Source organism: Paenibacillus violae, from assembly GCF_032461945.1.
Lineage (GTDB): Bacteria > Bacillota > Bacilli > Paenibacillales > NBRC-103111 > Paenibacillus_E > Paenibacillus_E violae.
This window is the reverse complement of sequence record NZ_JAWCUD010000003.1, coordinates 1-57,671: the sequence shown is the minus strand read 5'-3', so window position 1 is coordinate 57,671 and position 57,671 is coordinate 1. Positions and strand designations below refer to the sequence as shown.

The window sequence follows — 57,671 nt, the reverse complement described above, 5'->3', positions numbered from 1 at the left end:
TTGCTGTGAATCGTCATCTGACCGAAACGCTTGATCTGGCTATCAATCTTCGCAGCTTCCGTGAAGTTAGGTTAGTCGAGCATTTGGTGCTTGAACATGATCATCTGAAAGCTACCAATACCAAGCTTCACCCGGAAAATGTGATCCCACATAACCAAGGAACTGAAAGAGCCGAAGACGGACATATTCATGCTAGGCTATCTAAAAGTTCGTGGAATGTGATTCGTTTGGACGTTATAAAGGAATAAATAACAAAAAAGGTCAGTCGATGTAGTGTCGATTGACCTTGTTTGTGTTACACGTTAGTGAGAAGGACAGCAAGCCTGCCGGCGTCCACCTGAATGTGACATTCACCGTTGTGTTTGGGGGAGTAGGATACCTTGTCGTGGGGATTCAAAAGTGTTGCTCCAGCTTGGCAGCAGAAAGTGTGCGACTGTTCTGTCCCGTTCACTAACAAATAGAACAACGTTTGTTCATCCCGAAGTATTTTGTACATCCGAAGTTCAGGGTAATCGGTATCAGTTAGCAAAGATTGTATGATAAATCCGGGCGTTTCGTGGGTCTTCGGATAGAGCAGAGTCAGGTAATCACGGCTGCAATCAGAGTGGTTATTACTGCCGCCATCAGCACTGCAATCGTTGCTACCACCGCCACCACCATCACTGCTATCACCATCCCCACCACCATCGCAGCTAATTCGGAAGTGTTCTTGAACTGTTAGGGGATAGGCGCCGGATACGGCTCCGTGATTTTTAGATACTGAAATGCCGTTTGGCTCAAGGAAAGTAACTTCCAATTTCATTTCATTTAAGCAATGGGCAGTGATTCGGTTCATCTCTATATCCGACGAGGTGCTCATCGTATGCAGATTCCAGACGCTATTGTTCTGACTGCGAATATGATCCCAAACCACATATATATCAACACCGGCTTTCACATAGGCAAAGTGACGATGGTAAGCTTCCGCATGGACATCTGGAATTTTGCTTCGAACATAATCCAGTTGATTCGAAAAGAAAACTTCCTCACAGAGACTTTTCAGCGGGCCATTTTGTATGACTCCTGCTTCGTCTATGAATTGAACCACGTTATGCGCGTGTCCGTTCACATACCAGTGGCGGTCTCCATTGTAGTACCCACCCGTTCCAGGGTCCAGCGTCAGTGGGGTTCCGTTCGCCCATAGGGAGAAATGCCCCTCATCGTGATGGGCATGATAGGTTAGCGGTGAAGCTTCGAAGATGGCATAGTTCTCACGACCCCACACACCGGAATGTTGGCGGAAAATAATATAACCCATCCCTTGATAGTGGACGGAAGTCAGCGTAGGTGCTTCTAGAGGAAGCTCTGGCTGTGGGTAGAGAAGTGCGAGCAGGGTACAGGGATAAGCACCCGTATCTCGGACCACGCCTCCCCCATGCTGCCATGCCCACATCATTTCCCGACTAAACTGTGAATCCGTTGTGGCATAAAAGGGCGCTGCGTAAGCGAACAAACGGAACCACTGGTCGTCAACTGTTGAATCGCCAACAGCAGGAGACAGCAGTTTAGGTTCAGAGTCCGGTCCGCCTTGAACGTTATCCTTCGGAGTCACCGTGTCGATTAAGAAACGGTACATCTTTTTTACCTTGTCTCGTGACCAGTAGTCCACGCCCTTTTGTCGCTGCAGCAGCGTGAAAAACATAAAGTACCTATGCAGCACTGCGCCATGGTAACGGATATTTTCAGGCCATGCGCCATCCTGGTCTACGACATGCTCCAGCTGCCAATCGACGACAGCGCAGGCATGGGCCAGATAGTCATCAGCAAGCTTCTCTTCAGGGAAAATGAGCGCGTAGATCCCGAGGCCAGTAGCGCGGTCCGCGTTCCAGTTGCTCCGTTTGCCGCCCTTTTCATCCGGAAACTGCTCCAGATCGAACTGGTAATATGTAGTGTCCATCATCATTTCGGCTATATAACGGAACTTAGAATGAATGTCTGCGTTCTCATGTGGAAGGATGACGCCTGAGTCAGCAATCTGGTCGTATATGACCGATAACACCGCGATGCCCCGTCCTATATGGACGGCTCCGTAAGTATCATCATCATGCCAGCCAGTTGCTTTGAAAATATCCATGCCCTGGCACATATCCGGCAGCATGTACAGAATCTTCCGTTTGGCCCGCTCTGCGTACACCGCATCCCCAGTTACCATATAGACGTCTGCATCCGCTCCAGCTGTCTCCAGCAGGACAGCCCAATTGGTCGGTGTCTTGCGGTTAAAGGAGGGCGAAGTATATACCTCATCCAGAGGCTGACCGGCAGCGTCCAGGAACCTGACTTCGATGTTGATGCCGCCTTCCGAGAAGAGTTGATCCAATCGAAGAGTCGTCTGAATGCTGTAGTGTTCCTTGCTATGCACAGGGATCTGATCCGTAATTGACAGTTGCATGTGGTCGTTATTTGACAAGTTCTTCACGTGCAAGCACTGCCCTTGTCCGGGGGGTTCGGAAGATTGAAGGGAAGTTGAGCTTGTAAAGGAGTACGGCGATGCTACCCATCCGAAAAAGCCGTGATCGAACCTGCCGTTTGCGAGCGGAATAGGCAGTCCTTTTTCCGAATGGGTAAGCTGCACTTGGTTGATCCAAACTTCTCCTTTTCCCCGAATATGTAAAGCGAACTTCAGATAGGCAGCGTGCTCCGGCGTTCGGAACACAAAAGGAACGGTTCGGAAAGCGTATATCCGTTGAATAGGCAAGGACAATTCCTCATTCGCAAATGCATCGGACAACTTCCATTGCCGCTCATATTCCTGCCGTAGCTTAGGCTGCACGATAATTCGATTGCGAATACCCTCAAGCTGCTCCGCACCGTAGCAGGCGAATGGACGATTGGCCGTCGCAATCTTAGATTGGTTTGTCATTTCACGTACCCCCGAGTGGTTAATGTTTACCTATATAAACACTATATCATCTGCTTTTTTCTAGTGAGGGGGACAATCCATGTTAGGAAGGGGGGCAAATCAACTGAAATGATGGCGTCAATAATTTCTTTAATTACATATCTATCAATCTTTAATATAATGAGCTATAAAGAGAAACAGGGTGGGATAAATTCACTAATGAGTTCAAACATTGAAAATCTGGAAACAACAATATGCCCAAATTGTATGGAGAAAACTCCCGTACTCAAAGGCTTTATGACATGGTGCGATAAATGTGAGTGAAATGTAAAGGCTGATGATAAAAAGGGTAAACCAAGAAATGTTTTTGAACGAACCTATTTGCAGGTTGGCGAGAAAATGGGTTCCGATTTACTACAGACTTTGATTATTAAAGGTAGTTTACACACAACGTATTCGTGGATGCGCCTGTTTACCTATCTTGCCGCTTCTGTTGTTCATTTGTTCAGTTTGTTTCTTTTCGTAAGTGGGATACTCCTGGTCGTTTTCAATGTTCAAAATATCATTATTCTAATTTTTGGTTGTATATTATTGGTATTTGCATGGGTGACTAGACCTCGTTTCCATAAATTGAATGAGAAAACATTGGCGAGAGAGGCATTTCCAGCTCTATATCGCGCGATGGATGATATCGCTAAAGCAATGGGATCAGATCGTGTGGAAGGCGTTGTGATAAACGAAAAGTTTAATGCCTCCTACAGAGAAATTGGCTTGGGCCGGAAAAAAATCATTACATTAGGACTGCCATTAATTCAAATTCTTGATGAGAAGGAGTTAACTGCATTAATTGCACACGAGTTAGCTCATGGTATCAATGGGGATCAAAACAGAAGTTACTGGGTGGGGGCCGCTTTTTTTACGTTAACTTACTGGTATTCCGTTATACGACCTGATCGGCTTTGGGATCCCGGTTATCGGCTTCTTGCTTTTTTCATGTTTTTTGCGAATCTGGTTCTGTTAGCAGTATCCCAATTCATTTATTTCCTTCTTTATGTCCTTTGCCATTTATTTTGGCAAGATTCGCAGCGTGCTGAGTATTTAGCCGATCAACTCGCGGCTCAGACGGCAAGCCCTAAAGCCACGGTATCCTTATTAAATAAGCTGCATCTGGACGCCATGTTCGAATTTACGATTTTAAAAGTAATCAATTCAAAGAGAATAGGACATTTCTTCGAAGACTTTCAGGAGCAAATCAGGATTTTACCACAAAGGGAAATGGAAAGGTTAAAGCGAGCTTCCGTAAAAGCGGGGGCGCGGCTAGATGCGTCACATCCTCCTACTGCAAACAGAGTCTCTTTCATCTGCAACTTAGAGCAAGAAGAGCCGTTATACAGAATGGATAAGGAAACTTTTGAACAACTGAATGCTGAATTAGATCAATTAAAATCATCTATGGAACAGAAGCTTATTGATTATTATAAAAGATATGTATTATTGCAGTGATGGTTATCGTGCGTATAATTAGCCATATCAAACTAAATAAGAAACCCACAAACCAAGTTGTGGGTCTTTTTTTTTGCAATTAAATTAAAATGTCTGCACAAAATTATATCTTCACAAACGAACGTATATTCGGTATTATAAAGATGGATTATTATTCCAAAATGAATTGGAGACTTCGAGATGATTAGCTTGGATAGAAGTACGATTCTTCAGTATAAAAAATTTACAGAGTGGACGGATACCTTACAGGATGTACAAGAGAGCGCCTGGTTACAACCTATAGCTGAAAGAAAAGCATCTGTAGGAGAAATTATTTCGCATCTGAAAAATTGGGATAGTTACCTTATCACAACGATCATACCAGCAATTAAAGCGGGTGAAGGAATGGTATTTCCGGATTTCGATTCATTTAATGATATAGCTTATGAATATGCCAGATCAGGAATTTCCCAAAATCGTCTGCTCGATGAATTTAAGCTAACACGCCTTCAGTTAGTTGAAATACTTTTAGCGGAAACAGAAGTTGTATTTAAACGTGTTACAGTGAATGGAGTAGAAACTTGCCCGCATACAGGTACACCTTATTCTTTGCTTTACATCATTCACGAATTTAATGATCATGACAAGCACCATAAAAATCAAATTTTAGAGGTAATATAATTTTATAAAGCAAACATGTTAAAGGGTGGAGTAAGTGGAGATATATTTAATTGCCGCAATGGACAAAAACAGAGTTATTGGAAAAGACAATGACATTCCATGGAGGATCCCTAATGACTGGCGGTATGTTAACAAAATAACAAAGGGGCATACAATTGTATTGGGGAGAAGAAATTTTGAATCCATTGGAAAGGTACTTCCCGATCGTAGAAATATTATATTAAGTAGAGATACAGAGTTAAACATAGAAGGTTGTGAAATGGCGCATTCCATCCAAGAAGTTTTTGATTTATGCCAGAATGAAGAGAAGATATTCATTTTTGGAGGAGAACAGATTTACAAACTGTTTATGCCATATGTAAAAAAAATGTATGTAACAAAAATTCATCATGAATTTGAAGGAGATACCTATTTTCCGGAGATTGATTTTAGTGAATGGAAGGAAATATCCGTTGAGAAAGGGATAACTGACAGTAAGAATCCTTACACTTATTTTTTTCATATTTATGAAAGAAATTAGAGTAGAACGAATGGCAGTATTGCGTGCTGTTACTTGAAAATTATTACTCTTTCGGGAGGAGTCAATTATGATTCAATCAATTGTTCATATTGCTCTTGTGGTAAAAGATTATGATGAAGCAATAGATTTTTATACAAAGAAGTTGAACTTCACTTTAGTTGAGGATACCTATCAACCTGAACAAGATAAACGATGGGTAGTAGTTTCCCCGCCAGGTTCTGTTGGCACCACATTATTGCTTGCGAAAGCATCGAAACAGGAACAAGATATGTTTATTGGAAACCAGACAGGTGGTAGAGTTTTTCTGTTTTTAAGCACGGACGACTTCTGGAGAGATTATAATGACATGGTGGCAAAAGGAATTGAGTTCGTTAGAGAGCCCAAAGAACAATCCTATGGAATTGTCGCTGTATTTAAAGATCTATATGGAAACCTATGGGATTTGCTTGAGTTAAGTGAGGATCATCCTATTTATAAGAGAATAAAGTAGCTTCCATTGAAGCTAACCGCTAACGAATAACGTTAGTTCAAACAAACCAGGAGCAGATCGCCGCGGCAACTGCTCTTTTCATCATTGAGCATACTTAAGGACTTCTTTTAACACTCCCCAAAAAGAAAATGTTGCAGGGCTAGACTCAACGAAGGGACGAAGCTTTCAATTTAAAGCCGTTCATACACGTATCCCAAGCTTGGTTATATCCTCTCCAGTCTTCACCTTTTGGTAGGAGCACCGAGCTAATTCCAGCTAGCCCCCAATCCTCGTAAATCACGTCTTTGCTGTCTTTCTGGTGGTTATTCACGATCAGAAGGTGGAATTTTCCATGCTTCAGCCTTCTTATTGCTGCGTGTAGCTCCTGCGCTTCCTTTTTTGTAGAATTGGTTCTAATAAAAAGAATGGGTTGACCTTGTATAGTTCTCAAAAACCGATCTACGCGTCGATTGAGCTTTTGTTTAAACGCGGGGTAAGCCTCCCTCCATCGCCCCGCAGTGAGATAAAGAGGGAAGTCATGGAAGGATATAACGCCACTTCCGTTATCTCTTACAACAAAGCATTCATAGGTAGTGCCAATGAGTTCAAGCTGGCTAAGTTCCATAAATCCGTTGAAACGATGATCTATCAAACGAACCACTTCCCCGATCGAATCGGAAACAAACCAATCTAAGGGACCCGCATATTTTCGTAAGCCCAGTCTTTTAAGCTGATAGGCTGTTTGACATGTAGAACCGAGACTAATGTAGGCCTTATAACCACCTAGGGAATCGCGCCATTTCATAACTTTCACTCCCTTTTCAACATCCGATCTCCTTCACAATGATGAGTAGAATTAAATTATGCAAAAAATTAAAATTCCGCTTGGGTAAATGTGTAGTGCAACCTGTTATTTCACTACCTCAGAACAATAATTGAAAAATGAAGCAGAATATAGACTTATGCCCAAGCAATGATCACATACCCAGCGTATGATTATACCGTAGTTAAAATTTATTTGAGGGGAATGACTAGATATGAGTGGTGCAAGTTGTGCAGGTTATGGTGTTAACAACGCAGCAGCTGTTCTGGTTCTCTTTATTCTTTTGGTTATTATCTTGATGACTTTTGCAATCTAAATCGACATCGCAAAAAAACGGTCTTATCGCAAATAGATGCGATACAGACCGTTTTTTTGTCGTTTAAATGAGGGTGCCAGGTGAGTTGGGTACTGGCTGGAAATATCAAAAAGGCCACCCTTATTCATCAACTAAGGGTGACCTTTTTATGGTAAACGAAGGTGAAATATGAGATGAATTGCCTGTGGTGGTTTCATATATAAGATTCAACATTAAAAATAATGCGTGGGCAAATGGCAGGAGTTTGCACTTATTTTTTTCGGGGATGTTATATAAAAGTGGACGATCCGAAAATCTTTATAATAAATGCCGGTTATTTAATACTCAATTTGGTACATACGTCCAATCAATCATTACGTAACCAACATATTTTATACCGTAGTGACATTTCACCAGAGGGGAATGAGTATACATGGGAGCAGTAGGTTATGGTGGTAGTTGTGCAGGTTATGGTAACAACGCAGCAGCAATTTTGGTTCTCTTTATTCTTTTGGTCATCATCACATCCGCATTTGTATGGTAATTTCTTAATCTAATTGAGAAAAGCAAAAAACGGTCCATTCGCGAAACAGTCGCGAACACGGGCCGTTTTTTCTTGTTGATCATGTATGCTCGGAAAATAAGGGAACCCGGGGCCGTTACTCCTGGCAAAATCGACCGTTTCCGCGCGTTAGCAGAACTACAGGGCCCTATTTACCTGCCATTCTCCGTTTTCCCTGCGAAAACGGAGAAATAGCGGACGCTAGTTCCCTGCAGCTGCGAAATGCCCACTATACGGTAAAATAGCGGCCTGTAGTTGCGTTAATTGCGATAGCGTGTGTCGCTACATATATCGTCTTATGAATAATTCTCATTAAATTCTCATTTCTTATCGTTAAAATAGTTCATTGGGATGATACTGTATAGAAAAACATCTTGATCTTAAAACTACTTGGGGATACAAGCACTGGTAAACCTTAACTTATGAATCAGGGAGATAACGATGAAACGAATATTGCTCATTGAAGATGAAAAAAACCTAGTCCGATTTATTCAACTGGAGCTGGAGCATGAATTGTTCGAAGTGCAGGCCGCTTATGATGGTAAAAAAGGATTGGAATTAGCGCTTCAAGAAGAGTGGGACTTAATATTGTTGGATCTCATGCTGCCGGGACTTCATGGTATTGAGGTGTGTCGACGGATACGTGCTGCCAAGAAGACACCGATCTTGATGTTGACAGCCAGGGATAGTGTTGTTGATCGCGTATCTGGCTTAGATAGCGGTGCAGATGATTATATGCCCAAGCCATTTGCCATTGAAGAATTATTAGCACGAATAAGAGCTATTTTTCGCCGTACGGAGTTAGAAAGAAATGACGCGCATGAAAAGCTTTCTTTTCAGAATATTACTGTCGATTTGGATGCCCATATTGTATATAAGGATCAAGAAATTGTTGCGCTTACGAAACGCGAGTTCGATCTATTAGTGATGTTCATGAAAAACCATAATCTTGTCTTAACACGTGATATGCTTTTGGATCAAGTATGGGGGTATGATTCTTTAGTTGAGACGAATGTTGTCGATGTCTATGTGAGATATTTGCGAAACAAACTAGGTTATAACGGGGAAACAAATTTAATTCATACCATAAGAGGAATAGGATATGTAATGAGATGATTGAACGTCTAAGAATGATGATTCGGCGCCTTCCGATCAAGTGGAAGCTCATGTTTGGAGCTACCGCGTTAATCTTTTTGATATTTGTAACCTATAATTTTGCTCAATACGTAGTGCTTAAACAATGGATGTTGAAACAAGAGAAAGATCAAATCCAAGTCAATATGATTCAGCTTGAAGACTATTTTCACGAGAAATTAAACAGGACAGAGACTTTGCAAATTTCAGATAGCCGATCTTATTTAGAGAAAATTATTGGAAAAAACCAATTGATACGCATCCTTGATAAGGATGGAACTTCATTGCTGACGGTTTCAAATCATTTTGATGAGAACTGGGTTTCACGGAAACCAACTAGTTCACAAGAGCTAACCGACATTACCCATCAGGAAGAGCACATTTTAATATACAGGAGTCCACTGATTACCGCTGACTTTGTTGGGACTATTGAGTTGGCAAGTAATTTGGAAACATTCGATCATTTTAGCGAGACGATTTTATGGGTAATGGTAGTCGGTGGTGTGCTGGCTATTTTTATTAGCGGACTTGGTGGTTTAGCCATTGCGCGGCAGTTCATGCGTCCGATTCGGACGTTGGCATCAACTATTCAGAGTGTCAAAGAGAATGGACTTAAGGAGCGAGTTGTGCAGATAGAAAATGGGGACGAATTATCTAGTTTGGCGAAACTTTTTAATGAATTGATGGATCAACTGGAAGTTTCCTTTCGTCAACAGAAACAGTTTGTTGAAGATGCTTCCCATGAACTTCGAACGCCCATAACCATTTTGGAGGGTCATTTATCGCTCTTAGATCGCTGGGGCAAATCCGATCCTGTTGTGCTCGATGAATCATTGTCAGCATCACTTCAAGAGATTAGGCGTTTGCGAGGTATTGTGCAAGAATTACTGACATTAACGAGAGCAGAGTCTCAATTCTCATATGAAAATAGAGAGCCAACCCAGCTTGAGCCTATTATTCATGAGACGCTAAAAAGATTGGAACTGCTCCATCCGGATTTTGTATTTGAAGTGAATTTAGAAAAAATTAAAGATGTTTTCATAATGATAAACCCATTGCATGTCGAGCAAATTCTCTTAATCGTTTTGGATAATGCCGTCAAATACACGACGGAAGATAAGAGAGTTTTAATTGAAGGAACAACAGGTAAAAATGAAGTTGAAATAACCATTGCAGATCATGGAGTTGGAATTCCCAAAGAGGATGTGGCACATGTCTTCGACCGTTTCTACCGTGTGGATAAGGCAAGAAGCCGTGAATTAGCAGGAACTGGACTTGGATTAAGCATCGCTAAGCGTCTCGTCAATAATTATCAGGGGGAAATAACGGTCAGTAGTCAGGAGAAAGTTGGAACAAAAGTAAGTGTGAAGTTTCCAATCTTATAAATTTATATAGTTATGTTTTCTCATTTTCCTCTCATTTTCCTCTCATTTTCATCATGTAAAGTTATTGTAATGTCTTCTTGGAGGCATCTACTATAATTAAAGGATTGATGAAAATGAGTTTTGCTCAGTTGGACTATCAGTTGTTTCAAATGGTTAATGGATTAGGACGCACGATGGATGTTCTAAATCCTGTTATGCGTATGTTTGCTTCTTATGCTGAGTACGTATTTTACATTGGCATAGTGATTTATTGGTTTACTAGGCATCGAATCCAACGCCAAATGGTTGTGCAATCGCTTGTTTCTGCTTGTGTAGCCTTTGCATGCAGCGGAATTATCGGGCATTTCTTCTATCGAGATCGCCCCTTCGTTACGCATGCGGTGCTTCAATTGATTGAACATCCAGCCAATGCTTCATTTCCAAGTGACCATGCCACTGGGGCTTTTGTCATTGCTGCTTCGATTTGGAGTTTCCGTAGAAAAGAAGGATTGGTGTGGCTTGTCTTAGCAGCGTGCATTGCTTTCTCGAGAGTATGGACAGGGGTTCATTACCCATCAGACGTTTTGGCAGGAGCAGTGCTCGGCATAGCTGCCGCGGCTGTTGTACATCAATTATTAACTAGTGTTCCAAAAGTGCAAAACATGCTATTCCAAGTTATTCATTGGTATGAAGTTGTGGAGAACAAAGTTTGGAAGAAGAAACTCGTAAGCGAATATTCAACGAAACTATAACTCTCTATAAATCCGTTCAAGTGATGAACGGATTTTTATTTTTAATAAATGGATAGTTAAGAAAGTTTTAAGAATTGGTTCATAAGCGTTTCATTTTTAATGCCTATGATTTAGAGGTAAGCCCAATACCAAAAAGGAGAGACTTTGAGTTACACTCAAAGATCCCAAAGCGGAGAGACTTTGAGCTCCACTCAAAGATCCCAAAGCGGAGAGACTTTGAGCTCCACTCAAAGATCCCTATATTAGGAGGAAATCATGAAAAAAAAGTGGATAATGTTAGGTAGTGCTGTTGGGATTAGCAGTATTGTTATGGTGACAACTGGGTTTAGCGCAATGGCGAGTACATCCGGGTATGAAGCTTATAAATCAGCGCTTAAAAACACCAAAACGGTTCAAAATGTTGCAGTACAAGCAGAAGCGGCATTGCAAGATAATGGAGCAGTGCTTGCTAGTGCGAACGGAAGTTTTAAAGTAAGTCTAGATTCGAAAACAGCAAGTGGTAGCGCAAATGTATCGGTGAATGGTAATCAGCAAGCACTTAGCTTCTATAAGGAAGCGAACCAAACTGTACTTAAATCAGCTGCCAGCGATGTGTATTTCGTGAAACAAGAGAACGAGAAGAAACACAAAACCGAGAATAAGCTGAATGAAACGGAAATTCCTCAGCAAATTGAAACGGTCATCGATGCGTTAGTCGGCAATCTGAAAGATTATGTAGCTGTTGATACGAAGGATGATGGTTCCAAAGACATTTCTATTCAACTGGATAACGCGCAAATTCCAACTGTAGTAAATGCATTGGCGCCAATCGCTATTAAAGAAGCTACTAAGACCGAACACGACGGCGAAAAGAATGATGATGCTGTTCAGGCGAACGCATTACCATTTCAAGAGGATTTCCTGAAAAATGCAGCTCCTCAACTGACACAAGACATCAAAATTGAACATGTATCGATCAAAGCAACAGTGAATTCAAGTAATTATCTTTCTCATCAAGAAGCGGATCTAACCGTATCTGGCAAAGATGACGCAGGCACCGTACATCAAGTGACTCTGCACCTTCAAGCGAATCTGTCGGATTATAATCTTACAAAACCCGAAACCGTTGATCTTACTGGAAAAACGGTGCAAACGTTGAAGCATGATCACCAAGGTAAGCAAGAACATGAATGATTTACTAGGTTAGATGCTCATGCAGACAGGCTTCCCTGTTGAAGCTTGTCTGCTGTTCATGAATGGGGGAACCAAATGAATATCATTTTAGAAACAACTAATTTATGTAAAGAATATGCCAATAAACGTGGAATTCGGGATATGACGCTTCGGCTATATGCTGGTGATGTGTATGGTTTGCTCGGTCCAAACGGTGCAGGGAAAACGACATTTTTAAAATTGATAACGGGTTTAATTCGACCGGATCAAGGAACAATTACTTTGTTTAATAATAGAATTCCCGAACATTTTGAAGCGGGTATGCAGCATGTAGGCACGATGGTTGAATCGGCGGATTTTCATAATTTTCTTACAGCGAATCAGTATTTAGAATTAGTAGCTCGTTTCTACCCAGCTGTCGTATCGAAACGAATCGAAGAAGTATTGGATCTTGTAGGCTTGTTAAAAGTGCGCAAAGAAAAGATAAAAGGCTATTCCACAGGCATGAAACAAAAATTAGCGCTTGCCGCGGCTATATTACCTGAACCGAAACTCGTCATACTAGATGAGCCTACGAATGGATTGGATATTGAAGGAACCGTGATGTTTCGAAAATTAATCAAGCAGTTGTCCACAGAAATGGGAACCTCATTTCTAATTTCGAGCCATATGATTCACGAGTTAGAACAGTTATGTAATCGAGTGGGAATCGTCATAGGGGGGCAGCTGAGAAGAGAAGGATATGTCTCTGAATTATTACAAAAAAATCAATCCTTGGAGCAATTCTATATCGATGAGCTTCAGCTTCCAAAGGAGGACAACGCGAGTGCATAGATGGCGTGCTGCTTACTTAAATGAACTTTACTTAATGTTTTATCGAAAAAAAGTCGTGATGTTTGCTATCTTTTCAGCTCTATTGCCGATCGTACTTGCTGTTTCTCTTCAAGCATTACAGCCTTTTCTTGGACTTTTTGCAGTTAGCCAATCTTTTCCGATTGAGATGCTATCGATTTATACGAGCATTTGGATCCCACTCTTGATCCTAACCATTACGGCTGATTTATTCCCTGGTGAAGTAGGATCCAGAACGATGAAACTTGCTTTACTACGACCAAATTCACGTTTTCAAGTATATGGAACAAAAGCGGCTGCTCTTGTCACTTGTATTGCTGGTATCCTGATTGTACTTGGCATCGTAACCTCTATTTGCAACATTTTTGCTGGAACCACATCTAGTTTCACGGAAACAATGGGAATGTTGAAAGCCTATGTTGCAGCTTTTGTTTCTATGGTAGCCATATCGTCTTTGTTTGTATTTGTTTCACAGTTTTTCAAATCAGCCAGCGGATATATGGTTTTTGCACTCATTCTTTTTGCTGCAGCTAAAATAGCTCCCTTCTTGCTGCACAATTTCGCTGCATTTTCACCAACATCGTATACAGACTGGCATATGTTATGGTTAAATCAGTCTGTCTCCAATGGTAAATTAGTAACGACTTCACTTTTCTTGGTTTCAAGTTGTATGTTGTTCATGGCACTAGGTTACTATAAATTCGACCGAAAAGAAGTATAAATAAACGGGGTCTGCACATGTCAATTCGTCTAAAGTTATTGCTTTCCTATGCAGCCATGCTGCTAATTCCACTCGTAATGATGATCATCACAGCCATATCATTAATCGTGGTATTTCGTGGAGATTTCCAAGGTATTCGCGAACAAGTGAGCTCGGGGGTCGGACTATTCGAGAATCAGAATCTGGAGCATACTTTCAAGGAAATGAAACGAACCTCGGAGAAAAATCCAACCATGCTTGCCGACCTGACTTATCTGGCTGACATCGATCAAGAACTGCAAACCAATAACTCAAGGATGATTGTACGAAAAGATAATACGTTTGTATATGTATCTCCAACCTTAGTAAATTCAGATGTATTTCAGCAATTGCCTGCATTTAAGCATCCTGGCCATCCGGAACACGAAGATGCCAAACATATTGGGAAAGAATTGCTGGAGATTAGTTCTTTTGATTTTTATTTTTCCGATCAGCAGGCCGGAAGTGTCTTTATTATTACGAGTGTTAATCCGTTAGTTAACTTTACACAGAAATTTTTCCCGGTTCTTTTTATAACGCTCCTTATTATATTAGTTCTGACGCATAGCTCATTAACTTATTTTGTTTCTAAAAGTATTATTTCACCCCTAAGCAAATTAAAGAATGCAATGAAAAGGATCCAATCCGGTGATCTGGATTTCCAAGTTCAGATAACAAGTGCGGATGAGATCGGGCAGCTCAGCATAGCCTTCGAACAAATGCGCAAGCAGCTGAAAGAATCTATTCAAACGCAAGTTCAATATGAAGAAAACCGAAAAGAATTGATTTCTAACATTTCGCACGATATTCGGACCCCGCTTACGGCTATTAGAGGTTATATCGATGGACTAGGTGATGGAATTGCCGATACCACGGACAAAAGACAAAAATACATCGAAATCATTTCATCCAAAGCGGAAGAGATGGATCATTTAATTGATGAACTATTTCTTTATTCCAAACTGGATTTAAAGCGAGTGCCGTTTAACTTTGAAGTCGTCAACTTCTCCGATTTTCTAATGGATTGGTCGGACGAACTTGAATTTGAACTCCATAAAAAAGGCATTCATTATCAGTCAGATATCGCAGTTGACCAGCGGACACTGGTTTCTATTGATCGAGACAAAATGAGACGTGTCTTTTCTAACATTGTAGACAATTGTTTAAAATATATGAACAAAGCCGAGAAATCCATCACTTTGCATGCAAAGACTGCAGGGACAAGCGTCATCATAGAAATTAGGGATAACGGGGCTGGTGTAGAAGCAGAAGCGCTCCCATATATTTTTGATCGCTTTTACAGGGCAGATCCGTCTAGGAACAGCAACAATGGGGGAAGCGGTTTAGGGTTAGCGATTTCCAAACAAATGATCGAGGGACACGGCGGGGCCATTAGCGCACAAAGTATGAAAGGCCAATGGACTTGTATTACCATAAAATTACCGCAAAAGACGCGCAAAGACGGTGGGAATGAATGAAACAGGTACTTATTGTTGAAGATGAACAGCTTATTGCAGAACTTGAACGTGATTATTTGGAGGTAAACGGATATAAGGTCGATATCGCAACTGACGGCGAACAAGGCCTTAAGTTGGGTCTTAGTGGAGAGTTCGACTTAATCATTCTAGATGTCATGCTACCTTTGTTAAATGGATTTGAAGTATGCAAGCAAATTCGTGAGAAATATCAGATTCCAATCTTGATGGTTACTGCCAAAAAAGAGGATATTGATGTTATTCGTGGACTTGGTCTAGGGGCAGATGATTATATTACCAAGCCTTTCAAGCCAGGTGAGTTAGTAGCAAGGGTTAAAGCACATTTAGCACGATACGAACGATTAATTGGTACCAAAGAAAATAAAGATGAAATTCGCATACAAGGACTTTTAATTGATAATAGTTCCCGTCGGGTATTTGTTCATGATCAGGAGATTAATATAACAACCAAAGAATTTGATTTGCTCTATTTTCTAGCTACGAATCCCAATCGAGTCTTTAGTAAGGATCACCTATTTGAACGGATTTGGGGATTTGATGCTATGGGAGATGCCCAGACGGTTACGGTCCATATCCGTAAATTAAGAGAAAAAATTGAAGTAGATCCATCTAATTCGCAATACATTGAAACGGTATGGGGAGCAGGTTATCGGTTTCGGTTATAAAAGTATGTGATGAAAGGTGGTAGGCAAGTGATACCATTTAATCCTCGTGTTTTAATCCTTACGGCTAATTATGGGAATGGACATCTCCAGGCTTCTAAAGCATTGTTACAGCAATTCAATCAGCAAGGTGTGGAGAATGTGAAGATTGTGAATCTAATGAAAGAAGGTCATCCATGGATTCATTCAATTACATCTACGTTGATTAGCAAAAGTATGAAAGTTTCGCGGCTAGGAATTGACTATTATGGTTGGAGCTATTATTTGACACGGGAAACCAAAGAAACAGCCTTATTTCAGAAGTCGATGACCTATTTAGGGCAAAAGAAATTGAGAGAGATTATTCACCAGGAACGGCCGGATGTAGTCGTCAATACTTTCCCGTTCGGTGCTTCTCCAATCGTTTGCAGTCCAATGGGGATTAAGAATTATACCGTGCTTACGGATTATGCGTTACATGCTAGTTGGCTTCACCCGAAAGTCGACCGATATTATGTGGCAACAGAAGACTTAAAAAAGCAAATCATTGCAAGAGGATTTAGCAAGGACCGAATAGATGTTAGCGGAATACCGCTTAGAGAAGAGTTCGTCAATACGAGGATTCGTGCAAGAAATCAGCAGAAGAAGATCATTCTTATCATGGCCACAGATAGCGGTGTAACAAGTTATATCGAGGAAATGATGCGCACGCTTTTTCATTTAGATAATTGTCAATTGGTTGTTGTTTGTGGTCATAATGAGAAGTTAAAACATAGATTAGAAGTGGAGTTTGCAGCTTATAACGGGATAACCATCCATGGGTTTGTTGATAATCTTCATGATTGGATGGCTCAAGCTAGTTGTATGGTAACGAAAGCAGGCGGACTAACGTTGACAGAGGCCATAGCCTTAAGAGTGCCGGTTTTCATTTATAAGCCTAATGGCGGTCAAGAGAAAGAAAATGCTTTATATTTATCACGCCGCGGCGTAGCTTCAATCTCAAAAAAAATGGAAGAACTTTCGAAAAGTATTCAACATTTCATTCATCATCCTCAAAAATATGAAGAAATTCGGGATCATATGGAGGAGTTGCACCGAAGTCATGCAGCAGCTCATATCGTAAAAGATATCATGCTTCATTGGAATGGCCAATTCATGTTAGCGTCAATTTAGAATGGGGAGGCATGATTCAGATGAAAGAGATTCTTGATAATTTTTTAGAAGAGATCCATGAGTTAGAGGGGAAAATAGTTCATCTGATCCATCGATCAAACTTAACCGTTGAGGAGAAAGAATTCATTTTGGAACATATCCTAATCATCCCTGGAAAAAAGGAAGATCATGATGAATGTAAAGCTATTTCATGACAGATGCAAAAATCCAAAACCCCCTTCATATGTAGGAAGGGGGTTTTTAGGTGTGAGCATAATTCCCGATTATGATAACATTCTCATCCAAGTAATTGGGCAACAACCGTGTTGACGAATGGGAAGGTGACATACCGTATCTATGTAGGTACTAGAAATGGTGGTGGGTTCATGAGTCATACAGTAGGTGTTCTGTTGGATCGAAAAACGTTTATGGGAATACCTAAAGGGAAAACAGGAAGTGAGAAGCTTTCCTTATATAATCAAGCAGCCAAACAGCATAAGCTAACGGCTTTCTATACTTCCCTTCATCAGATTGGCAGTACTTCGGCCCAAGGTTATATCTATGCAAAAAATAGGTATAAGTTTGTACGTCGATCGATTCCAAAGGTTACACATAACCGAGCGATAACATTATCACCATTTCTTAAACGTAAGCTCAAACAATTCTCGGAATCGAGCTATGTTTTCAATAGGCAGAATCGATATGACAAATACTACATCTATAAACTGTTGCATCAAAACGTTCATCTGCGAGATTACTTACCTGTCTCACTGAAGTATTCAGAAAAGGATTTGAAATCAGCTATGGCTGCTTATCCTTCTCTATTCATAAAGCCTACAAACGATAGTGTCGGCAATGGAATAATGAAGCTGTCCAAGCATTTAAGCGGAAAATGGTTGTTATTTTTGAGAAAAGGAAGGCCAATGCTGCTATCTGCGAAGGGAGCTATTTCTGTTATTCAGAGAGTTGTTGGAAAGAGAACTTACATGATTCAAGAAGCAATTGCCTTAGCAACATACAAAGGCAGATCTTATGATTTACGTGTCTCTGTTCAACGCGGTATAACAGGAAGATGGCAAGTAACAGGAGTAGTGGGAAAAGTCGCTGGTGCTGGAAGACATGTAACTAATGTGGCTAAGGGGGGAAAGGTAAGACGAACCGAAGTGCTTTTTAAAAATAATAGGTTCGACTTTGAAAGAATGATGGAAGCCATACGCAGTGCATCTATTAGTATCATGAATGACTTGAGTGAGAAGCTACCTCACTTAGCCGATGTAGGGTTAGATATCGGGATTGATCACCGCGGTCATATTAAATTAATTGAAGTAAATGGGCGAGACCAACGGTATTCATTTAAGAAAGCTAAGATGAGCTCTACATTCTACCGAACATATGAAACGCCTCTACTGTATGCCAAATATTTATTGCAGCAATCCAAAACCTCCAATTCCTAAATCGAGTTGGTGGTTTTACATATAGGGATGGTAACAATAACTTCTGTTCCATAATGGGGTACGCTTGAAATTTGAATTGTCCCCTTATGTAGTTTGACAATACGTTCAGCTATGGCTAAACCTAAGCCCGATCCTCCAGTTTGTCGGCTCCGTGAACGGTCTACGCGATAGAATCTTTCAAAGACGAAAGGCAATTCTTCGGTGGGAATGCCTTTGCCATCGTCAACAATGCGTATACAATAATTTGGATCTGTTTTAGATAGGTAGACATGGGTGTGATGTGTCATGTATTTCATCGCATTATCTAAAATGATTAGGATAACTTGCTTAATTTGCAGCCGATCTGCTTCAATCATCATGCTGCTTTCGGAGGGGAGAAGGATGAATTCTTTGTTTGAAAGTGGCCGAAGAAGCTGAATGTTCTCTTTACATAACGTCACTAGATCAAAAGAGGAAAAGGTTAATGTTGGTTCATGTTCTAGTTCAGCCAATTCAAGCAATTGATAAGTGATGTGTTTCATTCTTTTGCTCTCGTCATGAACAGCGTCAAGAGCTTCCATATGAAGGTCCATGTTTTCAAAGCCCCATCTACGAATGAGCGACGTATAGCCTTCAATAATGGTAAGTGAAGTCTTAAACTCATGTGAGGCATCTGATATAAACTGCCGCTGTTTCTTCATACTCATCTCAATCCGTTCCATCAAATGATTAAATGTCTCAGATAATTGATAGAGCTCATCCTTTGACTTTCGATTCAAAGGTAGTTTTTTAATCGCAAGACTCGTTTCGATCTCTTTCATCGTCAGAATCATACGGGATAGCGGTAAGAATAACAGTTTGGACAATAAAAAACTAGCAGATAGAGAGAGCAGCATAGCAGCAAGCGTTACGATGCCAATAATACCAACCAATCGGTATAAGCTTTGGTCAAGCTCTATTGGCTCCGTAATGATTTCTAACGTTCCGATGATTTCTGTTCCTTGGTGAATGGGTGATCGAACAATCATAACGGACTGATCATTAAGTTTTTGTGAATAAGACTCTTGTGTATCGATGTGTTTTGGCGGAATAACTGCTAATTCTGATGTATTAGCTGCTTGATTGATCACTTTTGAAGAAAGATCAAGTGAGCGAATCATGGCGTGATTGGGAAGATACTTTCTTAAAATTCGGTTGTTATCTTCTTGAAGTAATTCCAAAGGGCTTATATGCGTGAGCATTTGGTTAGCAGTAAACTGAAGTGTCTCGAGTTCTTCTTCTTTTTCATATTGTGCATAAATATAGTAAATAATGAAGGTAAGCGATATTAGAATGCTAGTTAACCAAATGAATGAAAGCAGTGAAGCTTTAGTCTTAATTTTCATATCAACTAGACCTCCAAGAGGTACCCAACACCACGGATTGTTCGAATATTTGGGTAAGGCGCAAGTAGCTTTTTGCGGACATATCGAATATATACATCCACCAGATTTGAATTCCCTAGGAAATCGTAACCCCATACATCGTTCATGATTTGTTCCCGACTAAGGATTTCATTCTGATGTTCGATCAAATAGACGAGGAGTTCAAATTCTTTTGGTGTAAAGTCAATCTTAATATCATTCTGTAACACTTCTCTAGACCGAAGATTCACGTTTGTTCCTTTCACCGTATAGATCATGGAGTCATGCTTATTAAGCTCGTCATCGGTTTGTTGGAATTGATTTTGGCGGCGCATGCAAGCGCGAATCCGAGCGAGTAGCTCTTCCAAGTGAAAGGGTTTTGTTATATAATCCTGGCTCCCCAAATCAAGTCCATTCACAATATCCGAGGGGGTATCGCAGGCCGTTACCACAATAATAGGTGTTTCTGAATTCTTCTTGCGAAAGGATTTAATCAGTTCAAAACCGTTAAATACAGGAAGCAGAATATCTAGAAGAATGAGGTCCCACTTATCATTCAATGCTTTTCGTAGTCCTTCTGAGCCATCTGAAGCTAACTCTACAAGATACCCGGCATGTGTGAGTTCTAATTGCAGCAGCCTTGCTATTTTTTCTTCATCTTCGATGACAAGTATTCTATTTGACATGAACACCACTCTTTTCAAGGTGTTTAAATTAATCGCCTTACATCTTATGTACCAAGATAGCGGGATGTTCTGCCATAGGAAAAGGACCTCCTTCAGTTGGAGAACTGAAAGAGGTCTTCTGACCTTGCTCTTAAGTTAAACAAAGGGATACAGGCTTAGTGAATCACACGACGGGCTGTTTTGTAATTTTTGCTCCACCAGCCAGAGTTCATATCTGAAATCGTAACACCAGGGCTGCCATAGGTGTGCAAAACCTTTCCATTCCCCATGTAGATACCAACATGATGAATTGGTGAGTAGAAAAAGACAAGATCCCCCGGTTGAAGCTGATTTCTAGCAACAAAAGTTCCTACTTGTGATTGCTGCTTAGACGAACGGGGCAGATTGATCCCATTTTTGCCATAAACATATTGTGTAAAAGAAGAGCAATCAAAGGAGCTAGTGCTGCCTTTTTGAGTACCGAATTTATACCTTACACCTAAATATTGTTTACCAGTTGTAATGATACTATTTGCTTTTCCAGAAATTGATGTTGATGCTGAAGCTGCTGTTGCTGCTGTAGAAACATTGCTTGCAGCATGCGCGGATTGCGGCGCCATCATTAGGTTAGCAGATGCAAATAAGGATACACTAAGTGTAATACCTAATAGCGATTTGCTTAGGCGGTTCGTTTTCATGTTGTTCATGATTGGATATCCCCCTTCAGGATCGTGTTTTAGGTTTTCACCTGAGACAACCTTATCACATCCGTAAATCCCTATAAATTAACAAATGTGCGGGGATACTAGTTCCAGCGAGGCTTAAAGGACAATTATTAGAAGATCATGAGAATCGGATGAAAGGAAATACCTTGACAATCCAAACATAAGATAAATTCGTGTTTCAAAGGATTCTCTCATGTGTTTTTCACATTCCTGTGATAGGATCAATTCGAGGCAGGTGAAGAAAGATGAATCATCATTCAATGATCTTGTTAATCACCCATTATGGTTATGCCGGTATTTCTATAGCACTTTTCCTTGGAATTGTTGGCATACCGTTACCGATCGAGATTATCCTGCTAGGTGCAGGCTATATAGCCGTTAAGACTAATTTACATTTGGGTGGCATTATCGGCTTCGCCTGGCTAGGAGCGTGTGCTGGAATGACAGTGAATTACCTCCTTGGGAAAAGTATTGGGCTCAAGCGGATTAGCAAAGTAACCAAGTGGATTAAGCTTTCTGAAAGCAGATTAGAAAATTGGGCAGAGCAGTTTAAGAAGCACGGGGCTATCTTACTATTAGTAGGCTTTTATGTGGCTGGTCTTAGACATGCTGCTCCTTTCATTGCAGGGGCGATAAAATTGCGGTTCACTAAATTTATGAGTATCTCGTATTTTGGTGCAATGGCCTGGATTTTAGTTATCGTTTTTCTAGGTCAAAAGCTTGGTAAAGCATGGGACCACATTTTTATGCATTTCCATCATCCAATATGGCTAATTGTCGCGGCTTGTGTAGTCGGTCTTGGTTTGTTGGGAGTTAAAATGATGGTACGTCAACAAAAATTGCCCTCTTAAAATTAAACAGCTCCAATCTCCTGTTTAAGAGGATTGGAGCTTTTATACGCGGCTAAAGTAACCATTATTATTTGCGTTTTACACGTAAGAACCGGCCGTTTGCTCTCGCATACCGCAGGACTTTGAAGAACATTTTTTTATCTTTTAATTGGTTGAAAATAAAAGGGTCAGGCGCCGTGTTGACTTCTAGCACCCACGGTTTTAAATTTTTATCAATTCCAATATCAACACCAATTTCTTTAAATCCGGGATAACTCTTCTGGTAATGCGTTGCAATTCGATACCCTAAATGTCGTAAGCTTTGGATATAATCACTTTTCTTTTGATTCTTTAAATAGGAACCAAGTAATAATTCTAAGGGCAGCGGTTTGCCGCTATTATGAAAGTTCGTCACTATCTTGCGGGGATGAGCAACTCGGCCGATATAACCAGTTGCTTCCCAATTTTTATGAGGGGTTCTTTGAACCATAATACGTGTGTCGAAGATTCGCTTCTGGTGCGTTAAGAGATGAATACCTTGCTGAACAAGATAGGATCTGTTTAACTTGGCTTTGCTTAGAGCAGCGAATAGGCCTTGAAACGTAGCAAATGATTTGGCAGTTTTGCCAGCCTGAAAACGGAATATTTCATTTTTCTCTACACGAATAACACCTTGTCCTGAAGAGCCATTGATTGGTTTGACATAAACCATTTTATGCTTATTTAGCATTTGAAGAAGGTTCGATTGACTGTAGACTCTTGTTTCCGGAACAAATTTGCGAAGTTCTTTGTTTAATAAGAGCACCTTTGTTTTGACCCATTTGCTGCCCACTGTTCGAGCTCTATTCACCATTCCAGCACCTCTGTTTTCGATATCTTACGAGTTATCATATTCAAATGAAGTTGAGGGACTTGGAGTAGAGTTTAGTAAAAAAATTAAATTTTTTTAACAGATAAAGGGGATTTATGAATAAATGAATTTGAAGATACAATTAACCTGGGCTTTTTTTACAAGCCTCTTGAGCGCAATTAGCTTTGGAGCTATAGCGTTCTTGGTAACCGATCATAAGGTGGTTCAATTCGACAAGGTGATCATTTCGTTTGTTCAAGGGTTAGAAACGCCGCCTCTTACAAGCATTATGAAATTCTTTACCTTCATAGGGGGAGGAGTTCCAGTTGTCGTTGTTACGCTAATCATTTTGTTTTTCTTGTATAAGGTTTTACATCATCGAAGTGAGTTGATTTTATTTTTAAGCGTTGTCATTGGCTCGGTGATTTTAAACGAAACTTTAAAACTTATTTTTAAACGTGCAAGACCGGTTTTACATCGCATCATTGATGCAAATGGGTTTAGTTTTCCAAGTGGGCATTCAATGGCTGCTTTTAGCTTATACGGTGTTGTTGCTTTTTTGCTTTGGCGGCATATTGCAACTGCTCTTGGTCGTAGCATCTTAATTATAATAAGTATCATTATGATAATGACGATAGGAATCAGCAGAATCTATTTGGGCGTACATTATCCAAGTGATGTTCTTGGTGGTTTTCTAGCAAGCGGTAGTTGGTTAGCCATTTCTATTTGGTATTATCAGCGATATCAGGAAAGGCGATATGAAGAGGATATGAGAGGGAGGGGTTAAGATGAGCTCTCAGCAAAATTTAGAAGTAAAACAATCATGGATTCCTAAGAAAGAACGCATATGGGTATTTGGTGCGATGGCTGTGTCCACAATCTATCTAATATGGCAGCTGTGGAGTCTTTTTCATTTACCATCAACAACCATACACAATCGCAGCTTTGAGCATATATTCAAAGATTATGGCTCCAATGCCCGTATAGTCCTGTTCGTGGTGGTAGCGAATTACATTTTAGCTTTTATCATTAAACAAGGCATTTTGGGGAAATTCGCTCATCTGAAAAAAGGATTGGTTATACTACTCCGTATTGTCAAGAAATATCATGTTTCATTTGCTGTTCTCGCAATCGCACTTATTATACTCCATACAGTTGCTGTGTTTATGTTTGGTTTTAAATGGGATTTCAACAACATTAGCGGGCTTCTTGCATTGATCGTGCTGTTACCGGTACCGGTTTCGGGTTTACTCCGCTACAGAAGGCTCGATAAGAAATGGCATTTAAGATGTGGACTAGCATTTGCTGTTTTATTTTTGATTCATGCATTTTTGTAATGAATTGTTGGACTTAAAGGGAGTAGCTCGCCACGCGGCAGCTGCTCCTTATTCTTATTAAGCTAAAGGGCACAATACTTCCAATATGTGGTACCATTAATTAAGTGATATTGTTTTTAGTATCGCTAGTAATGGTGAGTCCTTGTTCTTGGAGTACGGCTATCCCACTTGGTCAAAAGAGTTTAATGTAGAGAATGTGGACACCTTTGTAGATAAACACCAAAGAGTCTGATTTCGGCCATCTGATAAGGAGCAAGCAATAGCAGAGATTTTTTAAAGCTTCTTCATACATCCTTAAAGCCTTTCTTGGATCAGGTGTATGTATCGCGGATCTAACGGGGAATTTTATAAAAAAAGTGGTGGTGTAATGAGTGATATCGTTATTAGTAAAATAAATGAGTTTTTTCATGAATTAGATTTTGTGAAGGTTAATATTAATGGAAAAGTTGTCTTAGAACATAAAAACGGATTCTATAAGCTTACTAAGGGTGAAACCCACAGTTATTTTCTTGAATATGCAAGATCGGTTCAAGAAGCCCATCATAATTGTTATGAGGATGTCGAAGCGTAGCCGCGACAGTTGCTGAATGAATAATCAAAATGCTTGTTATAACCCAAATATATATTTGGATCTAATGGAGCTTATTTAAATTCAAGACTATCACAGGGATTTATATTGTTATTTCTAACAAATACCATTAGCAGTTTGATTGTTTCTCGTGGTCAGTGGAGGCAGCTGTTAATTTCTTTAATTTCTTTCATTATTTTTTATGTACTCTATCTGTTTTACATGGTAGCAACTGGTGATCCGAATCGTGATGTTGATGATAATCCTGCTAATGGACTAGTGTTAATCGGACTCGGTATTCCGTATTCATTCATAAGTCTTTTTATTGGAACAGTTCTAGGAATAATAATAATTAAATTAAAAAGCAAGTTCAAAAATTTTATGAAGGCTAAATAGACATACAGAGGAGAGAGACAAATGACTGAGAGCATAGAAACAGATTTATATATTCGTAATAAACGAGAGGCAGAGATTGCGCAACGTTCTGATCGATTAGCCGCTCGCTTCGCGAATCGTTCGGCACATCATGATACAGAAGGAAGCTTTCCGTTCGCCAATTTCGCGGATCTTCATGAATCAGGCTACTTGCAGTTGACAGTGCCGCGAGCTTACGGCGGAGAGGAAGCGTCGCTGTACGAATTGGTGCTTGCCCAGGAACGACTGGCGCGAGGCGATGGTTCAACAACGCTTGCGGTGGGCTGGCACGTTGGTTTGCTGCATCAGCTGCGCTATACGAATGCTTGGCCGGAAACGTTGTATGCACGGTTTTGCCGAGAGACGGTGGAAACAGGTGCGTTGATTAATCATTTGGCGACGGAACGGGCAACAGGGAGTCCGAGTCGAGGGGGAAGACCGGAAACGAAGGCCGTTGCCACAAAGGGCGGATGGCTGCTGAGTGGACGCAAAACCTACAGTACGCTGAGTCCGATACTCACATGTTTTACTGTTTCGGCGGCGATTGAGGGTACGGAGGAAACAGGGGATTTTTTTGTGCGTTCCGGATCTGGCGTACGTGTAGAAGAAACATGGAACACACTTGGTATGCGCGCTACGGGGAGCCACGATGTGGTGCTTGAGGACGTATTCGTGCCAGATGACCAGCTTGTTCATCGTTCGGGAGCACCACGTGAGGAGCGCAGACCCGACGAAGGTGGCTGGCTATTGCATATTCCCGCTTGTTATATTGGGATTGCACATGCAGCTAGAAGCTTTGCGATTAACTTCGCGCAGCAGTATCGACCGAACAGCTTGACCACACCGATAGCTGAACTACCGAATATTCGGCGTCAAATCGGTGAAATGGAAATTGCGCTTGTAACGGCGCGCACGGTGCTTTATTCGGTTGCCGATCGCTGGGACCGGGAACCTGAGCGGCGCAAAGCGCTAAAGCCGGAGCTGGGCTTGGCCAAACATGTGGCCACGAATCATGCGATCTCGATTGTAGATACAGCGATGCGTATCGTCGGTGCTGCGAGTTTGTCACGCAGTTTACCATTGGAGCGGATGTATCGCGACGTGCGGGCAGGACTGCATAATCCACCGATGGATGACATCGTTGTTAACGGATTGGCGCAGAGAGCTTTGGATGAAGTGAAAATTACGAATACTTAAAGCAGATGGCAAGAGGATGCAAATTAAACCTTCCTAGAATTTAGGTACTTGTGAAGGGCGCTATCTTTCATTTTGGTGGGGGAAGATTTCATAGGTAATATTACGAACATGCCTGCACGCTTACATGATTCAATAGTTGAGGGGCTTGTTAAGTGGCAGGCTCCTCTTTTGTTAAATCAATTTACGGTAAGATAACTTCGGTAGAATTACATATATAAAATATTGAAATTGTTATAAATATAGAGTAGGATCACATCCACTGTGAATATTTATTCCGTAGAAGTTGGACAATAATGGGAACTATTCTACAATGCAGGGGTGTTTGGCGTGAGCTCTAATTCGTATTGGTATTTAGGTCTGAGCTTCATTTGTATCATTTTACAGGTCATAGTGTTTTATAGAAAACGAAGCATCCACACCTATATGCAATTCTTTATTGGAGTTGAACTCTTATATATCGTCGAGGCCGTCATCTATATCTTCAACGGGAGCTACGAGTACCACCCTAAACTACTTAGCAATCATTATTACGACAGCCATCTTGGAGCTATAACATCTAATTTAATCTCCATACCATCCCTCGCTCTAATCCTTTCGGTATTTCAACTAGGCTGGTTTTGGATAATTGGGTTTATCGCTCTGCTAGCAGGGATCGAATGGCTTTTCGTCAAACTGCATATCTATTCGCTATATTGGTGGCGGATTGGATATACTTCATTGGGTCTCCTCTTTTACTTCCCGTTGATAAAAAAGATGTATCCCTGGATGCTTAAGGCTAGGAAAGGAGCCTCACGCGCGTTTTTGCTTTTTTTATGTTTGGGTCCTTTTTCTGGAACCGTCCAGTTCTTACCCTTCATGTTATTCTATAGCAGGGTTTACCGGCCTGGATGGTTTACGGATCCGGCATATGACACCAGTGCTTTCGCTATTGTTTACTATCTATCCTTTGTACTCGTCACTACCCTACTGCTTATGGTAAGTTGGAAATACCGTTGGATAAAATATGTCTGTCTAGAGACAATCCTTATACTGATAACCGTGCTCTTGAAACAAAGTGGAATCTTGATAAGTCAGATATGGTGGGACGTTTACCTGTATCTTTTGTTTCCTTTGTTAACCATGAAGATTGGAGTGATCTTTAGCAAACATTTGGCAAGGGGAGAATTCCCTAGATTCTAATCCCGCGCGTCTGTGAGCGTTTACACTAACGGAGAACGTCGTTTGTTCAATAAACACAACATTGGGAGGCTGCCGGCATGATCGGCGGCCTCTATTATGTTAATGGTCAGTAGAGTTGCTGAGCTGCCTACAATTTTAATTCTAGATCCCCTTTAATAATACGGATTCATCATTAGGAACACGACAACCCCGGTTAAGCTCACATATAACCAGATCGGCATTGTCCAACGGGCAATTCTACGATGTTTATGCAATTGGTTAGTCCAACCCCATACGAGAGTGAACAAAGCGAGTGGCACGATGATGGCGGCAAGAATGCTGTGAGATATCAGAATGAAAAAATATATCGGCCGAATAATGCCTTCACCACCGAACAAGGCCGTCTCCGAGGACATGTAATGAAACGTTAAGTAGGAGACAAGGAACAACAGTGTAGAAGAGAAGGCAGCTAGAATGAACCCTTTGTGAAGCTTTACGTTCTTCCGTAGGATCGCGATCAAAGCGGCAAGCAGAAAGATGAAGGTGAAGCTGTTTAACACCCCATTGATTCTTGGAAAGATGGTAAGATCGAAATTTATCTCTCCCTTGTAACCAATCGGTGAGAAGAACAAGAGTAATATAACAATATTTGCGACAAGTGAAATGGTGACGATGGCAGCCGTGTAATTTTTGTTGCTAGCTTGCCTTGGTGCATGGTTGTTTGCGCTCATTTAATCAGAAAATCTCCTTTCCTACCACATGGTAATGGCTTCATTATAAGCCGTTTTGTCGTACTGTAATCAGACTATGATGTCAAAATAGCGAAAACTTATTGACGATTTATAGTCTTCAAAAGGTATTGCAGTAATGATATTGCTAAATGACAAAAATAAGGTTAGAATATGCATTAATAAAAATTTTAATGTAGTATTATTTTTTTTAAGGTGTGTGATGTGATTGGAACATATAAACGATGAACTTGGAGCTTTAAAGCAAATTATTAAAGGAATTGCAACGCAATTCGGGGATAAATGCGAAGTTGTCCTTCATGATTTGACTGGTGATTATGAGCATACAATTGTAGGGATTGAGAACTCACATATTACTGGAAGAAGAATTGGTGATTGTGGGAGCAATTTGGGACTGGAAGTTTTGAGAGGTTCTGACAAAGACGGTGATCGCTATAACTATATCACGCAAACGAAAGATGGAAAAATTCTTCGATCTACGTCTATTTACCTCAAAAATAATAATGAGGAGATTATCGGAGCCATTTGCATAAATATGGATATTTCTGATTTGATTATGGCTGAAAAAGCACTTAAATCGATCACTATGCACAGCATGGAACAAGAAACGGAAGAAGTATTCGTTAATGATGTGAGTGATTTACTGGACTATTTGCTTCAACAATGCCATAACGAGATAGGAATACCGGTTTCCCATATGGGGAAAGAGGATAAAAAGAAAGCGGTCCAATTTCTCGATAGACGAGGAGCATTCCTCATTAAGAAAGCTGGAGATAAGGTGTGCCAGTTTTTGGATATCTCTAAATTTACTCTCTATAACCTACTTGATGAAGTTCGCGTGAAATAAATTGTGCGAGAGCATAGGAATAAAAAACCGATCAACTTACTTACGTTGGTTGGTTTTTTTGCATTAATCTAGAAAAATGAATGGAATGAAATCTGACATATCTTCGGGAAATGATAAACTTTCTTTTGAGAAATAGATAGAATCTTAATTTCGTGTTAAGTGCGTGTCATGTAATTTATTTTTGGAAGGGCTTACTTGGTAAAAAAAGCATTGACGGGTTGTTTCTTTTTGACTATATTAATAAAAAGAAAAAAATTAATATAATATAAAAATTTTTAATATTACCTTGCGGTGATGAAAATCATAGATAAAGGAGGCACTTGATGGTTCAGCCACTACTATCGGTTGAGAATTTAAAAACCTATTTTGTCAAAGGCGATGTCGAAGTACATGCTGTTGATGGTATTGATCTCACTATTTATCCTAAGCAGATTGTTTGTATTGTTGGGGAATCGGGTTGCGGGAAAAGTATGACATCTTTATCCATCATGGGGTTGGTTCCAAAGCCACATGGTCGGGTGGTAAATGGGCAGATTTGGTTTGGGGGTCAAGATTTACTTGAGTTAACGGAGAATCAACTATCAGCGATTAGGGGAAACGATATTTCGATGATTTTCCAGGAGCCGATGACATCGTTGAACCCGGTGTTGACGATTGGCGATCAGATGTCGGAAGTTCTTCTCAGACACCGTAAAATAACGAAACAGCAAGCAATGGAACAGGTCGTTAAAATGCTTGAATTCGTTGGTGTAGCAAGGGCAAAGGATATCGTGAAGGAATATCCGCATCAATTTTCCGGTGGAATGCGACAGCGTGTGATGATCGGCATGGCGATGATATGCGAGCCAAAGCTTTTAATTGCAGATGAGCCTACAACGGCTCTAGATGTGACAATTCAAGCCCAAGTGCTTGAGTTGATGAAGCGCATGCGTGATGAATTCGATACCTCGGTGATGATGATAACCCATGATTTGGGTGTAGTAGCTGAAATCGCTGATCACGTAGTTGTTATGTATGCGGGCCAAGTGGTTGAAAGTGCATCAGCCGATGCTTTGTTTGAGGATCCGCTTCATCCCTATTCCCAAGCACTGTTGAAATCCATTCCTTCGCTTGATGAAGAAAAAGAGATGTTGTACTCGATTCCAGGTACGGTACCGGATTCATCAAAGTATCCAGTTGGATGCCGCTTCGCAGAACGATGCGAACGGGCACAGCCCTCCTGTACTCAAAAAATGCCTGAACTGCGCGAAGTGAAGCCCGGTCAGTTCGCTAGGTGTGATCTAATCTAACAGAAAGGATAGATATAATGAGTGATCAGCTGCTAGAAGTTTCCAATCTCAAAAAATATTATCCGATCCAAGCTGGACTTATACGTCGAACAATTGGACATGTGAAGGCCATAGATAATGTTTCCTTTCAAATAGGTTATGGCGAAACGCTTGGTATTGTTGGGGAGTCGGGCTGTGGGAAATCGACCTTGGGCCGAATGATTATGCGTGTTCTAGAACCGACGGAAGGTACCATTTTATTCGATCAGCAAGACATCACCAAGATGCACGGTAAGACGCTTCGCCGCACACGTCGAAACTTTCAAATGGTATTTCAAGATCCTTACGCATCCTTGAACCCTAAGATGATGGTTGCAGATATTATAGCGGAGCCACTGCTGATAAACGACATCATGAACAGAAAAGAAGCATCCGAGAAGGTTAATCAATTAATAGATCTGGTTGGTTTGCGTCAGAAAGATTTGCGGAAATATCCGCACGAGTTTTCTGGTGGGCAACGGCAGCGTATAGGCATTGCACGAGCATTGTCATTAAGCCCTAAGTTAATTGTGGCAGATGAGGCGGTTTCAGCTCTGGATGTATCCATTCAGGCGCAGATTCTTAATCTAATGACGGAATTGAAGAAAGAATTTAATCTTTCTTATATGTTTATTTCGCATAATCTATCCGTAGTCAAGCACATTAGCAATCGCGTTGGTGTCATGTATCTAGGGCATTTGGTGGAGATAGGAGATAAGGATAGCTTGTACCAAGAACCGCTCCATCCGTATACGAAGGCGCTGTTATCTTCTTCACCTCATGCGAAAAGAGGGGTTAAGCGGGAGAAAATTATTTTGCAAGGAGAAGTGCCGAGTCCCGCTAATCCCCCGCAAGGTTGCCCGTTCCATACCCGCTGCCCACAGGTGATGGAGGTTTGTAAATCAGTAAGACCACAGCTGCAAGAAATTGTTCCAGGACATTCCGCAGCTTGTCATTTATACGAAACGGCAGGTGTATCGTTATGAAAGATCAGACGCTTGTAAAAGTTATAGACCCGTTAAATCAAGAGACATACAAAGCCTTGCTGAAGAAGACGGAGGATGGCTACCGACTAGATCGTTCGTTCCAAGATCTTTCATCACAGGAGCCTCAGTATTATTTGAGTCCAGGATGGATTGATCTTCATACACACGTTTACGATGGTGTTGCCAACCTCAGTGTACCCGCAGACGAAGCAGGTATTCAGAACGGCGTTCATTTGGTTGTTGATGCAGGCAGTGCTGGGGAAGCGACTTTGCCGGGGCTTCGGAAGTATGTTGCTCCTGCTTTTCAGACGGAAGTTAAGGCATGGTTAAACATTAGCTCCATTGGGCTTGTTCATCTTCGTGAAGTTGCAACTTTGGATCATATTCATGTAGATAAAACAGTGCAAGCCATCGCTGATAATCGCGATTTCGTCTGTGGCGTCAAGGTTCGTTCGAGCGGCGCCATTGTTGGATCGATGGGACTCCAACCGCTTCAATTAGCCAAACTGGCAGCATATGAAGCTGGCGTGCCGGTTATGGTACATATCGGTGAAGCGCCTCCGCTCATTGATGGCGTATTAGATCTATTGGACGAAGGAGATGTCATAACCCACTGCTTTCATGGGAAAATCGGACATCCATGGTTAAAAAATGGCAGACCGGTATTGGCACTCCAAAAAGCCATCGATCGAGGCGTTAAACTGGATGTGGGACATGGGGCGGCAAGTTTTAATAATGAGATATGCCGTAATGCAATAGCTGCCGGATATGCGCCACATACCATTAGTACGGATGTACATATTCGCAATATTCGCGGTCCGGTTTATGACCTGTCTACAACGATGACCAAGCTGTTGGCATGCGGCATGCCACTTGAAAAGGTGATTGGCGCAGTAACGATTGCACCATCACAGATTTTACAGATGAACAATTGGTGTTCTCTCAATGGAATTCTCGATCGAGCAACGTTATTCGAAGTTGATGGGCAGCGTCCAGAAGGTCGCGATTATCGCGATTCACAAGGCAAACTACTAGCACCTGAACAGTTCATAAAGCCATTCGCAGTTATCCAAGCAGGTCAATTTACAGCGTGCAAGACGTCGTAGGATCAGCAATTTTTATACATCAAACAAGTCCAGTCATATGAGTATGTAAGCTAATCTATTCAGTGAGACCATTTTAGGAGGAATTATTGTGAAATTAAAGCTTATACTGGCAGCTATGTGTTTGACTATGGCTTTATCAGCTTGCACGAACTCGAATGGCGGCTCCTCTTCTCCATCTGACAAAGGAGCTAGTGCGGTCTCTTCCAAACCGGCTAAGGACACATTAACGGTAGCGCAAGATATTGATGCAGGAACACTGGACCCGCAAAAGCAAGGCAAAATACCGGACATGGGTATTCTGATTAACATGTTTGATACATTGGTTACACGCGATGAGAATAACAAATTGGCTCCATCACTTGCTACCGAATGGAAAGCGCTGAACGATACGACTTGGGAATTTAAGCTTAGAGAAGGTGTGAAATTTCATGATGGTGAGCCGTTTAATGCAGATGCTGTGAAATTCAGTATCGATCGTCTTAATAATCCTGAAACGAAATCACCGATCGTTGAGCTGAAAACGGTTAAAGAAGTGATTGTTGTCGATGCCAAAACTGTAAAAATTATTACCGATGGTCCCGATCCCATATTGCCTAATAAGATGACGTTGTTTGGCGGCGCAATGGTTCCTCCGCAGTATATTAAGGAAAAAGGCGATGAGAATTTCGCGAAAAATCCTGTTGGTACAGGTCCATTTAAATTTGTTTCCTGGCAAAAAGATAGTCAAGTTACAATGGAAGCCAACGCTGACTACTGGCAAGGAGCCGCCAAATTCAAAAAGCTTGTCTTCAAAATCATTCCGAACCCTTCTAATATGGCTGCAGCAATCAGAGCGGGGGAAGTGGATATTGCATCTGGTATCAAACCCGATGTGGCTACACAGCTGAAAAACCAATCCGATCTTAAAGTCGTATCAAGTCCTGGGATCCGCACATTTTACATTTCATTAGATACGAAAGCAGGACCTTTGGCCAAGAAGGAAGTTCGTCAGGCACTCAACTATGCCATTGATGTGAATACCATCATCAAAACCGTGTTGGATGGTAATGCTGCGCGTGCGTCTACATTGGTCCCTAAGGAGAACTTCGGATACGATCCGGCCATTGCGCCATACGAATATAACATCGAGAAAGCCAAGCAACTGCTGGCGACTGCCGGTTATCCTGATGGTTTCGCGATTACATTGGATGCGGATAATTTGGAAGTAAACAATGTTCAAGTCATTGCGGCACAGCTGGAGAAAATCGGGGTTAAGGTTCAGCTCAACTTGATGGACAGCAAAACCTTAACGGCTAATTTGGTAGCGAAAAAGACTTCACCTATGTATTTTATCGGAAATACAGGATGGACGATGGACGCAATGAGTAATTTTCAGTCCTATCTAAAAAGTGACAGACGTTATAACAGATATCCTAACGCTGATATTGATAAACTCGTCGATGAAGAAGAACAAAGCATAGATCCACAAAAACGACAAGCTGCATTCACAAAGCTGCAAACGATTTTAAAAGAAGATGCACCTTTCATCTATTTGTATCAAATCAATGGCCTATACGGAATCCGCAACAATATTGATTGGAAACCGAATCCGGTCGGCATCTTGTCCATGTACAAAGCATCCATTAAATGATTTGTCTGCTGCGGAGGTGATATCTATTGCTTTCTTATATACTGCGTCGCTGCTTTTATGCCATATTTGTCTTATTTGGGGTAGCGACGGTCGTATTTCTAATTACAAGGCTGACTGGCGATCCGGTAGCCATTATGCTGACACCGGATGCTACGGCTGAACAGGCGCAAGCGCTTCGGCATTCTCTGGGCATGGATAAACCCGTCATTGAGCAATATGGCATTTATCTATTGAATTTACTCCATTTAGATTTTGGAGTTTCACTGCGCTACGGCGAGCATACGTTGCAACTTATTATAGAAAGGATGCCGGCGACGATTCAACTCGCCGGAGCAGCCTTGCTATTCTCTCTTGTCGTTGCAATCCCTGCCGGAATTATTTCGGCCATTAAACGAGGGACAGTGATAGAGAAGGGGATCATGTCGCTAATTGTTTTTGGTCAGTCCATGCCTGTTTTCTGGGTGGGGATTGTGCTCGTCTTACTGTTCTCCGTTCATTGGAGAATATTCCCTACGGGTGGTATTGGCGGATTCAGCCACATCGTACTACCTGCCTTTGCGCTGGGCATTCATCTCTTGGCACTGGTTGCCAGATTGTTAAGGGCATCGTTGATTGAAGCACTCGATTCTGATTATATTCGTACAGCCAGAGCCAAAGGGTTGGTTTCAGTGGTTGTCATTTCGAAACATGCTTTACGAAATTGTTTGCTACCAATCATTACGATCGTTGGCTTGGAGATTGGAGCTTTATTGGGAGGATCCGTAGTAACAGAGACCGTATTTGCTTGGCCAGGTGTTGGACAACTGCTGGTGCAATCCATTTATAACCGTGATTATCCGTTGGTTCAGGGAGCAATCATCATTTTGGCCGCTATTTTTGTACTGGTTAATTTAATTGTTGATATCTGTTATTCGCTTGTTGATCCTCGTATCCAATATAAATAGGAGGGATACCTACGTTAAAACGAATAGTGAATGGGAAATATGGCAGTCTGTTTAACTGGTTATCACTATGCGTGCTTGGCGGCTTTCTCATTATGGCCGTGACCGCAACGAAAATATCACCGCATGATCCGAACGTACAGGATTTATTAATGCGCTTTAAACCGCCTTTTTGGCTTAGTGGCTCCGAAGATGGCTATTGGCTGGGCACCGATAATATGGGACGGGACTTGTTAAGCCGTATAATATATGGCAGTCAAGTTTCTATCCTTGTAGGTGTGGCAGCCGTAGTGATCTCAGGCGTACTCGGAACGATCATAGGCTTGTTATCTGGATTTTACAGCGCTTTGGATCATCTCATGATGAGGATCGCAGATATCCAATTGGCTTTTCCTACGATTTTATTAGCTCTAGCGATCGTGGCTGTCATTGGAGGCGGCTTAAATAATTTAATTATTGTCCTTGGCATTACAGGTTGGGTGCCCTATGCGAGAGTGATTCGCTCAGAGGTTTTGAGCATACGATCCAGTGATTTCGTCGTCGCAGCGCAAACCATTGGGGTTAGTGACTTTCGCTTGCTGTTTAGGCATATCCTTCCGAATATTTTTTCACCGGTAATTACCATTGCTACTTTCCAAGTGGCGTCTGCTATCATTGCAGAATCTTCACTGAGTTTTCTTGGGCTTGGCGTGCCTGTCAGTGTACCCAGCTGGGGTAACATGCTGAACCAAGGTCAGTTGTATATGGAATCAGCTTGGTGGATTTCCGTATTCCCGGGCTTGTCCATTATGTTGATTGTGTTAGCCATCAATATTTTGGGTGATATTTGGAGAGATAAACTGAATCCGAAAGCCAAAGGGCGTTAAAAAAAGTTAAGCAGTTTTTAGGAGGAAGAAAGCAGATGACTTGGTCTTATGCAACTCATTATTCCTGTGATAATTGCACGGAGAGATTCGAATTAATGCAGCCTTTAAATACTTGCCCAAGCTGCGGGGGCTTGCTGGAAATTCAGTATGATATGGACCGTATGAAGGTTGAACTTCAACCGCAGTTATATAATTCTCGCGAACCCTCGATGTGGAGGTGGCATGAATTTTATCCCCTGCAGGACGGTGCTAACGTTGTATCAATGGGAGAGGGCGGCACACCGCTTTTACCATCAGTATACGCTGGAAAGAAGTTAGGGCTGTCCAAGCTGTATTTTAAAAATGATGCGTTGATGCCTACTGGTAGTTTTAAGGATCGTGGATTTAGCTTGGCGGTCAGTTTTGCCAAAGAGTTGGGGTTATCACGGGGGCTGACTTACAGCTCCGGGAATGCGGGAGCTTCATTCGCTGCGTACGCAAGCCGGGCGGGGCTAGATGCAACGGTGTTGGTCGAGTATTTGGCTAACCCGATCAAGAAAGCAATCATTGGCTTGTACGGGGCTCATACGGCTACTTTACATTTTGAAAGTATGACGGATATTTCTGCCATGCTTGAGCAAGCCGTGAGGGATCTGGGTTTATATCAGTTTGTAAATTTCATCAATCCGACTAGGCACGAAGCGATGAAGAGCTATGCTTATGAAATTAGCCAGGCATTGGGTTGGAAGGCTCCGGACGTGATGATTCACCCCGTAGGTACAGGTGGAGGTATTTGGGGAGCTTGGAAAGGTTTTTGTGAATTGAAGCAACTGGCGTGGATCGACGCGCTCCCCAAAATGGTTGCAGTGCAGCCGAGTGCTACGGGGCCGATTGTTCAGGCGTTCAAACAGGGAGCAAGGCAAGCGGAGAGACATGGTGATCCTACCCAAACAATTGCTCAAAGTATTGCGGCTGATGCTCCGATTCAAGGAGGTCGCCGAGTATTGAATGCGATTTATGATTCAGGCGGATTCGCAGAAGTTGTGACGAATGAGGAGATCATCGAAGCGGTGCAATGGCTGGGCAACGAAGGGATTTGTGCTGAACCTGCTTCTGCCGCCTCGCTTGCGGTGCTGAAGCGGGCTGTCTCCGATGGCCTCGTTCAGCCGGACGATTGCGTCGTATGCGTTATTACCGGAAGCGGCTTGAAGCAGCCATCGGTCATTCAACAGGCAATAGCGGAATCGGAACTAACATTGAACGCGAGCTTTGATGATTTGAATAAACTTTTGACCGATTTATGGAAGTAGACTACAAGGTTGGAGATGATGTTGTGCAGCAACCAAGCCCTGTAATTAAAGCTTTAATGACATGTATATCGCATCCTACTCCAAATCCGCCTGGTGAAGTAGCTGAGGTAGCAGATTGGTTGGAGAAATGGGCGAAGAGCTTCGGTGCACAAGTCGTACGTCAAACGGTTGAACCGGGTGAGGACAATGTCATTATTACGCTGGATTACGGTCCCGGTCCATGTCTCGTTTTCAATACCCATATGGATGTTAATTCTCCCAAAGGACAAGTGTGGTCAACTCCGCCTTTTGAGCCGAGGTTAAGCTTGGATGAGGGGAAGCTCTATGGAGTTGGTGCTTGTGATGCCAAAGGCAGTCTAGTTAGTATGATGGCAGCTTTGGAAAACATCGCAAACGATCCGAGAAATCTGAGCGGTAAATTAGTTCTTACTGCCGTGATGGGGGAGGAAGCCGGGGGGCTCGGTACGCTCCATTTGGTTCAGCAAGGAATTCAGGCGGATGGTGCGGTTGTAGGTGAGCCTACTGGGTTGGACGTCGCCATTGCGCATAAAGGCACCTATATGCGACGGCTGCGTTTCCTTGGACGAGCTGCACATTCAGGACGACCGGAGCTTGGTATTAATGCGATCATCCATTCATCAAAATTCATTGTGGAGTATGAGAAGTTGAACACAAAATTGTCTCTTACTCCTCATGCGCTGCTTGGACCGGCCAGTGCGGTAGTAACGATGATTCAGGGAGGAACTCGGCAAAATACGATTCCTAATCAATCGGAAATCATCATTGACCGTAGGTTGATTCCTGGTGAGACGCACGCGGATGCGGATTCAGAGCTTCAAGAGATCCTGGACGCATTGAAAATATCGATACCTGAGCTAACGCTAGACCCAATTGACGTTGTGGTAGCTACCATTCCTTCCGAAACAATGGCAACAGAGAGAATCGTTAGTACTGCCCTTGAAGCGGTTGAACAAGTAGTGGGGAAACCGCAAACTCCGTATGGATTCAGGGCGGGCTGTGATATGAGCAAGCTGGTGACAATCGCCGGCATTCCAACGATCATTCTGGGACCAGGCAGTTTGGATCAGGCGCATGCGCCTGATGAATTTGTCGAGATTTCTCAAGTTGAACAGGCGGTACACATTTATGAACGCATTGCCCGACAATTTATAGGCAGGTGATTGAATGAGCAGAATAACTGAGTTTTTGCAGCAGGCTCGTAATGAGAAAGCATTCTCCGGTGCGGCTTATGCCATTGGAAATTCAGATGGAATTACGGAGCAGGGGGCGGTAGGAACGCTCTATTGGGACGGACCATCGGTGCAACCGGATAGTATATGGGATCTGGCTTCTGTGACCAAGCCCATCGCTGTATTACCATTGATGGTTATGCTAGAGCACGGTGAATGTTATTTGGATGATGTGATTGCTCATTTTTTGCCCCACTACAAAGATACGGATAAGGCCAACCTGACGCTCCGTCAACTACTCGCGCATACAAGCGGGATACCTGGACAGCAGCCCTTATATCAGACATCGCCTACGAAAGAGGAGCTATTGGCTGCAGTGAGAAATCTTCCGCTGCGATTTGCGCCTGACACCGATGTTGAATATTCCTCACAGGGTTACATGATATTGGGGGAAATCATAGAAGCAATTGCTGGTGACAGTCTGGATGTCGTGCTTAAGCAGCTGGTATTAGAGCCGATTGGGATGAGTCAAACCCTGTTTAATCCAGGCGCACAGTTGCACCCGCGTATTGCCGCAACTGAATATTGTGAGTGGCGTGGCACTACCGTGATTGGAGAAGTTCATGACGAGAATGCAGTCGTGATGGGAGGAATGGCTGGTCATGCGGGATTGTTCAGCACTGCCGAGGATATGAGTCAGCTTTGCCAAGCGATGCTTCGGTTAGGAGAAACTGCAAAAGGCCGTTTCTTACAGCCAGAGACGGTTCGTCTGATGACAAACAATCAGACATCTTCTTTAAAACTGGCCAGAGGGCTTGGATGGCAGGCGAAGGATAGGCATGATTCTCCTGCGGGTGACTTGTTCTCCATGTCCTCCTATGGGCATACCGGTTTCACGGGAACCAGCATATGGATGGATCCGGAAGATGATGTGTTTGCTGTACTTTTGACAAATCGCGTTCATCCTAAACGTACCAGCACGGCTATCAAAAGGATTCGCTCCATTTTCCACAACTTGGCTTTTCTGTCGGTAAGAAGTTAGTGTTTATCAAATATACGGAAATTAACGGAGGACAACGATGAGTGTAATTTCGAGCAGATTAAAAGAATTAGGTATTGAGTTGCCAGTTCCAGGTGTACCCGTAGCAAAATATGTGCCAGCTGTAACAGTTAACAATCTGGTCTATACATCAGGTAATGATTGCCGCATGAATGGTAAGCTTATTTTTGAAGGGAAGCTAGGAAAAGATCTGACGATTGAACAGGGACAATTAGCAGCAAGGCAAACGATGATTAACCTGCTAGGTGTATTGCAAGCGCATCTGGGTGATTTGGATCGGGTGGAGAAAGTAGTGAAGCTATTAGCCTTTGTTAACAGTGCGAGTGGCTTCGAGGATCAGCCGTATGTCATAAATGGAGCTTCGGAGCTGCTTGAGTCTGTTTTTGGTGAAAATGGCAAACATGCCAGATCGGCCATTGGCACATCCGATTTACCTTTTAACACGCCAGTGGAAATTGAAATGATTGTTCAAATCAAATCATAGGATGCCGCTTCTCGTTCAGTAGAGCGGAGAAGGTAGTTTTAAAAAAAAGATATCGTGGTTAGATGAAAAGTCGCATTTGATGCGGCTTTTTTTATTATGCCTGAAGGTAGGGCCAGTAGTTCCCCGAGAAGCCGGGCTAAACAGCTGAGGGCGCAAATAGTGCCCTCAGGTTCCGCTAATTGCCGCCGCGTGCAGCTTGGCAAGTCGGCGGGTAGGCTTGGCCGAGGCTGCGGCCCGGCTGTGGGGAACTACAGGGCGCTATTTCTGAGAAATAGGCCCATTACTGCGCCGAAGGGGAACTGAGGTCCCTTATTTTTAAGGATTGGGCTAATATTCCGCCAAATACATAGAAATAAGGGCCAGTAGTTCCCCGAAAAACCAGGCTAAACAGTTGAGGGCACAAATAGTGCCCTCAGGTTGCTCTATTTGCCGCCGTGTGAAGCTTGGCAAGTCGGCGGGTAGACTTGGCCGAGGCTGCGGCCCCTTATTTCTATGAATTTTGGTTTTTTTATCCTCATCAAAATCAGATGGAGTAGGATACTTCCAATATGTGTTAAGATATTAACGACACTCCATTTTTTAAATAGGAGGAAAATTAATGTTCATTCCATTTTCGTACTTGGGACGACCTAGTTACGGGGAGCCCTCTTTTAGTTGGTTCTCCTTTAAGAGAGATAGAGACAGGTAATATTGAAAATTTCAATTTACATTACACAGGAATAGTAAAGCATTTTATTTTGTATGGCCTGGAGAATGATTGGAATGGAACAAACAGAATAGTTTTCAAAGATGGGCTAGAAATACTCAGTAAGTTGGGATAAGACGTTATACCGCTAAAACCATGACAAATTATTGTTCCGCCGCGGTATCGGTACAAGAGAGTACAGGGCAGGGACATGGCTGCATTTGCATGGGGATTTTATAGAAAAAATTTTCCCTATGTCGATTTCACCATGGTTCATTCGTCGTACTATTTAGAAGGACAAATCTTAGTGAATCAGTTAAAGGAGAAATGGACAATGACAAAAGCAATTTCTAAAGGACGACTATGGACGGCGAGAGTGATGAGTGGAATAGCCATTTTATTTATGCTGCTTGACAGTATCATGAAATTATTTAAACCTTCATTTGTTGTTGATTCTGTCAATTCACTTGGTTTCCAGGAGCATCATATTTATGTGATGGGCATACTCGGACTTCTTTCAACCGTTCTTTATATAGTGCCACGTACAACGATCTTGGGTGCTATACTGTTGACCGGTTATTTTGGAGGCGTAATGGCAACTCAGGTTCGTCTAGACGCCCCGCTTTTCTCCACGATTCTGTTTCCCGTATATCTGGCAGTGTTGGTTTGGGGAGGTCTTTGGTTGAGGAATGAGAAAGTACGCAAAATCTTTTCTTTGCAACAGTAGTGTGAGTGGGGCAAAAGAGGAACATGATTACATGAAAAGTCGCAGGTGATGCGGCTTTTTCATTTTATATTGGGTGACTACAACATAAAATACATTCATTTAGGTAAAATTTATAAGAAAAGCTTGAGTAAGACGCAACGTCATACTTTAAATTAATGGAGAGAGGAGAGTGTGACTTGGGTCAACAATATTACCATACGAGCGAATTTGCAAAAAAAACATCTGTAACTATTCGTACTCTTCAATATTACGATAAGATGGGCGTTCTTTCCCCTTCGGAGCATACACAAGCTGGATATCGATTGTACTCTAACGAAGATCTGCTCAAGATGCAACACATTCTGGCTCTGAAGTTTCTCGGTTTCACTTTAAGCCAAATCAAAATCCTGATTAAAAAAGGTCCACAGCAAATTTTGCCCGCTTTACAAACACAAAAAGAGATGCTGCTGGAAAAACGCGCGCAGCTCGATTCCATCCTTTCTATAATCGGAGAAACGGAGAAGATGGAGAAGGACGGCGTGGTCGACTATCATTCAATCGTCGAACTAATGGAGGTTATGCAAATGGAATTGAAACCGGAATGGGTTAATAAATATTTGACCCCTGATGAACGGAAGACGATGCGTAATCTGGCTATAAATTCATATTCACAAGAGGCGTTAAAAAAGCTTGCAGACCAGGAGTTCATCGAAGAATCGCACCTCCAATATACCCTATTTCGAGCAGAGCTCAAACGGCTTGTGGCAGCAGATGCCGATCCAGGTAGCCTGGAAGCCCAGAATCTGGCACGTTCCTTAACGGAACTAAACGCACGTCGATCGCAGGGAGACCCAGATATCCTTAAAGGAATGGAACAGGCCTGGCTTAACTTCAACTCGCTTCCCAGCGAAAAGAAGCCGCAGATTTACACGCTATCCATGGAAGAGAGGGATTTTATCAAACAAGTATTTATCATCATGTACAAGCAATCCGCCGACTAATAATAGCATCTGTAACCTAACGGTAGCTCTCGGAAAGTGGATTTTGACTAAGGGAGAGGGGAAAGCGTTTGAAAGTTAAATATCGAATCGAAGATAGTGATCTTGTAACAAAGCTTGATAAAGAATATGGGATACAAGTTGAAAGCGTTAACTTCATACCCCTGGGGGATTCAGCTTACTCTTATTTGTTGAATTGCACAAACGGGGAACGATACTATCTGAAATTATATGACCATCAAAATGACAGACAAAGAAGTAATACTGAGAGACTTCAATACTACTTACCATTAACTTGGCAAATGTATCATCAAGGACTTTTTCGGAACATTACATATCCAATTAAGAATCAGAATGGTGGTTTTAAAACAACTTTCACTGATATCACTGTAGTATTGTTTAATTTTATTGAAGGGGAGACATTGGCGGAAGCCTATCCGTTTTCAAAGGAGATTCTTGAAACCATTGCTAAATCAGTGGCACTAATTCAGAAAATTACCCCTTTTATAGAAAAGACTGCATTGTTGACAGAAACATTTGATATTTCGTTTGAGTCTGACCTTGAGAAGTGTATTTCGCTGCTTGAGAATACCAAAACATTTAGCAATTCTATTAAACAGACCCTAAGAGAGCATGTTTTGGCAAAGAAAGAACAAGTTTTTGCCTTGTTGAATCTCGTGCGTAAGCTTCGTGGCATAGCCCTAGCTGATACAAAAGAGAAAGTACTGTGCCACGGTGATATTTGGGGAGGTAATTTGATTCGTTGTGAGAATGGGTTGTATTTTATAGATTGGGAATCAGCGATGATTGCGCCTCCAGAATATGATTTGGTTGGCTATATAGGTGAGGAATTCGGTGTTTTTTTCTCAACGTACGAAAAGCATACAGGCAAAATTGTGACGATTAATCCTGACTTATTACGGTTTTACTCTTATCGTCACCATCTCAGGAATCTAACTAGTTGGTTAATGAATATTCTGCATCGCAACACTGAAGAGGAGCAGAATGAAAACGATTTGGAAATGATTCTTTGCCATTGTATGAACCGTTGGGATAGTATTGAACCAAGGATTAGGGTTGTGGAGGCTTTGTTGAATAACAGGAGGGACGGATAGATGAAAACGGATATAAGGCGGGGGCATAAAGCACCGGCGTTGCAAGAGGCATACGGCGCTAATCGTCCGCAATCGAGTGTGAACGGGGGAGGTGCCGCTTATCAGAAACTTCAAACTGCGCATCAAACGTTAGGCAATCGGGCAGTACAGCGGATGGTGGAACAGACCTTTCCCAGGATAAAGGAACATCCCGGACAGGAATCCTCAGCAGGTCCCGTAGTCCAACGTTTGGAGGACAACGAGAGCTTCAAGAAGAGGACACCGGTCATGTTAAGACTGATGAACAAAATTAAAAGTGTCGATAGCGCACTCGCTGATTATCATAAGGTGGCTGAGAATGATTACGCTCAACGAAACACGCAACTGGAGAAAATCATAACGGAATGCAATACATATCTAGATAATCATCCGAAAAAGGATTTGGTTCCTGGGGTGAATGAGCTGAAGCGGCAGGCGATTGCAGAAAAGAGCGTCATCGAGTTGATCGCACAGGCTGAAGGTGAGTCGGGAACGCAGAAGTTTTACAATATGGTCGAAGCTCAGGATAAATGGCTGCTTGTGAAGAACGATGTGCCAGGTCTGGGCCGCATCGTATTTGGTCCGATGTTTGATAAAATTATCGTGGAGCTAAGAGTGACTCCCGGAGCCATCGAAGAGATACTGCAGCACGAGGCCGACCAATTGAAGGCTATAGCCGACGATTCGGATACGCCCAATATTACGAAGCAGGTGCTGGCCGAGGTCTTGGGCAATAAGGGTGAAATCAAAATGAACGCGTTGAACCCGGGAGCACGCTTTACGAATGATAAGGAGAAGAAACAAGGGGTGCAGGAGAAGTATGTGGTCAATCACGGTCTCAATGCGCCGGGCGGCTCGGCGGAGCGGCTAGGGTCGCTTACCCATGAATTTACGCATGTATCTATCTCAGAGAAGTTCGACAACACGCCGTTGTTCTTCGCCTTCGATCCGAGTACGAGTGAGGACGAGGTGATGCAGCTTGTGAATAAGCGCCACCAGCATCTGGACACGCTGATCAGCACCCTCGACTCGGGGGAATTCTCACAAGAGCAGCTATCTCTGCTCAACATGAAGCTAGAATATCCTCGCAAAGGAGGCCCAGGGGGTGTGCAGCGATACATTACAAACTTTTTCCAAAGTAATAAAATAACGGCACAGGAGAAACAGAAGGCCGAATCTTTGGTTAATAAAGGAATGGACAATACAGTCATTGAATTTGATACGGTCATCAATCAGATGCTGATCTATATGCATCAGTGGAAAATTGCCTTGGAAAATCCGTTCTACAAACTACTGCGGGCGGTTGCCGAAGACGCTTACAACCACCGAATGGGGGCATAGTAGCGGAGATTACCATATATCATTAAGCGTGTTAATGGCTTTAACCTCAAAAAATCTTCACCAAAACGGTGAGGATTTTTTGAGGTTAAAGCCATCTTGATGAAAATGAATCATCTTTATATTAACGTTAATCATTAGTAAGAATGTTAGTTCAACACAACAGTTTGTTTAACGAGACGGCAGCCGGTCATGGCTGCCGTTTTCCATTGAAGTAACGAGAGATTAATGAAAAAAAGATAATTTCAAAATATATTGGCACAATATAGAAAGAAAAAATCATAAATAACAGGAGATGAGACAATGAACATTTCAAAACAAATTGCTCTTGTAACAGGAGCTAACCGTGGTCTAGGGCGTCATCTTGCAAATGAGCTTCTCTCCAGGGGAGCAAAAGTTTATGCGGGCGCCAGAATACCTGAATCCATTGATCTTCCGGGAGTGATTCCACTGAAACTCGACATTATCGACGAGAAGTCGGTTGCTGCGGCGGCAGAGGCGGCTAACGATGTAACTTTGCTAATCAATAATGCGGGATCGAGTACTGGCGCGGCGCTACTAGACGGGGATATGGAAAAAATTCATTTGGAAATGAATACGCATTACTTTGGCACACTCTCGATGATACGCGCTTTTGCTCCGATTCTTGAGACAAACGGCGGGGGAACGATCCTGAATATTTTATCTGTTCTATCCTGGTTCAGCTCCAGCGGTTATGGTGCGTATTCAGCGGCAAAATCAGCACAATGGAGTTTAACAAACTCGTTCCGATTGGCTCTAGGACCTAAAAATATTCGTGTTTCTGGCTTACATGTAGGATTTATGGATACGGATATGACGGCAAACATTCAAGCGCCAAAAGTGAATCCAGCTGAAATTGCCCGAATTGCCATCGACGGGATTGAAACCGACAGCTTCGAAATTGTGGCAGACGAAACAAGCCGCAAAGTACTGCAGAATTTATCCGGTGGTGTAAGTGCGGTTTACCCTCAATTATTTAGTAAATAAGGGTCTGTCTGGTAGCGTTGAATTTGTTAGTGTTTCGCCGCAAATCGCCGAGCTAACGCCACGCACAACACAACCCCCATATTGACAATAAAGATGGGCCATCCAATGGTTTCGTGCAATAATAAAGCGGATAATACAAGACCAAAGAAAGGCTGAAGGAGTTGCAACTGCCCGACGGCTGCAATTCCTCCTAGCGCAAGACCACGATACCAAAAAACGAAACCGATGAGCATGCTGAATAAAGAGACATAAGCAAGGCTCAAGAGCGACGTAACACTCGTACTAGACCAAGAATCCGGTCTGTAATAAAACGAAAGCAGTGCCATAACGGGCAGCGACAGGATAAGCGCCCAAGAGATCACCTGCCAGCCCCCTAATCTCCGTGAGAGTCTAGCTCCTTCCGCATAACCGTAACCACACGCGATAATAGATGCCAGCATGAGCCCATCACCAATAAGTGAAGATGCAGCTCCATTTGTTAAAGCGAATCCTACGACAAGGGAGCTGCCCAAAACCGATAGTATCCAAAAGATCGGTCGTGGACGTTCACCACCTCGCCATACACCGAAGATTGCTGTCGCTAGTGGCAGAAGCCCCACGTAAATAATCGCATGCGAGGCCGTGACATATTGGAGGGCTAAGGCAGTGAGCAGAGGAAACCCTACAACCACACAGAGTGCTATTACCAATAGAGGAACAATGTCACTTTTGATAGGCCGTTGCTGCTTGAAGATGAGGAGTAACACACCTGCCAGCACACCAGCTATAGCGGCTCGGCATACGGTGAGAAACAAGGGGTGAAAATCCATGACAGCCAATCGTGTTGCCGGTAGAGATCCACTGAAAACAAGTACCCCTAACATTCCGCTAAACCAGCCATTTGTCGTTTTGTTCATTTGAATCACCTCGAATAGATCTTTGGTTGGTGATTTGTATTATAATAGGTACAGTAAATGGCGTATACTGAGTTTATTGTGGTTTGTATGGGTACAGATTTTTAGTTGGAGGTGTATGGATGACGAGTAAAAAGGAATCAATCATACAGAGTATTCGCTCTGACATCATGGGTGGTCTCCTTAAACCCGGTCAAAGACTGCCATCGATTCGGAAACAAAGCGAGAAATACGATTGCAGCCTTAACACAATCATTAATGTGTATCAGGAACTGGAAACTAAAAATCTGATTTATTCCCGGCCGAAGAGCGGTTATTTCGTTGTTGCGCAAGAAGTGCTGCTTCCTTTGATTCAAATGAAACGAATCGATTTTGCATCCGCTGCTCCAGATCCATCGTCGATCTCACAAAGTGACTTCCGTCAATGCATGAACAAAGCCATGGATCTATTTGAAGATTCCATTTTCACCTATCCCGATTCGCAAGGTTTACTTTCGCTTCGCCAAGAGATTGTGAAACTGTTTCAACAGCAGCAAGTATTCGCTTCCGAACAGCAAATCTTTGTATTCTCAGGCGCGCAGCAAGCACTTCATCTTCTATCCGGGATGCCTTTCCCTAATGGAAAAACGAATATTTTGGTGGAGCAACCAACCTATTGGGGGATGCTCGCTGCATTAAGAGCCCAAAAACAAACGGTGATCGGCATCGAAAGAACGCCTGACGGGATTGACTGGGCAGCTTTGGAACGCCATTTTCAAAGCAATATGATTAAGTTCTTTTATACCATTCCGCGATTTCATAATCCGTTAGGCACTTCTTATACACAGGAAGAGAAGCAGAGACTAGCAGAACTTGCGAAAACTTACGACGTTTATATCGTTGAGGATGACTATCTTGCTGATTTGGAAACAAACTCGAAAGCAGATCCTATTCGCGCTTATCATGGCGCCAGTCATGTGATTTATCTTCGAAGCTTTTCCAAAGTGATGCTGCCTGGTTTAAGGCTTGCGGCGGCGGCAGTGCCGGATTCATTAATTCCTTTGCTCCACTTGCATAAACAAACGGCGGATCTGAGCACCTCTGTTTTATCTCAAGGTGTACTGGAGATTTACATGAAGTCCGGGATGTATGCTCATCATGCCAAGCAAATGAAAGCCTTGTACAATCATCGCATAAAAACATTAGGGGAAATTTCAAAGCGATTATTGCCACGTGAGTCCTTATATTCCGTACAATCCAGCGGAGGGCTTTTCGCGTCAATACGCCTTCCAGGCCCTAATACGGAAGAAATGGTTAAGCGGTTGGAGATTCGGGGAGTTGATGTGGTGCCATCCGATCAGCAGTTCCTTTCTTCTTTTCCCAAAATGAACTTGCTGCGACTTAGCATCATACGAACGGATGAGCAGGATATGGAAGAGGGCATCCGCATTATCGCTGAAGAATTGGAACGTGCTCAGCCTACAAGCAGTTCTCCTAAACCATTTGCTTGGATTTGAGAAAATCATAAGAATCGAGGCGTAATAAACATGCAAATACGAGAGTTAAAAACGAATGAACAACCGCCATTAGAGCTGCTATTGTTAGCGGATCCCTCACAGAAGCTTGTAGAAGGCTATCTTCAAAGAGGACAATGCTTTATTGGTACATTGAATGAGCAAATCGTAGGTGTCTATGTGTTGCTGCCAACAAGACCCGATACCGTAGAATTAGTTAATATTGCCGTTGATGAAGGACACCAAGGCAAAGGTTACGGAAAACAGCTGGTGAAGCATGCCATACAAGTTTCCACAGGACTTGGATTTAAAACTATGGAGGTAGGCACCGGAAATTCCAGTGTTGGGCAGCTGGCCCTTTATCAGAAATGCGGCTTTAGAATAACGGGGATAGATAAAGACTTTTTTATTAGACATTATGAGGAGGAAATGATTGAAAATGGGATACAAGTCATCGATATGATACGGCTATCACAAGATTTATAAAGGCTAGATTGCTCAATCTAGCCTGCTTCCTCCCTGGTAACCAACACTTTGTTCTCCCAGGCCCTACTTTTCCAACGGAATAATAAGAGCAATCCCCGCACGCCTTCGTCCATGATGAACACACCCCACATCCCAACGAGTCCGTACCCTAGACGAATGCCTACCCAATAGGTTAACGGGACGCACAGTCCCATGATGACACCCACGCCAATAAGAAGGATGAATCGCGCATCACCGGCAGCCCGGAGGGCTTCACCTATCACAATGTTCAGACATCGTATAGGCTCCAGAAGGAAACCAAACGTCAGTAAAAATGCTCCCAGTGTAATGATTTCGACGTTATCCGTAAACATACCGATCAACTGTTTTCTGAACAAAACGGTTAATGTGACCGCGGCAAGTGAAAGCAGTAGGCTGAGCAGCAAGCTGCGAAACAACTGCCTGTAAGCCTCTTCTTTTTCCCCGGCGCCTACCAGTCGACCGATAATAATTTGAGTTCCCCGTCCAAGGGAAATAGCCAGCACCATAATGAACGTCATAATATTTTGGGTATAAATCCGGGTGGAAAGCATTTCAGCGCCAAGCTGTGTGATAAAATAGGTCGTCATCAGCTGGCTGATCGAATAGACGAGGGAGCCCCCGGCTGTCGGAATCCCGATGGACAATATCTTTTTCAGATCTGCGAATCTAGCTTTGTAGAAGCTGCTGAAGGATAAGTTCAATCGAACGATTTTCTTTAAAATGATGCTGTACACCATGAGTCCAATGAATTGGCTGACGATTGCCGAGATCGCGACACCCGGCACGCCGAGTTTGGGAAAGCCGAAAGGACCGAAAACAAATAAAATACTGCCGGTCAAATTGACCAGGTTAACACCTAAGCTGACCGCCATTGTATATCTTGTATACCCATGCACCTGCGTGATGGATGCAATAGTCAGATTAACGGCCTGAATAAATAAAGAGCCGCCCACGATTGAGAAGTATATGCGGGCCTGCTCCAGTGCAGCTGGCTCCAACCCGAAGGGCTGCAGCAGCTGTTTACTGAAGCATACGATACACAGGCTGACCAGAAAGCCGAACAGGAAATTAAGCGCGATGGCTCCAGCGGCAAACTTCTTGACTTCTCTGCTTTTATTCGCGCCCAAACATTGTGAAATAACGATGGCGGAGCCGGTTGAGATGACTTGCAGCAGCAAAAATAAAAAAATAATGAGCTGATTGCTGACGCCAACCGCTGCAACGGCTTCATCCGAAATATGACTCACAATGAACGTATCCGAAGTTCGCATAAACACCTGTAAGGATGATTCAATAAATAAAGGCCACGTAATGGCAAATAGGCCCAGTTTTTTTGGAGTGGTCATGGGTAAAAGAGCTCCTTCGATGCTGCGCGATATGAATCTATATGAATCTTCTCTTTATCTTGGGGGATGATGAAACCGTTTTCTTTGCAAAATGTGGGCAAATCATTGCTTATATTGACTCAGTAAGAGAAGAATTTTCCTGGCGAATCACTAGGCATTCATGGCGGATTAAGCGATAGAGCCTTTTTCATGTATGAGGAAACTTGCCGTATTCCTTTATTTGTAAAGTCGGCAGGAAATAGCGTGCATCGTGAAGAAAATCACTTTGTTGGCCCATGCGATCTGTATGCTACAATCCTTGAACAGGCAGGTGTAGAGCGGGAAAAAGCGCGGAGAACCGGGATGGACGGTGCCTTGAAAATATTTAAGCGCATGCGGGATCTCCCTTAGAAAGTTGAAGGAAATCAAATTTGGGGAAGGCTGGTGCTACATCATGCAGGCTAAAAGACCGAATGTCGTTTTTCTTATTTCAGACGATCATCGCGACGAGGCAATAGGTGCTTTCTGTAATACGGTTATACAGACTCCCATATTGGATGGATTAGTGAATAACGGCGTCTCGTTCAGGAATACGCATATTTTCGGCGGATTAACGGGCGCTGTCTGTGCCCCAAGCCGGGCGTGCGTTAATACGGGGAAATCCATTTTTCACACCATGGTGGGGCAGGAACTGCACAAATGTGAGCACTCTTCAGGCATTCGTCCCGACATCAAATTAATGCCGCAATCGCTGCGGGAATCGGGATACTATACGCATGCGGTCGGCAAATGGCATAACGACAAAGCGAGTTTCGCGAGAAGTTTTGATGGCGGTGACAAGCTGTTTTTTTACGGCATGAGCCCGCATACCCAAGTGCCTGTCCAGGACTTCGATCCAACGGGGGAATATCCCAAGGAGCGGGAATATATTGAAGAAACGTTTTCGACGCAATTATTTACCGATGCAGCCGTGCAGTTTGTTGAAGCCTATAATGATGAGAGCCCGTTCTATCTGTATGTGGCGTATACGGCACCTCATGATCCACGAACAGCGCCTGAACCTTATGCTTCCATGTATCATCGGGACGATATTCCGCTGCCTTCTAACTTTAGCCGGGAACACCCTTTTGACAATGGAGAAATGTTGGTTCGCGATGAGAAGTTGGCTGCCCTGCCTCGGGATGCGGAGGAAATTCGCCAGCATATCGCAGACTATTATGCGATGATCACTCACATGGATTCGGAAATCGGGCGTATCGTGGAAGCTCTGAAAGTGAAGGGCATCTATGAGAACACGCTTATTGTGTATACCGCAGATCATGGGTTAGCCCTTGGGCAGCACGGTCTAATGGGGAAACAGAACCTGCATGAACATAGCGTTCGAATTCCGCTCATTATGTCTGGGGTTGGCTTGCCGCAAGGCAGACAGATCACGGGACTTTCAAGTAATATCGATATTTTCCCGACGGTTGCTGCCATTTGCGATGTGGAACTTCCGAAAGAAACGGAGGGCATTTCATTACTCCCGCTCGTCTCAGAGGAAGAGGGTGCCATCCGAGACGTTGTATGTTCGGTGTACAAAGATGTGCAGCGCATGGCCATGGATGGGCAGTGGAAGCTTATACGTTACTACCGCTCGCCCATTTCGGGATTAGGAACGGACCGCGTCCAGCTATTTAATCTGATGGAGGACCCTTGGGAAACGACGGATTTATCCACTCACGCGATCGGGGCTGAACCGAAGGAACGGCTAACCGCTGCGCTTGAGGACTGGATGCGAGTGACCGGCGACTTTCTGGCCAGCAGCAGCCCTAGTTCGCTAGTAGATTAAAGACCTAGCTCGGAGAGGCTCGGATAGTTATCCGGGCGCCGTCCCAATGGCCAGTGATATTTCCGCTCAGCCTCGGTAATCGGCATATCATTAATGGAAGCGTAACGGCGTTGATTCAATCCCTTGGCGTTAAATTCCCAATTCTCATTCCCGTAAGAACGGTACCATTGGCCGCCGTCGTCATGCCATTCATAGGCGAAACGTACGGCGATCCGATTGCCGCTGTAGGACCAGAGTTCCTTGATGAGTCGATAGTCCAACTCTTTATTCCACTTTCTCGTAAGGAACTCGATGATTTCTTCTCTTCCTACAGGGAATTCGACTCGGTTCCGCCAGCGGCAATCTTCGGTGTAGTCTAATGCAACCAGTTGAGGATTTCGTGTATTCCAGTCATCTTCGGCTTTTCGGACTTTGGCCGTTGCCGTTTCCAATGTAAAAGGCGTTAAAAAAATTTTCATACAAGTTCTCCTTTGCAATATTTCCTTCTCAAAAGGGAGGCATAGTCATATGTACCAGTATATGTACTTGTGAGATAGGTGTGTGTCATTAAAACCTCTTATTCTTCTTCCGAGTGAAGGTGAATGGGAGGTTTTTTTGGTGATGTTAGTGCTCTTGCATGGGTTGAGGGAACTCTAGTCCGCTATAATTCTGAAAAGGGACTTCTTCCATTTGCAGTGGGAACTACGATCCACTATCTTGCCCAATTTCACCGGAAAACCGCGCCATGGCGGTCAAATAAGGGCCTGTAGTTCCCCTCCGGCGAGAAAATAGCTTGTTTTCCTATAAATAGAGGACGCCAGTTCCCTTCCGCTAAAAGCTTGGCGGAAATCTTCATCCTCGCGAAGTTCCTTGTGATATAATGGGAGAAAAAATGGTAGGGAGCGGTTGGATGAAGCATTCATACTCGCCCGGCGAATTGAAACAGGAAATTATTAAAATCTATAATTCTATCAACCAAGAAATATTCGGAACCGGCATCAAATCGCAAAAGATTGACATCTCCGGGGACAAGGTGTTTATTTTTGCTACGCACAAGCGTATACCGGCTTTGAAAATACTGGACGGCTCGAATCGGAGTTTAACCGCTAGCGTGGACATACTTCTTATGGAGGCTAACAAGCGCATGCTCAAACAGCAGATAGAGAGCAAGCTTGGCCTGGAGGTCAAGTTGGTGCTGAAGGATTACGACCCTGAGACGGAATTATCCGGTACCGTGATTTTGTTCAAAGAGCCCTTGGAATAATCGTGTTATATAATATGACGCGAAAATGTGCTATGAACTAGATTCTTCAAATTTTCATTGACATGAATCTTATTTGTTGTTATATTAACTGACATAAACGTTTGAAAAATAATTTTGTATACAATATGCAATTACCAGAGTATTTTCCGCAAATTTATGCTATGATGGCAGTGTAAGCGTTTTACAAGAGGAAGCATTAAGGGTCGAATCCTTGTGTGAACAAGAGATCAGATGCCATAGTGCTGCTCTTCACAAGCCTATTTTCATGCAGGTGCTAAGGAGCTCCAATTATAGGAGAGCTTTACGACCGCTACTAATGACACTATCGGATTCTTTAAGTCCGTATGCTCATAAGTAGCGGTTATTTGTTATTTGCCAGGTTAGAAAAAGCAGCAGGAGAAAGGAAGGGCGAAAATGAAGAAAATCCAAAAGCAAACGGATGTAGGACAAGTACTTGAGGCACTGAATACCATTTCTAGAGGAAGGATGGTGATGGATTGGAATGAGATTACTGCGGGAACGAATCCGTACGTTGTTATGAAAACCTCGAACATCCCGGGCAAAAGTGTCATTGAAATTCCTGGTCTCATTTTTGGTGATAAAAAGAAACCGGTCAAGAAAATCGGCGTGGGCATGACCCTGACCGAATCGGTGATCGAGCTGGCCTCGGCCATGAAGCTTGACCTCATTGTTGTGCATCATCCCGTAGCAGACGCCGCCAGCTCAGGGGGAGTGCCATTCTCGGATTACTTGCCTTTATATAACTTGGCGCTGATCGAAATGCACGAAGCGTTCCACGGGCTGCACCCCGGAATGACATTCTTGCATGGTCATCGCAAATTGAAGACGGACATTGCCTTCGGCGGTGTTCCGGGGAACATTTTACATAAGGGAATAGCCTTGGAAGGGATTAAGACGGCGGGCGACATCCTGGAACGTATCCATCATTTGATGGGCAGAGAGATGGATGATGACATTCTTGAAGCCGAACGGGCGATTCGTGGAGAGCACTCCCTGCAAGAAGCGACGCTTGCAAATCCGGCACAGCTGCTCAGCGGCACGGTGAATAGTCCTGTTGAGCATGTTCTGCACTTTTTCCCGCATACCGGATTTTCCATGAGCAATCTGGAAATGGCCTTGCAAATGTATCCCGAGACCGACACGATTATCGCGAGCATCAGCCGGGTAAGAGAGGATCATGCATTTGTTGATCTAGCCAAACGGCGCGGACTTAATTTTATCGTCGGTAATTCGCATTCCGTTGAGCTTATGGAGAATGGGCTTCCACTCGCGTACGCCATAGAAATGCTGCTCCCCGATGTCGAAGTGTTTTTGCTCAGAGAGCGTATAACCGCTGTTCCCCTCAAGGATGTAGGACACAAAGTGATGGTTGATTATGGGAAAGAAATGGCAGAGACGCATTTGGTGACCAAACAGCCCCAGGCTGTACAATTCCTATAAACATTTTTGAAAGGATGATTGCTCATGTTCAAAATGAAGAAAATCGCCATTATTTCACTCGCCGCTATGCTCCTGACAGTTGCCACCGGATGTGGCTCGACAACATCTTCGACAACCGTGCCCGCCGCTGCAGCGGACAAGAAAAAGGAGGAAGCCCTGCAAACCGTCAAATTTTCTGAGGTTATCCGTTCTGTTTTTTATGCGCCGCATTACATTGCTATGGAAAAAGGATTTTTTAAAGAGGAAGGGCTGAACGTGGATATGAATACCGCGCAAGGCTCGGACAAAGGAGCGGCTGCACTGATCGCCGGCATTGCCGACATTTCGCTTGTCGGACCCGAGACCGCCATCTACATTTATAACCAAAAAGGCGATAAAACACTTAAAATCTTTCACCAGCTCACGATGAAGGACGGCTCTTTTTTACTCTCGCGAAATAAGGTTGATAACTTCAAATGGAGTGACTTGGGAGGCAAGTCAGTGATTGGGTGGAGGCCTGGCAGTGCGCCGCAAATGGTGCTGAACACGAAGTTGACGCAAGAAAAGGTTGCTCAGACGGACGTTGTGACGAATATCGCCTCGACGGCCATGGCGGGTGCTTTCACAAGCGGCAAAGGGGATTACATTCAAGTCTTCGAGCCCATCGCGTCCAGCTTGGTGAAGGAAGGTAAAGCTCACTATGTTGCTTCCGTTGGACAAGATTTTGGGGCTTTCCCTGAAACATCTTATGTGGCCACCTCCGATTACATAAAGAAAAACCCTGTCATTATCCAGAAATTCGTCAATGCCGTAGCCAAAGGTCGAGCATGGATGCAAACCGCATCTCCAGACGATATCGCTAATGCATTAATGCCGTTTTTTGATGGGACGCCTAAAGATATCATTATTCAATCTGTTGATCGTTATATGAAGCAGGATACTTGGCCGGCGGTTCCGGAACTGAATGCTGGGCAATTTGACACGCTGCAAAAGGTGTTGATCGATAACGGTGTGCTGAAACCGGAACAGAAAGTAACGGATATCAACGCCGTAGTGGATATGAGCTTTGTGAAAAAAATCGGGAAGGCGGAATAGACGGATGGCACAAATCCAATTGAAGGATGTTTGCCTCAGTTATTTTACTCTGAAGCAAGAGACCGAGGCGATACGCAAAATCAATATGTCGATTCAAGCGGGTGAGTTTATTAGCATTGTTGGTCCAAGCGGCTGCGGCAAAAGTACGATGCTTTCTCTGATCTCCGGCATGTATAGACCAACAAGTGGCAGTGTGTTGATTGATGGGCAGGAAGTGATCGGCACTTCGCCAAAGGTGGGATACATGCTGCAGCATGATCATTTGTTTGAATGGCGTGATATCTTGAGTAACTTGCTAGTTGGCGCTGAGGTACGCAAGATGGATTTGCAGAAAGCCAGGCGGAAAGCCATGGAGCTGCTGGACCGTTACGGGTTGGGCGGTTTTGCTCATCATAGTCCGGCACAGCTTTCAGGCGGAATGCGCCAAAGGGTCGCCTTAATCCGTACGCTCGTGACGGAACCGGACATTTTGCTGCTGGATGAGCCGTTTTCCGCTCTCGATTATCAAACACGGATCACGCTGAACGATGAAATTTTCAGGATCATCAAAGATCAAGGAAAGACCGCCGTGCTTGTCACTCACGATATATCCGAGGCCATCAGTATGGGAGACCGGGTCATGGTTATGTCCAAGCGGCCGAGCACGATTTCATCGGTTTACGATATTGAACTTGGTAAGGGAGAACCGTTAACTCCGTGGAACAAACGAGAAGCGACCGGTTACAATGAGTACTTTAATCAAATTTGGAGGGAGTTGGAAGGACATGTCGTCACTGCCGGTTAGTGAGCCAAGTATGGGTTCGGAGGCGATAAAAGAGCAATCCATAGCCTTGGTTCCGGGAATCCCGGAAAAGGCAACATCCGTTCAGTATGCCAAATATCTGCGGGTGCAAAAACGCAAGCTGTGGGCGGTTCGCCTAACCCAACTGTTGGTACTCATCCTGTTCCTGGGGCTCTGGGAACTCGCCGCTAATATGAAGTGGGTAGACTCCATGTTAACGAGCAAACCATCGCAAATTGTCAATTCATTTCAAGAGCTTGCCTTCCATGGCGATCTGTTCAAGCACACATGGACTACGGCAATTGAAACTTTTATCGGGATAGTCGTGTCCATGCTGTTAGGTACACTCGTAGCCGTTGTGTTCTGGTGGTCAACCTTTGCTTCCAAAGTATTGGAGCCGTACGTCGTAGTATTGAATGCATTGCCGAAGGTAGCGCTTGGGCCGATCTTTTACATCTGGCTTGGAGATAAGTACTCGATTTACGGGATGGCCATGGCGATATCGGTCATCGTCACCATTATTATGGTGGAGAGCGGGTTTAAGGAAATTAGCAAAACGAAGCTCAAACTCATGGAATCCTTCGGTGCAACCAAGGCGCAGATGCTGCGGATGGTGCTGCTGCCGGCAAGCATTCCTAACTTGATTGCAACGTTAAAAGTCAATGTCGGTTTGACGCTTGTCGGCGTCATTATGGGAGAATTCCTGTCCTCCAAAGCGGGGCTCGGTTATTTAATTATCTACGGCGGTCAAGTTTTCCAAATGAACATGGTCATGGTGAGCATAGCGATGTTGGCGCTTCTATCCATTGTTTTGTACGGATTAGTGAATGTGATCGGACGGATTGCGAAGAAAAAGTATCACTTTGAAGCATAGTTTGTTGGCTAATTTCGGGAAGGGATGAATGTGGGTGAGGAGGCTTCGAGTGATTAGCTCGGAGCTTTTTTGTTTATAGTGCTAACGGACTGAGCAGCCGTTATGGGGCTAGAATTAGAAGTGGACACATCGTTAAGTGACCCCAATAATAGACTTAACGAATAGGAGGGTGTCCGCCCATGGGAGAGCAACGCCAACGATATAATGAAGATTTTAAGAAACAAGCAGTAAAATACGTTCAAGAACAAACAAAGACATTACCGGAAATCGCAGAGGAAATGAACATCCCCGCTG

The 57,671-nt window shown here is 43.1% G+C and carries 56 protein-coding genes and 1 pseudogene (1 of these 57 running past the window's edge); 47 read left to right on the top strand and 10 right to left on the bottom strand.

Annotated features, from left to right (window positions below):
* Positions 1-248, top strand: a pseudogene (locus RQP52_RS11650) (alpha-L-arabinofuranosidase C-terminal domain-containing protein) (it extends 624 nt beyond the left edge of the window).
* Positions 249-295: 47 nt separating this feature from the next.
* Here the strand turns inward: RQP52_RS11650 and RQP52_RS11645 are convergent.
* Complete coding sequence (locus RQP52_RS11645) at positions 296-2,899, bottom strand: heparinase II/III domain-containing protein (RefSeq protein ID WP_315951606.1); 2,604 nt, start codon at positions 2,897-2,899, stop codon at positions 296-298.
* A gap of 378 nt (positions 2,900-3,277) precedes the next feature.
* On the opposite strand from RQP52_RS11645, the gene RQP52_RS11640 reads away from it, so the two are divergent.
* The 4 genes from RQP52_RS11640 to RQP52_RS11625 all read left to right on the top strand — a co-directional run bounded on the left by RQP52_RS11640 (position 3,278) and on the right by RQP52_RS11625 (position 6,051).
* Complete coding sequence (locus tag RQP52_RS11640) at positions 3,278-4,381, top strand: M48 family metallopeptidase (RefSeq protein WP_315951605.1); 1,104 nt, start codon at positions 3,278-3,280, stop codon at positions 4,379-4,381.
* A 180-nt stretch (positions 4,382-4,561) separates the two neighbouring features.
* Positions 4,562-5,041, top strand: a complete 480-nt coding sequence (locus RQP52_RS11635; RefSeq protein ID WP_315951603.1) for a DinB family protein — start codon at positions 4,562-4,564, stop codon at positions 5,039-5,041.
* Positions 5,042-5,075: 34 nt separating this feature from the next.
* The gene (locus tag RQP52_RS11630) at positions 5,076-5,561 is read left to right on the top strand and encodes a dihydrofolate reductase (RefSeq protein ID WP_315951602.1); all 486 of its coding nucleotides are present in this window, start codon (positions 5,076-5,078) and stop codon (positions 5,559-5,561) included.
* Between the two features lie 67 nt (positions 5,562-5,628).
* Entirely contained in the window at positions 5,629-6,051 is a 423-nt protein-coding gene (locus tag RQP52_RS11625; RefSeq protein ID WP_315951601.1) for a VOC family protein, read from the top strand.
* 145 nt (positions 6,052-6,196) lie between these two features.
* Here the strand turns inward: RQP52_RS11625 and RQP52_RS11620 are convergent, their stop codons facing one another.
* Positions 6,197-6,835 (bottom strand): DUF1796 family putative cysteine peptidase, encoded by a 639-nt coding sequence (locus RQP52_RS11620; protein ID WP_315951600.1) that lies wholly within the window; start codon positions 6,833-6,835, stop codon positions 6,197-6,199.
* Between the two features lie 746 nt (positions 6,836-7,581).
* Between RQP52_RS11620 and RQP52_RS11615 the strand changes: the two genes are divergently transcribed.
* From RQP52_RS11615 to RQP52_RS11560, 12 genes are all read left to right on the top strand, one after another.
* Positions 7,582-7,692: a YjcZ family sporulation protein gene (locus RQP52_RS11615; RefSeq protein WP_127455728.1), complete on the top strand. Its 111-nt coding sequence runs from the start codon at positions 7,582-7,584 to the stop codon at positions 7,690-7,692.
* Between the two features lie 459 nt (positions 7,693-8,151).
* The gene (locus tag RQP52_RS11610) at positions 8,152-8,826 is read left to right on the top strand and encodes a response regulator transcription factor (RefSeq protein ID WP_315951599.1); all 675 of its coding nucleotides are present in this window, start codon (positions 8,152-8,154) and stop codon (positions 8,824-8,826) included.
* On the top strand, positions 8,823-10,229 hold the full coding sequence (locus RQP52_RS11605; protein ID WP_315951598.1) for a HAMP domain-containing sensor histidine kinase: 1,407 nt from the start codon (positions 8,823-8,825) through the stop codon (positions 10,227-10,229). Before RQP52_RS11610 ends, RQP52_RS11605 begins: the two co-directional genes overlap by 4 nt.
* A gap of 107 nt (positions 10,230-10,336) precedes the next feature.
* On the top strand, positions 10,337-10,960 hold the full coding sequence (locus tag RQP52_RS11600) for an undecaprenyl-diphosphatase (protein ID WP_315951596.1): 624 nt from the start codon (positions 10,337-10,339) through the stop codon (positions 10,958-10,960).
* 255 nt (positions 10,961-11,215) lie between these two features.
* On the top strand, positions 11,216-12,133 hold the full coding sequence (locus tag RQP52_RS11595; protein ID WP_315951595.1) for a hypothetical protein: 918 nt from the start codon (positions 11,216-11,218) through the stop codon (positions 12,131-12,133).
* 75 nt (positions 12,134-12,208) lie between these two features.
* Entirely contained in the window at positions 12,209-12,946 is a 738-nt protein-coding gene (locus RQP52_RS11590; protein ID WP_315951594.1) for an ABC transporter ATP-binding protein, read from the top strand.
* The gene (locus RQP52_RS11585; RefSeq protein WP_315951593.1) at positions 12,939-13,685 is read left to right on the top strand and encodes an ABC transporter permease; all 747 of its coding nucleotides are present in this window, start codon (positions 12,939-12,941) and stop codon (positions 13,683-13,685) included. The genes RQP52_RS11590 and RQP52_RS11585 overlap by 8 nt, the downstream gene beginning before the upstream one ends.
* Before the next feature lie 17 nt (positions 13,686-13,702).
* Positions 13,703-15,181: a sensor histidine kinase gene (locus tag RQP52_RS11580; RefSeq protein ID WP_315951592.1), complete on the top strand. Its 1,479-nt coding sequence runs from the start codon at positions 13,703-13,705 to the stop codon at positions 15,179-15,181.
* Positions 15,178-15,864, top strand: a complete 687-nt coding sequence (locus RQP52_RS11575; protein ID WP_315951590.1) for a response regulator transcription factor — start codon at positions 15,178-15,180, stop codon at positions 15,862-15,864. Before RQP52_RS11580 ends, RQP52_RS11575 begins: the two co-directional genes overlap by 4 nt.
* 27 nt (positions 15,865-15,891) lie before the next feature.
* Positions 15,892-17,013, top strand: coding sequence for an MGDG synthase family glycosyltransferase (locus RQP52_RS11570; protein WP_315951588.1), 1,122 nt, complete (start codon positions 15,892-15,894; stop codon positions 17,011-17,013).
* Between the two features lie 20 nt (positions 17,014-17,033).
* Positions 17,034-17,207: a hypothetical protein gene (locus RQP52_RS11565; RefSeq protein ID WP_315951586.1), complete on the top strand. Its 174-nt coding sequence runs from the start codon at positions 17,034-17,036 to the stop codon at positions 17,205-17,207.
* A 171-nt stretch (positions 17,208-17,378) separates the two neighbouring features.
* Complete coding sequence (locus RQP52_RS11560) at positions 17,379-18,446, top strand: YheC/YheD family protein (protein ID WP_315951585.1); 1,068 nt, start codon at positions 17,379-17,381, stop codon at positions 18,444-18,446.
* Here RQP52_RS11560 and RQP52_RS11555 read toward each other — a convergent pair.
* The 3 genes from RQP52_RS11555 to RQP52_RS11545 form a co-directional block, all read right to left on the bottom strand.
* Entirely contained in the window at positions 18,443-19,810 is a 1,368-nt protein-coding gene (locus RQP52_RS11555) for a HAMP domain-containing sensor histidine kinase (protein ID WP_315951583.1), read from the bottom strand. The two genes, RQP52_RS11560 and RQP52_RS11555, sit on opposite strands and share 4 nt — an antisense overlap.
* Before the next feature lie 5 nt (positions 19,811-19,815).
* Positions 19,816-20,514 (bottom strand): response regulator transcription factor, encoded by a 699-nt coding sequence (locus RQP52_RS11550; RefSeq protein WP_315951581.1) that lies wholly within the window; start codon positions 20,512-20,514, stop codon positions 19,816-19,818.
* A gap of 155 nt (positions 20,515-20,669) precedes the next feature.
* Positions 20,670-21,200 carry a C40 family peptidase gene (locus RQP52_RS11545; protein ID WP_379172449.1) on the bottom strand — a complete coding sequence of 177 codons (531 nt, stop codon included), beginning with the start codon at positions 21,198-21,200 and terminating at the stop codon, positions 20,670-20,672.
* A gap of 263 nt (positions 21,201-21,463) precedes the next feature.
* Here RQP52_RS11545 and RQP52_RS11540 point away from each other — a divergent pair, with 263 nt between their 5' ends.
* On the top strand, positions 21,464-22,069 hold the full coding sequence (locus tag RQP52_RS11540) for a DedA family protein (RefSeq protein ID WP_315951579.1): 606 nt from the start codon (positions 21,464-21,466) through the stop codon (positions 22,067-22,069).
* 67 nt (positions 22,070-22,136) lie between these two features.
* On the opposite strand, the gene RQP52_RS11535 is transcribed toward RQP52_RS11540, so the two are convergent.
* Positions 22,137-22,880 (bottom strand): YheC/YheD family protein, encoded by a 744-nt coding sequence (locus RQP52_RS11535; RefSeq protein WP_315951577.1) that lies wholly within the window; start codon positions 22,878-22,880, stop codon positions 22,137-22,139.
* 142 nt (positions 22,881-23,022) lie between these two features.
* Between RQP52_RS11535 and RQP52_RS11530 the strand changes: the two genes are divergently transcribed.
* From RQP52_RS11530 to RQP52_RS11515, 4 genes are all read left to right on the top strand, one after another.
* A complete protein-coding gene (locus RQP52_RS11530; protein ID WP_315951575.1) occupies positions 23,023-23,685 on the top strand; it encodes a phosphatase PAP2 family protein in 663 nt (220 codons plus the stop codon).
* A gap of 1 nt (position 23,686) precedes the next feature.
* On the top strand, positions 23,687-24,235 hold the full coding sequence (locus tag RQP52_RS11525) for a hypothetical protein (RefSeq protein ID WP_315951573.1): 549 nt from the start codon (positions 23,687-23,689) through the stop codon (positions 24,233-24,235).
* Positions 24,236-24,602: 367 nt separating this feature from the next.
* Positions 24,603-24,806 carry a hypothetical protein gene (locus RQP52_RS11520; protein WP_315951572.1) on the top strand — a complete coding sequence of 68 codons (204 nt, stop codon included), beginning with the start codon at positions 24,603-24,605 and terminating at the stop codon, positions 24,804-24,806.
* 414 nt (positions 24,807-25,220) lie between these two features.
* The gene (locus RQP52_RS11515) at positions 25,221-26,414 is read left to right on the top strand and encodes an acyl-CoA dehydrogenase family protein (RefSeq protein ID WP_315951571.1); all 1,194 of its coding nucleotides are present in this window, start codon (positions 25,221-25,223) and stop codon (positions 26,412-26,414) included.
* A 1,331-nt stretch (positions 26,415-27,745) separates the two neighbouring features.
* Here RQP52_RS11515 and RQP52_RS11510 read toward each other — a convergent pair.
* The gene (locus tag RQP52_RS11510) at positions 27,746-28,303 is read right to left on the bottom strand and encodes a DUF420 domain-containing protein (protein ID WP_315951570.1); all 558 of its coding nucleotides are present in this window, start codon (positions 28,301-28,303) and stop codon (positions 27,746-27,748) included.
* Positions 28,304-28,529: 226 nt separating this feature from the next.
* On the opposite strand from RQP52_RS11510, the gene RQP52_RS11505 reads away from it, so the two are divergent.
* From RQP52_RS11505 to RQP52_RS11430, 16 genes are all read left to right on the top strand, one after another.
* The gene (locus RQP52_RS11505) at positions 28,530-29,168 is read left to right on the top strand and encodes a helix-turn-helix transcriptional regulator (protein WP_315951569.1); all 639 of its coding nucleotides are present in this window, start codon (positions 28,530-28,532) and stop codon (positions 29,166-29,168) included.
* 323 nt (positions 29,169-29,491) lie between these two features.
* Positions 29,492-30,457, top strand: a complete 966-nt coding sequence (locus RQP52_RS11500; protein WP_315951567.1) for an ABC transporter ATP-binding protein — start codon at positions 29,492-29,494, stop codon at positions 30,455-30,457.
* A 17-nt stretch (positions 30,458-30,474) separates the two neighbouring features.
* A complete protein-coding gene (locus RQP52_RS11495) occupies positions 30,475-31,461 on the top strand; it encodes an ABC transporter ATP-binding protein (RefSeq protein ID WP_315951565.1) in 987 nt (328 codons plus the stop codon).
* A complete protein-coding gene (locus RQP52_RS11490; RefSeq protein ID WP_315951564.1) occupies positions 31,458-32,567 on the top strand; it encodes an amidohydrolase/deacetylase family metallohydrolase in 1,110 nt (369 codons plus the stop codon). Before RQP52_RS11495 ends, RQP52_RS11490 begins: the two co-directional genes overlap by 4 nt.
* Before the next feature lie 88 nt (positions 32,568-32,655).
* Positions 32,656-34,197 (top strand): ABC transporter substrate-binding protein, encoded by a 1,542-nt coding sequence (locus RQP52_RS11485; protein WP_315951562.1) that lies wholly within the window; start codon positions 32,656-32,658, stop codon positions 34,195-34,197.
* Positions 34,198-34,223: 26 nt separating this feature from the next.
* Positions 34,224-35,141, top strand: a complete 918-nt coding sequence (locus tag RQP52_RS11480) for an ABC transporter permease (RefSeq protein WP_315951560.1) — start codon at positions 34,224-34,226, stop codon at positions 35,139-35,141.
* A 26-nt stretch (positions 35,142-35,167) separates the two neighbouring features.
* Positions 35,168-36,004 carry an ABC transporter permease gene (locus RQP52_RS11475; RefSeq protein ID WP_315951558.1) on the top strand — a complete coding sequence of 279 codons (837 nt, stop codon included), beginning with the start codon at positions 35,168-35,170 and terminating at the stop codon, positions 36,002-36,004.
* Between the two features lie 35 nt (positions 36,005-36,039).
* Entirely contained in the window at positions 36,040-37,293 is a 1,254-nt protein-coding gene (locus tag RQP52_RS11470) for a threonine synthase (RefSeq protein WP_315951556.1), read from the top strand.
* Positions 37,284-38,474 carry a M20 family metallopeptidase gene (locus tag RQP52_RS11465; protein ID WP_315951554.1) on the top strand — a complete coding sequence of 397 codons (1,191 nt, stop codon included), beginning with the start codon at positions 37,284-37,286 and terminating at the stop codon, positions 38,472-38,474. Before RQP52_RS11470 ends, RQP52_RS11465 begins: the two co-directional genes overlap by 10 nt.
* 4 nt (positions 38,475-38,478) lie before the next feature.
* Positions 38,479-39,525, top strand: coding sequence for a serine hydrolase domain-containing protein (locus tag RQP52_RS11460; protein WP_315951552.1), 1,047 nt, complete (start codon positions 38,479-38,481; stop codon positions 39,523-39,525).
* A gap of 37 nt (positions 39,526-39,562) precedes the next feature.
* The gene (locus RQP52_RS11455) at positions 39,563-40,027 is read left to right on the top strand and encodes a RidA family protein (protein WP_315951550.1); all 465 of its coding nucleotides are present in this window, start codon (positions 39,563-39,565) and stop codon (positions 40,025-40,027) included.
* A 1,019-nt stretch (positions 40,028-41,046) separates the two neighbouring features.
* Positions 41,047-41,439, top strand: a complete 393-nt coding sequence (locus RQP52_RS11450; protein WP_315951548.1) for a DoxX family protein — start codon at positions 41,047-41,049, stop codon at positions 41,437-41,439.
* Positions 41,440-41,615: 176 nt separating this feature from the next.
* Positions 41,616-42,419: a MerR family transcriptional regulator gene (locus tag RQP52_RS11445; protein ID WP_315951547.1), complete on the top strand. Its 804-nt coding sequence runs from the start codon at positions 41,616-41,618 to the stop codon at positions 42,417-42,419.
* A gap of 68 nt (positions 42,420-42,487) precedes the next feature.
* A complete protein-coding gene (locus tag RQP52_RS11440) occupies positions 42,488-43,531 on the top strand; it encodes a phosphotransferase (protein WP_315951545.1) in 1,044 nt (347 codons plus the stop codon).
* A complete protein-coding gene (locus RQP52_RS11435) occupies positions 43,532-44,890 on the top strand; it encodes a hypothetical protein (RefSeq protein WP_315951543.1) in 1,359 nt (452 codons plus the stop codon).
* Positions 44,891-45,190: 300 nt separating this feature from the next.
* Positions 45,191-45,895 carry an SDR family oxidoreductase gene (locus RQP52_RS11430; protein ID WP_315951541.1) on the top strand — a complete coding sequence of 235 codons (705 nt, stop codon included), beginning with the start codon at positions 45,191-45,193 and terminating at the stop codon, positions 45,893-45,895.
* Between the two features lie 26 nt (positions 45,896-45,921).
* Here the strand turns inward: RQP52_RS11430 and RQP52_RS11425 are convergent, their stop codons facing one another.
* Positions 45,922-46,791 carry a DMT family transporter gene (locus RQP52_RS11425; RefSeq protein WP_315951539.1) on the bottom strand — a complete coding sequence of 290 codons (870 nt, stop codon included), beginning with the start codon at positions 46,789-46,791 and terminating at the stop codon, positions 45,922-45,924.
* A 119-nt stretch (positions 46,792-46,910) separates the two neighbouring features.
* Here RQP52_RS11425 and RQP52_RS11420 point away from each other — a divergent pair, with 119 nt between their 5' ends.
* Together RQP52_RS11420 and RQP52_RS11415 are read left to right on the top strand one after the other, a co-directional pair.
* Entirely contained in the window at positions 46,911-48,284 is a 1,374-nt protein-coding gene (locus RQP52_RS11420; protein ID WP_315951537.1) for an aminotransferase-like domain-containing protein, read from the top strand.
* Between the two features lie 30 nt (positions 48,285-48,314).
* Positions 48,315-48,767, top strand: a complete 453-nt coding sequence (locus tag RQP52_RS11415; protein ID WP_315951536.1) for a GNAT family N-acetyltransferase — start codon at positions 48,315-48,317, stop codon at positions 48,765-48,767.
* Between the two features lie 17 nt (positions 48,768-48,784).
* Here the strand turns inward: RQP52_RS11415 and RQP52_RS11410 are convergent, their stop codons facing one another.
* Entirely contained in the window at positions 48,785-50,134 is a 1,350-nt protein-coding gene (locus RQP52_RS11410; RefSeq protein WP_315951533.1) for an MATE family efflux transporter, read from the bottom strand.
* Between the two features lie 189 nt (positions 50,135-50,323).
* On the opposite strand from RQP52_RS11410, the gene RQP52_RS11405 reads away from it, so the two are divergent.
* Complete coding sequence (locus tag RQP52_RS11405; protein WP_315951531.1) at positions 50,324-50,524, top strand: hypothetical protein; 201 nt, start codon at positions 50,324-50,326, stop codon at positions 50,522-50,524.
* Positions 50,525-50,567: 43 nt separating this feature from the next.
* The gene (locus RQP52_RS11400; protein WP_315951530.1) at positions 50,568-51,944 is read left to right on the top strand and encodes a sulfatase-like hydrolase/transferase; all 1,377 of its coding nucleotides are present in this window, start codon (positions 50,568-50,570) and stop codon (positions 51,942-51,944) included.
* On the opposite strand, the gene RQP52_RS11395 is transcribed toward RQP52_RS11400, so the two are convergent.
* Positions 51,941-52,402, bottom strand: coding sequence for a nuclear transport factor 2 family protein (locus RQP52_RS11395; RefSeq protein ID WP_315951528.1), 462 nt, complete (start codon positions 52,400-52,402; stop codon positions 51,941-51,943). The genes RQP52_RS11400 and RQP52_RS11395 overlap by 4 nt on opposite strands.
* Positions 52,403-52,833: 431 nt before the next feature.
* Here RQP52_RS11395 and RQP52_RS11390 point away from each other — a divergent pair, with 431 nt between their 5' ends.
* The 5 genes from RQP52_RS11390 to RQP52_RS11370 all read left to right on the top strand — a co-directional run bounded on the left by RQP52_RS11390 (position 52,834) and on the right by RQP52_RS11370 (position 57,377).
* On the top strand, positions 52,834-53,187 hold the full coding sequence (locus RQP52_RS11390) for a Na-translocating system protein MpsC family protein (RefSeq protein WP_315951527.1): 354 nt from the start codon (positions 52,834-52,836) through the stop codon (positions 53,185-53,187).
* Positions 53,188-53,601: 414 nt separating this feature from the next.
* On the top strand, positions 53,602-54,648 hold the full coding sequence (locus tag RQP52_RS11385; RefSeq protein WP_315951526.1) for a Nif3-like dinuclear metal center hexameric protein: 1,047 nt from the start codon (positions 53,602-53,604) through the stop codon (positions 54,646-54,648).
* A 24-nt stretch (positions 54,649-54,672) separates the two neighbouring features.
* Positions 54,673-55,722 carry an ABC transporter substrate-binding protein gene (locus RQP52_RS11380; protein WP_315951525.1) on the top strand — a complete coding sequence of 350 codons (1,050 nt, stop codon included), beginning with the start codon at positions 54,673-54,675 and terminating at the stop codon, positions 55,720-55,722.
* A gap of 4 nt (positions 55,723-55,726) precedes the next feature.
* Complete coding sequence (locus RQP52_RS11375; RefSeq protein ID WP_315951524.1) at positions 55,727-56,506, top strand: ABC transporter ATP-binding protein; 780 nt, start codon at positions 55,727-55,729, stop codon at positions 56,504-56,506.
* Positions 56,487-57,377: an ABC transporter permease gene (locus tag RQP52_RS11370; protein WP_315951523.1), complete on the top strand. Its 891-nt coding sequence runs from the start codon at positions 56,487-56,489 to the stop codon at positions 57,375-57,377. Before RQP52_RS11375 ends, RQP52_RS11370 begins: the two co-directional genes overlap by 20 nt.
* The last annotated feature ends 294 nt before the right edge of the window (positions 57,378-57,671 follow it).

What these genes read in the sequence shown, in the direction of transcription:
- RQP52_RS11645 (WP_315951606.1), bottom strand. Translation starts at nt 2,899, where the DNA reads ATGACAAACCAATCTAAGATTGCGACGGCCAATCGTCCATTCGCCTGC.
- RQP52_RS11640 (WP_315951605.1), top strand. Translation starts at nt 3,278, where the DNA reads ATGGGTTCCGATTTACTACAGACTTTGATTATTAAAGGTAGTTTACAC.
- RQP52_RS11635 (WP_315951603.1), top strand. Translation starts at nt 4,562, where the DNA reads ATGATTAGCTTGGATAGAAGTACGATTCTTCAGTATAAAAAATTTACA.
- RQP52_RS11625 (WP_315951601.1), top strand. Translation starts at nt 5,629, where the DNA reads ATGATTCAATCAATTGTTCATATTGCTCTTGTGGTAAAAGATTATGAT.
- RQP52_RS11620 (WP_315951600.1), bottom strand. Translation starts at nt 6,835, where the DNA reads ATGAAATGGCGCGATTCCCTAGGTGGTTATAAGGCCTACATTAGTCTC.
- RQP52_RS11615 (WP_127455728.1), top strand. Translation starts at nt 7,582, where the DNA reads ATGGGAGCAGTAGGTTATGGTGGTAGTTGTGCAGGTTATGGTAACAAC.
- RQP52_RS11610 (WP_315951599.1), top strand. Translation starts at nt 8,152, where the DNA reads ATGAAACGAATATTGCTCATTGAAGATGAAAAAAACCTAGTCCGATTT.
- RQP52_RS11605 (WP_315951598.1), top strand. Translation starts at nt 8,823, where the DNA reads ATGATTGAACGTCTAAGAATGATGATTCGGCGCCTTCCGATCAAGTGG.
- RQP52_RS11600 (WP_315951596.1), top strand. Translation starts at nt 10,337, where the DNA reads ATGAAAATGAGTTTTGCTCAGTTGGACTATCAGTTGTTTCAAATGGTT.
- RQP52_RS11595 (WP_315951595.1), top strand. Translation starts at nt 11,216, where the DNA reads ATGAAAAAAAAGTGGATAATGTTAGGTAGTGCTGTTGGGATTAGCAGT.
- RQP52_RS11590 (WP_315951594.1), top strand. Translation starts at nt 12,209, where the DNA reads ATGAATATCATTTTAGAAACAACTAATTTATGTAAAGAATATGCCAAT.
- RQP52_RS11580 (WP_315951592.1), top strand. Translation starts at nt 13,703, where the DNA reads ATGTCAATTCGTCTAAAGTTATTGCTTTCCTATGCAGCCATGCTGCTA.
- RQP52_RS11575 (WP_315951590.1), top strand. Translation starts at nt 15,178, where the DNA reads ATGAAACAGGTACTTATTGTTGAAGATGAACAGCTTATTGCAGAACTT.
- RQP52_RS11565 (WP_315951586.1), top strand. Translation starts at nt 17,034, where the DNA reads ATGAAAGAGATTCTTGATAATTTTTTAGAAGAGATCCATGAGTTAGAG.
- RQP52_RS11560 (WP_315951585.1), top strand. Translation starts at nt 17,379, where the DNA reads ATGAGTCATACAGTAGGTGTTCTGTTGGATCGAAAAACGTTTATGGGA.
- RQP52_RS11555 (WP_315951583.1), bottom strand. Translation starts at nt 19,810, where the DNA reads ATGAAAATTAAGACTAAAGCTTCACTGCTTTCATTCATTTGGTTAACT.
- RQP52_RS11550 (WP_315951581.1), bottom strand. Translation starts at nt 20,514, where the DNA reads ATGTCAAATAGAATACTTGTCATCGAAGATGAAGAAAAAATAGCAAGG.
- RQP52_RS11545 (WP_379172449.1), bottom strand. Translation starts at nt 21,200, where the DNA reads ATGAACAACATGAAAACGAACCGCCTAAGCAAATCGCTATTAGGTATT.
- RQP52_RS11540 (WP_315951579.1), top strand. Translation starts at nt 21,464, where the DNA reads ATGAATCATCATTCAATGATCTTGTTAATCACCCATTATGGTTATGCC.
- RQP52_RS11530 (WP_315951575.1), top strand. Translation starts at nt 23,023, where the DNA reads ATGAATTTGAAGATACAATTAACCTGGGCTTTTTTTACAAGCCTCTTG.
- RQP52_RS11525 (WP_315951573.1), top strand. Translation starts at nt 23,687, where the DNA reads ATGAGCTCTCAGCAAAATTTAGAAGTAAAACAATCATGGATTCCTAAG.
- RQP52_RS11520 (WP_315951572.1), top strand. Translation starts at nt 24,603, where the DNA reads ATGAGTGATATCGTTATTAGTAAAATAAATGAGTTTTTTCATGAATTA.
- RQP52_RS11515 (WP_315951571.1), top strand. Translation starts at nt 25,221, where the DNA reads ATGACTGAGAGCATAGAAACAGATTTATATATTCGTAATAAACGAGAG.
- RQP52_RS11510 (WP_315951570.1), bottom strand. Translation starts at nt 28,303, where the DNA reads ATGAGCGCAAACAACCATGCACCAAGGCAAGCTAGCAACAAAAATTAC.
- RQP52_RS11500 (WP_315951567.1), top strand. Translation starts at nt 29,492, where the DNA reads ATGGTTCAGCCACTACTATCGGTTGAGAATTTAAAAACCTATTTTGTC.
- RQP52_RS11495 (WP_315951565.1), top strand. Translation starts at nt 30,475, where the DNA reads ATGAGTGATCAGCTGCTAGAAGTTTCCAATCTCAAAAAATATTATCCG.
- RQP52_RS11490 (WP_315951564.1), top strand. Translation starts at nt 31,458, where the DNA reads ATGAAAGATCAGACGCTTGTAAAAGTTATAGACCCGTTAAATCAAGAG.
- RQP52_RS11470 (WP_315951556.1), top strand. Translation starts at nt 36,040, where the DNA reads ATGACTTGGTCTTATGCAACTCATTATTCCTGTGATAATTGCACGGAG.
- RQP52_RS11465 (WP_315951554.1), top strand. Translation starts at nt 37,284, where the DNA reads ATGGAAGTAGACTACAAGGTTGGAGATGATGTTGTGCAGCAACCAAGC.
- RQP52_RS11460 (WP_315951552.1), top strand. Translation starts at nt 38,479, where the DNA reads ATGAGCAGAATAACTGAGTTTTTGCAGCAGGCTCGTAATGAGAAAGCA.
- RQP52_RS11455 (WP_315951550.1), top strand. Translation starts at nt 39,563, where the DNA reads ATGAGTGTAATTTCGAGCAGATTAAAAGAATTAGGTATTGAGTTGCCA.
- RQP52_RS11450 (WP_315951548.1), top strand. Translation starts at nt 41,047, where the DNA reads ATGACAAAAGCAATTTCTAAAGGACGACTATGGACGGCGAGAGTGATG.
- RQP52_RS11435 (WP_315951543.1), top strand. Translation starts at nt 43,532, where the DNA reads ATGAAAACGGATATAAGGCGGGGGCATAAAGCACCGGCGTTGCAAGAG.
- RQP52_RS11430 (WP_315951541.1), top strand. Translation starts at nt 45,191, where the DNA reads ATGAACATTTCAAAACAAATTGCTCTTGTAACAGGAGCTAACCGTGGT.
- RQP52_RS11425 (WP_315951539.1), bottom strand. Translation starts at nt 46,791, where the DNA reads ATGAACAAAACGACAAATGGCTGGTTTAGCGGAATGTTAGGGGTACTT.
- RQP52_RS11420 (WP_315951537.1), top strand. Translation starts at nt 46,911, where the DNA reads ATGACGAGTAAAAAGGAATCAATCATACAGAGTATTCGCTCTGACATC.
- RQP52_RS11415 (WP_315951536.1), top strand. Translation starts at nt 48,315, where the DNA reads ATGCAAATACGAGAGTTAAAAACGAATGAACAACCGCCATTAGAGCTG.
- RQP52_RS11410 (WP_315951533.1), bottom strand. Translation starts at nt 50,134, where the DNA reads ATGACCACTCCAAAAAAACTGGGCCTATTTGCCATTACGTGGCCTTTA.
- RQP52_RS11405 (WP_315951531.1), top strand. Translation starts at nt 50,324, where the DNA reads ATGTATGAGGAAACTTGCCGTATTCCTTTATTTGTAAAGTCGGCAGGA.
- RQP52_RS11400 (WP_315951530.1), top strand. Translation starts at nt 50,568, where the DNA reads ATGCAGGCTAAAAGACCGAATGTCGTTTTTCTTATTTCAGACGATCAT.
- RQP52_RS11395 (WP_315951528.1), bottom strand. Translation starts at nt 52,402, where the DNA reads ATGAAAATTTTTTTAACGCCTTTTACATTGGAAACGGCAACGGCCAAA.
- RQP52_RS11390 (WP_315951527.1), top strand. Translation starts at nt 52,834, where the DNA reads ATGAAGCATTCATACTCGCCCGGCGAATTGAAACAGGAAATTATTAAA.
- RQP52_RS11385 (WP_315951526.1), top strand. Translation starts at nt 53,602, where the DNA reads ATGAAGAAAATCCAAAAGCAAACGGATGTAGGACAAGTACTTGAGGCA.
- RQP52_RS11380 (WP_315951525.1), top strand. Translation starts at nt 54,673, where the DNA reads ATGTTCAAAATGAAGAAAATCGCCATTATTTCACTCGCCGCTATGCTC.
- RQP52_RS11375 (WP_315951524.1), top strand. Translation starts at nt 55,727, where the DNA reads ATGGCACAAATCCAATTGAAGGATGTTTGCCTCAGTTATTTTACTCTG.
- RQP52_RS11370 (WP_315951523.1), top strand. Translation starts at nt 56,487, where the DNA reads ATGTCGTCACTGCCGGTTAGTGAGCCAAGTATGGGTTCGGAGGCGATA.